The organism is Arthrobacter yangruifuii (assembly GCF_009192775.1).
Classification (GTDB): domain Bacteria; phylum Actinomycetota; class Actinomycetes; order Actinomycetales; family Micrococcaceae; genus Arthrobacter_B; species Arthrobacter_B yangruifuii.
The window spans coordinates 169603-227273 of the sequence record NZ_VTFX01000006.1 but is presented as its reverse complement, the minus strand read 5'-3'; the positions used below and the strand labels follow the sequence as shown (position 1 = coordinate 227273).

General features: G+C 66.2%; 40 protein-coding genes and 3 tRNA genes (1 of these 43 running past the window's edge). 27 read left to right on the top strand and 16 right to left on the bottom strand.

What is annotated here, in order from left to right:
• Positions 1-2460: the 3' portion of an ExeM/NucH family extracellular endonuclease gene (locus GD627_RS15505; RefSeq protein WP_152273277.1), read on the top strand. It extends 2037 nt beyond the left edge of the window; the window shows 2460 of its 4497 coding nt (coding positions 2038-4497); its start codon lies beyond the left edge, outside the window; its stop codon occupies positions 2458-2460.
• A gap of 162 nt (positions 2461-2622) precedes the next feature.
• On the top strand, positions 2623-3579 hold the full coding sequence (locus GD627_RS15500) for an alpha/beta fold hydrolase (protein WP_246165559.1): 957 nt from the start codon (positions 2623-2625) through the stop codon (positions 3577-3579).
• 118 nt (positions 3580-3697) lie between these two features.
• Here GD627_RS15500 and GD627_RS15495 read toward each other — a convergent pair whose 3' ends face one another.
• Together GD627_RS15495 and GD627_RS15490 are read right to left on the bottom strand one after the other, a co-directional pair.
• Positions 3698-4645 (bottom strand): DUF2382 domain-containing protein, encoded by a 948-nt coding sequence (locus GD627_RS15495; protein ID WP_152273276.1) that lies wholly within the window; start codon positions 4643-4645, stop codon positions 3698-3700.
• A gap of 87 nt (positions 4646-4732) precedes the next feature.
• Positions 4733-5392, bottom strand: a complete 660-nt coding sequence (locus GD627_RS15490; protein WP_152273275.1) for a hypothetical protein — start codon at positions 5390-5392, stop codon at positions 4733-4735.
• Between the two features lie 185 nt (positions 5393-5577).
• Between GD627_RS15490 and GD627_RS15485 the strand changes: the two genes are divergently transcribed.
• A complete protein-coding gene (locus GD627_RS15485; protein ID WP_152273274.1) occupies positions 5578-7071 on the top strand; it encodes an aldehyde dehydrogenase family protein in 1494 nt (497 codons plus the stop codon).
• 91 nt (positions 7072-7162) lie between these two features.
• Here the strand turns inward: GD627_RS15485 and GD627_RS15480 are convergent, their stop codons facing one another.
• Together GD627_RS15480 and GD627_RS15475 are read right to left on the bottom strand one after the other, a co-directional pair.
• Positions 7163-8113: a zinc-binding dehydrogenase gene (locus tag GD627_RS15480; protein ID WP_152273273.1), complete on the bottom strand. Its 951-nt coding sequence runs from the start codon at positions 8111-8113 to the stop codon at positions 7163-7165.
• 142 nt (positions 8114-8255) lie between these two features.
• Entirely contained in the window at positions 8256-10283 is a 2028-nt protein-coding gene (locus GD627_RS15475) for an FAD/NAD(P)-binding protein (RefSeq protein WP_152273272.1), read from the bottom strand.
• A gap of 94 nt (positions 10284-10377) precedes the next feature.
• Here GD627_RS15475 and GD627_RS15470 point away from each other — a divergent pair, with 94 nt between their 5' ends.
• The 4 genes from GD627_RS15470 (at position 10378) to GD627_RS15455 (ending at position 14483) form a co-directional block, all read left to right on the top strand.
• Complete coding sequence (locus GD627_RS15470) at positions 10378-12507, top strand: prolyl oligopeptidase family serine peptidase (RefSeq protein ID WP_152273271.1); 2130 nt, start codon at positions 10378-10380, stop codon at positions 12505-12507.
• Between the two features lie 95 nt (positions 12508-12602).
• Positions 12603-12693: transfer RNA gene (locus GD627_RS15465), tRNA-Ser, on the top strand.
• A 111-nt stretch (positions 12694-12804) separates the two neighbouring features.
• Complete coding sequence (locus tag GD627_RS15460; RefSeq protein WP_246165558.1) at positions 12805-13431, top strand: GNAT family N-acetyltransferase; 627 nt, start codon at positions 12805-12807, stop codon at positions 13429-13431.
• An 11-nt stretch (positions 13432-13442) separates the two neighbouring features.
• The gene (locus GD627_RS15455) at positions 13443-14483 is read left to right on the top strand and encodes an aldo/keto reductase (protein WP_152273270.1); all 1041 of its coding nucleotides are present in this window, start codon (positions 13443-13445) and stop codon (positions 14481-14483) included.
• A gap of 66 nt (positions 14484-14549) precedes the next feature.
• Here GD627_RS15455 and GD627_RS15450 read toward each other — a convergent pair whose 3' ends face one another.
• Entirely contained in the window at positions 14550-15089 is a 540-nt protein-coding gene (locus GD627_RS15450) for a hypothetical protein (protein ID WP_152273269.1), read from the bottom strand.
• A gap of 88 nt (positions 15090-15177) precedes the next feature.
• Here GD627_RS15450 and GD627_RS15445 point away from each other — a divergent pair, with 88 nt between their 5' ends.
• Entirely contained in the window at positions 15178-16014 is an 837-nt protein-coding gene (locus GD627_RS15445) for a crotonase/enoyl-CoA hydratase family protein (protein ID WP_152273268.1), read from the top strand.
• Between the two features lie 194 nt (positions 16015-16208).
• Positions 16209-18044: an HNH endonuclease signature motif containing protein gene (locus GD627_RS15440; protein ID WP_152273267.1), complete on the top strand. Its 1836-nt coding sequence runs from the start codon at positions 16209-16211 to the stop codon at positions 18042-18044.
• A gap of 208 nt (positions 18045-18252) precedes the next feature.
• Here GD627_RS15440 and GD627_RS15435 read toward each other — a convergent pair whose 3' ends face one another.
• Positions 18253-18813, bottom strand: a complete 561-nt coding sequence (locus GD627_RS15435; protein ID WP_152273266.1) for a hypothetical protein — start codon at positions 18811-18813, stop codon at positions 18253-18255.
• Between the two features lie 383 nt (positions 18814-19196).
• Between GD627_RS15435 and GD627_RS15430 the strand changes: the two genes are divergently transcribed.
• On the top strand, positions 19197-20039 hold the full coding sequence (locus tag GD627_RS15430) for an alpha/beta fold hydrolase (protein ID WP_152273265.1): 843 nt from the start codon (positions 19197-19199) through the stop codon (positions 20037-20039).
• 277 nt (positions 20040-20316) lie between these two features.
• Here GD627_RS15430 and GD627_RS15420 read toward each other — a convergent pair whose 3' ends face one another.
• Positions 20317-22458, bottom strand: a complete 2142-nt coding sequence (locus tag GD627_RS15420; RefSeq protein ID WP_246165570.1) for a RecQ family ATP-dependent DNA helicase — start codon at positions 22456-22458, stop codon at positions 20317-20319.
• 115 nt (positions 22459-22573) lie between these two features.
• Between GD627_RS15420 and GD627_RS15415 the strand changes: the two genes are divergently transcribed.
• Positions 22574-23980 (top strand): phosphomannomutase/phosphoglucomutase, encoded by a 1407-nt coding sequence (locus GD627_RS15415; protein ID WP_425481937.1) that lies wholly within the window; start codon positions 22574-22576, stop codon positions 23978-23980.
• 2 nt (positions 23981-23982) lie between these two features.
• Positions 23983-24435 (top strand): hypothetical protein, encoded by a 453-nt coding sequence (locus tag GD627_RS15410; protein WP_146364118.1) that lies wholly within the window; start codon positions 23983-23985, stop codon positions 24433-24435.
• Between the two features lie 93 nt (positions 24436-24528).
• On the opposite strand, the gene GD627_RS15405 is transcribed toward GD627_RS15410, so the two are convergent.
• Complete coding sequence (locus tag GD627_RS15405) at positions 24529-26415, bottom strand: phosphoenolpyruvate carboxykinase (GTP) (RefSeq protein WP_152273263.1); 1887 nt, start codon at positions 26413-26415, stop codon at positions 24529-24531.
• A gap of 320 nt (positions 26416-26735) precedes the next feature.
• Between GD627_RS15405 and GD627_RS15400 the strand changes: the two genes are divergently transcribed.
• The 5 genes from GD627_RS15400 to GD627_RS15380 all read left to right on the top strand — a co-directional run bounded on the left by GD627_RS15400 (position 26736) and on the right by GD627_RS15380 (position 32216).
• A tRNA-Arg gene (locus GD627_RS15400) sits at positions 26736-26811 on the top strand.
• A gap of 156 nt (positions 26812-26967) precedes the next feature.
• Positions 26968-27699 (top strand): GAF and ANTAR domain-containing protein, encoded by a 732-nt coding sequence (locus GD627_RS15395; protein ID WP_152273262.1) that lies wholly within the window; start codon positions 26968-26970, stop codon positions 27697-27699.
• A 50-nt stretch (positions 27700-27749) separates the two neighbouring features.
• A complete protein-coding gene (locus GD627_RS15390) occupies positions 27750-29189 on the top strand; it encodes a dihydrolipoyl dehydrogenase family protein (RefSeq protein ID WP_246165557.1) in 1440 nt (479 codons plus the stop codon).
• A gap of 139 nt (positions 29190-29328) precedes the next feature.
• Entirely contained in the window at positions 29329-30144 is an 816-nt protein-coding gene (locus GD627_RS15385; protein ID WP_152273261.1) for an ABC transporter ATP-binding protein, read from the top strand.
• Positions 30141-32216 (top strand): YhgE/Pip domain-containing protein, encoded by a 2076-nt coding sequence (locus tag GD627_RS15380; protein ID WP_152273260.1) that lies wholly within the window; start codon positions 30141-30143, stop codon positions 32214-32216. The genes GD627_RS15385 and GD627_RS15380 overlap by 4 nt, the downstream gene beginning before the upstream one ends.
• Positions 32217-32223: 7 nt before the next feature.
• Here the strand turns inward: GD627_RS15380 and GD627_RS15375 are convergent, their stop codons facing one another.
• The 3 genes from GD627_RS15375 to upp all read right to left on the bottom strand — a co-directional run bounded on the left by GD627_RS15375 (position 32224) and on the right by upp (position 34916).
• A complete protein-coding gene (locus GD627_RS15375; RefSeq protein WP_146364107.1) occupies positions 32224-32748 on the bottom strand; it encodes a SixA phosphatase family protein in 525 nt (174 codons plus the stop codon).
• Between the two features lie 98 nt (positions 32749-32846).
• Positions 32847-33728, bottom strand: a complete 882-nt coding sequence (locus GD627_RS15370) for a winged helix-turn-helix domain-containing protein (protein WP_152273259.1) — start codon at positions 33726-33728, stop codon at positions 32847-32849.
• 555 nt (positions 33729-34283) lie between these two features.
• Positions 34284-34916: a uracil phosphoribosyltransferase gene (gene upp / locus GD627_RS15365; RefSeq protein ID WP_146364103.1), complete on the bottom strand. Its 633-nt coding sequence runs from the start codon at positions 34914-34916 to the stop codon at positions 34284-34286.
• A gap of 75 nt (positions 34917-34991) precedes the next feature.
• Between upp and tadA the strand changes: the two genes are divergently transcribed.
• The 3 genes from tadA (at position 34992) to GD627_RS15350 (ending at position 36172) form a co-directional block, all read left to right on the top strand.
• Complete coding sequence (gene tadA, locus GD627_RS15360) at positions 34992-35462, top strand: tRNA adenosine(34) deaminase TadA (RefSeq protein ID WP_146364101.1); 471 nt, start codon at positions 34992-34994, stop codon at positions 35460-35462.
• A gap of 70 nt (positions 35463-35532) precedes the next feature.
• Positions 35533-36018, top strand: a complete 486-nt coding sequence (locus tag GD627_RS15355; RefSeq protein WP_152273258.1) for a pyridoxamine 5'-phosphate oxidase family protein — start codon at positions 35533-35535, stop codon at positions 36016-36018.
• Positions 36019-36082: 64 nt separating this feature from the next.
• A tRNA-Ser gene (locus tag GD627_RS15350) sits at positions 36083-36172 on the top strand.
• Positions 36173-36303: 131 nt separating this feature from the next.
• Here GD627_RS15350 and GD627_RS15345 read toward each other — a convergent pair.
• From GD627_RS15345 to GD627_RS15335, 3 genes are all read right to left on the bottom strand, one after another.
• A complete protein-coding gene (locus GD627_RS15345) occupies positions 36304-36783 on the bottom strand; it encodes a hypothetical protein (protein WP_146364097.1) in 480 nt (159 codons plus the stop codon).
• Positions 36784-36852: 69 nt separating this feature from the next.
• Positions 36853-42333, bottom strand: coding sequence for a DUF6531 domain-containing protein (locus GD627_RS15340; RefSeq protein ID WP_194266079.1), 5481 nt, complete (start codon positions 42331-42333; stop codon positions 36853-36855).
• 250 nt (positions 42334-42583) lie between these two features.
• Entirely contained in the window at positions 42584-42865 is a 282-nt protein-coding gene (locus GD627_RS15335) for a pyrophosphorylase (protein WP_152273256.1), read from the bottom strand.
• 243 nt (positions 42866-43108) lie between these two features.
• On the opposite strand from GD627_RS15335, the gene GD627_RS15330 reads away from it, so the two are divergent.
• The 5 genes from GD627_RS15330 to GD627_RS15310 all read left to right on the top strand — a co-directional run bounded on the left by GD627_RS15330 (position 43109) and on the right by GD627_RS15310 (position 54759).
• Positions 43109-46015 carry a hypothetical protein gene (locus GD627_RS15330; protein ID WP_152273255.1) on the top strand — a complete coding sequence of 969 codons (2907 nt, stop codon included), beginning with the start codon at positions 43109-43111 and terminating at the stop codon, positions 46013-46015.
• Entirely contained in the window at positions 46012-47355 is a 1344-nt protein-coding gene (locus GD627_RS15325; RefSeq protein WP_152273254.1) for a hypothetical protein, read from the top strand. Before GD627_RS15330 ends, GD627_RS15325 begins: the two co-directional genes overlap by 4 nt.
• Positions 47356-47414: 59 nt before the next feature.
• Positions 47415-51797 carry a type VII secretion EssC family protein gene (locus tag GD627_RS15320; RefSeq protein ID WP_152273253.1) on the top strand — a complete coding sequence of 1461 codons (4383 nt, stop codon included), beginning with the start codon at positions 47415-47417 and terminating at the stop codon, positions 51795-51797.
• Positions 51798-51858: 61 nt separating this feature from the next.
• On the top strand, positions 51859-53847 hold the full coding sequence (locus GD627_RS15315; RefSeq protein ID WP_152273252.1) for a serine/threonine-protein kinase: 1989 nt from the start codon (positions 51859-51861) through the stop codon (positions 53845-53847).
• 96 nt (positions 53848-53943) lie between these two features.
• A complete protein-coding gene (locus GD627_RS15310) occupies positions 53944-54759 on the top strand; it encodes a GAF and ANTAR domain-containing protein (protein WP_152273251.1) in 816 nt (271 codons plus the stop codon).
• A gap of 66 nt (positions 54760-54825) precedes the next feature.
• On the opposite strand, the gene GD627_RS15305 is transcribed toward GD627_RS15310, so the two are convergent.
• The gene (locus tag GD627_RS15305) at positions 54826-55707 is read right to left on the bottom strand and encodes a manganese catalase (protein WP_152273250.1); all 882 of its coding nucleotides are present in this window, start codon (positions 55705-55707) and stop codon (positions 54826-54828) included.
• Positions 55708-55925: 218 nt separating this feature from the next.
• Here GD627_RS15305 and GD627_RS15300 point away from each other — a divergent pair, with 218 nt between their 5' ends.
• Both GD627_RS15300 and GD627_RS15295 read left to right on the top strand, forming a co-directional pair.
• Positions 55926-56276 (top strand): hypothetical protein, encoded by a 351-nt coding sequence (locus GD627_RS15300; RefSeq protein ID WP_194266078.1) that lies wholly within the window; start codon positions 55926-55928, stop codon positions 56274-56276.
• 63 nt (positions 56277-56339) lie between these two features.
• The gene (locus GD627_RS15295; RefSeq protein WP_152273249.1) at positions 56340-56696 is read left to right on the top strand and encodes a hypothetical protein; all 357 of its coding nucleotides are present in this window, start codon (positions 56340-56342) and stop codon (positions 56694-56696) included.
• Between the two features lie 3 nt (positions 56697-56699).
• Here GD627_RS15295 and GD627_RS15290 read toward each other — a convergent pair whose 3' ends face one another.
• The gene (locus tag GD627_RS15290) at positions 56700-57566 is read right to left on the bottom strand and encodes a patatin-like phospholipase family protein (RefSeq protein ID WP_152273248.1); all 867 of its coding nucleotides are present in this window, start codon (positions 57564-57566) and stop codon (positions 56700-56702) included.
• Positions 57567-57671: the final 105 nt, after the last annotated feature.

Genomic DNA, 57671 nt, shown 5'->3' with positions numbered 1-57671 from the left:
GAAATCCTCGCCGTCACCAACCACTTCAAGTCCAAGGGATCAGCGCCGGCCTCCGGCGAGAATGCCGACACCGGCCAGGGCGGCTGGAACGCTGACCGCGTCCGCCAGGCGCAGGCACTGGTGGACTTCACCAAAACCGTGTCGGAGAAGGCCGGAACGGACAAGGTGTTCCTGCTCGGCGATTTCAATGCCTACCACGCAGAGGACCCCATCAAGGTGCTGGTCGATGCCGGCTACGTTGACCTGGGCGCCGCCACCGGCAAGCACTCCTACGCCTACAGCGGCACCGTCGGCAGCCTGGACCACATCCTGGCATCCCCGGCAGCCAATGAGGCCGTCACCGGCACGGACATCTGGAACATCAACTCCGTAGAGTCCGCGGCCTTCGAATACAGCCGCTACAACTACAACGCAACCGATTTCTACGCCCCCAATCCCTACCGGGCCTCGGACCATGACCCGATCCTCGTCGGCATGGACCTGACCGCCGAGGGTACGGACACCGCCACGGTGAACCTGCTGAACATCAATGACTTCCACGGACGGATCGACGCCAACACGGTGCCGTTCGCCGGAACCGTTGAGGAACTGAAGGCCGGCGCACCGGAGGGCAGCTCGCTGTTCCTCTCGGCCGGCGACAACATCGGAGCGTCCCTGTTCGCCTCCTCGGTGCAGCAGGACCAGCCCACCATTGATGTCCTGAATGCCCTTGGGCTGCGGGCCTCGGCGGTCGGCAACCACGAGTTCGACGGCGGCTTCGCCGACCTCACCGACCGCGTGGCGCCGGCAGCGGAGTTCCCTTACCTGGGCGCAAACGTCTACACCAAGGGCACCACCACTCCTGCGCTGCAGGAATACGAGATCCTCGACGTCAACGGCGTGAAGGTTGCCGTCATCGGCGCCATCACGCAGGAGACGGCCAGCCTGGTCAGCCCGGGCGGCATCGCCAACCTGGACTTCGGTGATCCCGTGGAAGCGGTCAACCGGGTAGCCGAGCAGCTGGTGGAGCAGGATCTCGCCGACGTCATCGTTGCCGAATACCACGAGGGTGCCGGCAGCGGCACTCCCGACGGCGCCAACCTGGATCAGGAGCTCGCTGACGGCGGTGCCTTCGCGGAAATCGTGAATGACACCACCGAACTGGTGGATGCCATCTACACCGGCCACACCCACAAGCAGTACGCCTGGGATGCAGCCGTTCCCGGCACCGACGGCAAGACCCGCCCGGTGGTGCAGACCGGTTCCTACGGCGAATTCGTCGGCCAGATCCGCCTCGAGTACAACAAGGAAACCGACGAGGTACTGTCCTACACCGCAGCCAACGTGGCCCGCACCACGACGCCCGCTCCGGCACTCGTAGCTGCGTACCCGGCGGTTGCCGAAGTGCAGCGGATTGTGGATGCCGCCGTGGCGTACTCGGCCGAGGTGGGCAACCAGCCCATCGGTTCCGTCACCGCTGACATCACCTCGGCCTTCGTGGGTACCGCCCGCGATGACCGCAGCTCCGAATCCACTCTCGGTGCCCTGGTGGCCGGCTCACTGTTGTCCACCCTTTCCGCTCCCGAGCGCGGCGGCGCCGAAATCGGTGTCACCAATCCGGGCGGCCTGCGTGCCGAGCTGTACTACGGCGAGGACGGTGTGATCACCTACGCGGAGGCCAACGCAGTCCTGCCCTTCGTCAACAACCTCTGGACCACCACCCTGACCGGTGCCCAGCTGAAGACGATGCTGGAACAGCAGTGGCAGCCGGAAGGCAGCTCACGTGCCTTCCTGGCCCTCGGCCTTTCCGACAACATCACCTACACCTTTGATGCCGACCAGCCCCGGGGCTCACGGATCCAGAGCATCACCGTCAACGGTGCCGCCGTGGACCCGGCCCGCGATTACCGGGTGGGTACGTTCAGCTTCCTCGCCCAGGGCGGAGACAACTTCACCGTCTTCAACGAGGGCAAGGACACCCGGGACAGCGGGCTGGTGGACCGTGACGCCTGGATCAGCTACCTGTCAGCCAACAGTCCGCTCTCCCCCGATTTCGCCCGCCAGGGTGTAGCCGTCAAGGGCGCGCCTAAGGCCATCAAGGCCGGAACGGCGGCGACCTTCACCGTCGCCCAGCTGAATCTGACCTCGCTGGGCAGCCCGGCCAACACCTCGCTGGCCGTCAGCTACGTGAATGCCGCCGGCACTGCCACGTCCCTGGGAACGGCACCGGTCAGCGCCGGTTCCGCCACCGTGACGGTGACCGTTCCGGCGTCGGCGTCCGGGGCCGGAGCCCTCGTGCTCAAGGCCGCCGAATCCGGCACAACGGTGACCCTCCCGGTCACCGTCGAAAAGGCAGCCGCAACGCCGGCGCCGGTCTGCAAGGCGCCGGTGCCGCCCAAGCAGTGGTGGGATGTGCGCGGCTGGGTCCGGTACGCCTACGAACTGACGCAGTACGTGCTGTGCCTGGCGGGCCGGAAGTAACGGTCCACGGATAACAGCAGGAACAGAAAGCGCCGCTCCGGATTTTCCGGGGCGGCGTTTTCTGTTCCCGCGCAGCTTTGCCCGGCCGGCCACCCGGTCCGGTTATGGTGGTGGTCCGCGCAGTCAACAGCGCGGGCCGGCAGTGGAACAGGAGCCTTCCGCATGGACCATGATCCGCAGACCCCGGAGCATCCGCTGAAACAGGGTGCAGCGGGCAGCCAGGCTCCCGGTCCGGACGGCCGGCGCGGCATGGTCCGGCGCAGCACGGTCCGGAGCCACGGTGCAGAATTGGCGGTGTACGAATACGGGGTCCTTGATGCCGAGCTGCCCGGCATCCTGCTGGTCCATGGCTACCCCGATGACCACCGGGTGTTCGACGGCGCGGTGGAACGCCTCGCCGCGGACCGGCACGTAATCACGTATGACACCCGGAACGCCGGGGCCTCCCGGCTATCCGGTGATACTGCGGACGGGCATCCGCTCAGCGCCTACCGCCTGGAACTCCTGGTGGAGGATCTGTATGCCGTTCTCGACGCCACCGGCACCGGATCCGTGCACCTGGTGGGCCACGACTGGGGATCCATCCAGGGCTGGGCCGCGATCCAGGATCCCCGCGCCTCCGGCAGGATCCTCAGCTACAGCAGCATTTCGGGGCCCGACCTCGGACACTTCCGCCGGTGGTTCAGGACGCGGCTTCGCTCCCCCCGGCTCTGGCCGCAGGCACTGATGCAGGCGGCGCGCAGCTGGTACGTGGCGGCCTTCCAGCTACCGGTACTGCCCGAGGCTGCATGGAAGTACCTCCTGACCGCCGGGTATGAGAAGCGCGCCGGCCGGAAAATCGGAGACAACGGTGTGCGGGGGCTGCAGCTCTACCGGGCCAACATGCTCCGGCCCGTCGGGTCCCTGCCGGACGGCGGCTGGGCCGGTCCGGTGCAGGTGATCGTTCCGCTAAAGGATCCGTTCCTTTCACCGAAGCTGGTTTCCGGGCTGCAGGAACACTTTCCCGGGGTGACGGTTACCCGGGTACACGCAGGTCACTGGTGGCCGGAGCGCCGCAGCGAGGACTTTGCCGCACTACTGCTCCGGTGGTTTGCTGCCCATCCCGACGGCTCTGTGTAGCCGTTCCCGACCCCGGACCCTGGGTCGGCTGTCGACGGCACGGTGCGAAACAAAGCAGCACAGGCCGCCGGAAAATCCCGGCGGCCTGTGCTCTTGAGAGCGATCGGTTCAGAACATATCAGCGGCTGCTGTGTTTGCCGCCACTGCCGTCGTCGCCCTCCATGTCGATATGTTCCTTCCTGACGTCCTCGGTCACCGTAGCCTCTTCGGTTACGGTTTCCGTGTCCAGCCGGACGCGCTCCACGGGCACGGTTTCCTTTTCCACCACCGTCTCCTCGGCGTGGAGGGTCACTTCGTGCTCTTCCTCGCTGATGGCCGGCCCGTCCATTGCCGAGCCGCGGTTGGCGTCCGTAATGGGTTCCCGCGTAAGCCGGGCTTCTTCATGGCTGACCGGCACCGTCTTGGTCACGTTCTCCGTGGTGACGTATTTGCGCAGACGTGCCCGGCCGGACTCCCGGCTCTGCTTGCCCACATGGAGCTGCTCTTCGGACCGGGTCATGGCGTCGTCCGTGGTGGGGCCGGACGTGTCATGGCCCACCTGACCGCTCGAAGACCGGGAGGTTCCGGAGCTGCTGCTGTCCGTCAGCCCGGAGGTTCCCGAGCCACTCGACCTTCCGCTGCCGGAGCCGGAGCCTGAACCGCCCGAGCTGCCGGAGCCGCTGCCGGAGCCGGATACTCCACTGCCCGATCCGGAGGTGCCGGATCCGGAAACACCGGTTCCGGAGCCGGCGGAGGTTCCCGATCTGCTCGAGGTGCCAATGGAGTAGTAGCTGTACAGCTCATCCTGCTCTTCGTCGCTGAGATGCCCGTCCTTCTCCACCCGGGGGGCGTCTTTCACCATCTCCTTGGAGTACGGCACCCGCACAACGGATCCGTCCACTGTGGCTTCTGCCAGCGGAACAAACGTCTCCTTGGACCCGAAGAGCCCGGTCTTGGTGGTTACCCATGCCGGCTGACCCGTCTCGTCATCAAGATAGATGTCTCCTGCCGAGCCGATCTTCTCTCCGTGGGTTCCTTCCACAGTGCCGTGGTTCATAATGCTGTCGATCTGCTCACTGGTGATCACGTTTTGCTCCTGTTTCTGCGCCGATCGGGCGCATGGTGCTGCGTTGGATATTTCGTCCCCCACTTACCCCCAGGTACTTCCGCTTTCTCAGTTCCCGAGCCCGGCCTTGTCCACGCGGCGGTGGAAGCGCATGCCGCCCAGTCCGCCCAGGATGGCACCGACCAGTGCAACGGCTGCAGCCACAACGGCCGCAATAATCGTCGATGCCGTTGCGTTGTCACCGAACATCGGGAGTCCGTTGACTTGTACCAGGATGTCGAACTGGTCGCCTGCAATCGCCGCGAGGATGGCGGCCACAATGGCAATCACCACCGCCCAGACCCAGACCGCAATTCCCTGCTTCATCCCGTTGAACCGGGCCATCCGTCCCGCCACGTATCCGCCGCAGTAATAGGCCACGAACAGGATCACCAGCAGGATGATCGTCCCGGTGACCGTAATGGCTGTGGCATCCGGACTGTCGTCATTCAGCAGCACCGCCGCGCCGAAGGCGGTTGCCAGGGCGCTCAGCAGCACGGTGGTGCCGATGGCTGTCAGCCAGCCGAAAAACGCGGAGCCGATTTTGACTCCGCCAAAGGAGGCTTTCTCCCGCTCGACTACGCGCCGGCGGCTGGTGTCATCTTCCACGGGGTCTCCGCGCCGGTTATCCGGTGCCGGATCCAGGTCCCCCTGATGCCGGCCCTGGTCGGCCGCCTTTCGTCCCTGATCCCCTGCGTGGTCCCCTGCTGCGCTTGCGCTAGTACTCATGACCGCGTCCTTTGCCGTAGGAGCAGCCGGGAGTGTCCCGGCTTAGCTTCACGTTAGACGGAACAGGGGTAAATAAACAGGTCACTTACTATGTACTCCCCTTGACAGTCCGGCCTCGGGAATTGTTCTGCCCCCACATCGGTTGTAACCACCAATACATCGTCAAGATTCATCTAGGAGAAATCATGACAACCCAGCTCGAATCGACTTCCCCGGCCCTCACGGACTGGATCCCGGCCAAGCAGTTCATCGGCGGCCAGTGGCGCGACGGCCGTTCGGACAAGACCCTCACGGATACCAACCCCTTTGACGGTTCGCAGCTGATGACCATGCAGCAGGCTTCCCGCGAGGACCTCAACGACGCGTACGCCGCCGCCGAGGAAGCCCAGAAGGATTGGGCAGCCAGGACCCCGAATGAGCGCCGGACCGTTATCGCCCGTGCTGCAGAGATCTTCGAGGAACGCCGCGACGAGATCATTGCCTGGCTCAACGCCGAATCCGGCAGCACCATGCTGAAGGCCAACATTGAGGTGGCTTCCGCAGCGTCCATCACCCGTGAGGCAGCCACCTTCCCGCACCGGGTGCACGGCAAGATCATGGACTCGGACACGCCGAACAAGGAACTGCGCGTCTACCGCGCACCGCTGGGCGTCGTCGGCGTCATCAGCCCCTGGAACTTCCCGCTGCACCTCTCCCAGCGCTCCGTTGCTCCGGCACTGGCGCTCGGTAACGCCGTCGTGCTGAAGCCCGCCAGCGACACCCCGGTCACGGGTGCCCTCATCATCGCCAAGATCTTCGAAGAGGCCGGCCTGCCCGCGGGCGTGCTGAACGCCGTCGTCGGCGCCGGTTCCGAAATCGGGGATGCCTTCGTGGAGCACCCGACCCCGCGGATGATCTCCTTCACCGGCTCCACCCCCGTGGGCAAGAACATCGGCGCCCTGGCTGCCACCGGCGCCACGCTGAAGTACACGGCGCTTGAGCTCGGCGGCAACAGCCCGTTTGTGGTCCTTGCCGACGCCGACGTCGACCAGGCAGTCCGCGCCGCCGCCATGGGCAAGTTCCTGCACCAGGGACAGATCTGCATGGCTGTAAACCGGATCATCGTCGAAGACGCCGTCTATGACGAGTTCGTGGAGAAGTTCACCGCCCACGTCAAGACGCTGAACGCCGGCGATCCGACCGACCCGAAGAACGTGGTGGGCCCGATCATCAACGCCAAGCAGCTCGAAGGCCTGAAGACCAAGATCGAGACCGCGAAGTCCGAAGGCGCCCGCCTGCTGCTCGAAGGAACCATCAACGGTCAGGTCCTGACCCCCACCGTCTTCGCCGACGTCACCAAGGACATGGAACTGGCCCGCGAGGAGATCTTCGGCCCGATCGCCGGGATCATGCGCGCCACGGATGCCGAGGATGCGCTGGCCCTGGCCAATGACACCGATCTGGGCCTCTCCAGCGCCGTGTTCACCTCCAACCTGGAGGAGGGCGTGAAGTTCGCCCGCCGCATCAAGGCCGGCATGACGCACGTCAACGACTTCCCGGTCCAGGACGAGGCGCACATTGCCTTCGGCGGCGAGAAGAACTCCGGCCTCGGCCGGTTCAACGGCGAGTGGGCCATCGATGAATTCACCACGGACCACACCATCAGCGTCCAGCACGCCCCGCGTGAATACCCGTTCTAATCCGGTAACGGACACCAGCGGCTAAACGACGACGGCGGCCCCGCACCATTGTGTGCGGGGCCGCCGTCGTTAACGCCCGGGGCCGGAGAAGCTACTCGCCGAAGCGGGCCACCAAGCGCCCCAGGACCTGGTTGTTCTTCAGCCGCTCCAAGCCCTCGCCAATCTGGTCGAAGGTGATTTCCTCGTAGCCGGGGGTGATCTCGCCGCGGAGCATCAGGTCAAAGACCTCTTCAATATCGGCCACGGTACCGCCCAGCGACCCTTCAATGGTCTTGCCCAGAATGGAGGTAGTCACGATGGTGAACGTCTGCTTGCCCAGCCCAACCTGGACTACCTTGCCGCCGCGCTTGATCGCGTTTACGGCTTTCTGCGTGGTATCGAAACCGGCGTAGTCGACAACCAGGTCGAAGTCGCCGCCCCTCCGCGGATCGGTCACCCATTCCGCAGCGTCCTTGACGCAGGAAACCGCACCAACTTCCCGTGCCGCCGGCCAGGCCTCTTCCTTCATCTCGGCCACGTGCACCTCGGCACCGGCCAGGACCGCAGCGCGGGCGCCGATCTGCCCCAGGCCGCCGAAGCCGATGACGCCGACCTTCATACCCTTCTTCGCTCCGCCGGCCTTAATCATGGCGTGGTAGGAAGTCATGCCCGCATCCGTGGCCAGGGCGGCCAGGGAGATGTCCAGGCCGTCCGGAACGCGTGCCAGGTCGCGGTAATCCGCAGCCAGCTTGTCCGCGAAACCGCCCGGGGTGAACATGCCGAGGGGAGGCTGGACACCGGCGGAATTCACGCCCACCACGTCACCCACCTTGAAGCCGGTGACGTCCGGGCCCAGGGCCGTGATGACGCCGGCGTTCTCATGTCCCTGCGTCATCGGCAGGAACGGCATGGCTGAGTCCCCCACCTCCATGTACATCACGTCTGAGTGGCACAGGCCCGCAGCCTTCACATCGATAAGAACCTGGGTGGGACCGGGAACCGGCTCCTCAACCTCGTTCAGCTGGATCGGCTGCTGCTTGCCCATATACTGCCAGGCTTTCATCGGATGCCTTCCTGTTCTGTGCGGACTCTGCACGGGTGCTGTACCGACCGCAAAGCACTGAACCCTGCGGATGCCCTTCCGGGAGCACGCTCGAATCGAACGTACCCGCTTTCAGCTTATTGCCGGCCGGTTTCTTCTCCGGCTAGGGGCTCACCATCGGCACAGCCGAACGGCCGGCGTCGTCCGTGCCTGCTGCCCGGCCCCGGCGGGGACCGGACTCAGCAGCGGATGCAGCCGCTGCCAGCAGTGCGGCAGCAATATCGTCCGCGTCCTGCAGGGTTCGTGAGCCCTCACTGGCGGGAGCGCCGGCCTCGGCGGCAATGGCCGTTCCCCACTGGACGGAGGACAGCTGCAGCCCCAGGACAAACAGGTTCTTCACCGGTTCGCCGCTGACGCCCACGGCCCGGTAGGGCGGCAGCGTGACGTCCAGGCCGGGCGTCAGGACCGGGGTTCCGTCTGCGGACATCATGACCTTCGGGCGGGCCAGCCCGTCCCGGATGAGCCCGGCCAGCAGCGGGGAGACCGTACGGTCCACCCGGTTGGGCGGCATCATGGCCTCCATCAGGGTGGATGCCGCATACTCAGTTCCGACCCACGGGGAGGACGCGGTGAACACGCCGCGGGCCTCATCCACGTCAAACCGGGGATCCGGGCCGACAAAATGCACCAGCCCGGCACGGACCAACGCGGCGAGCTGCTCAATGCGCTCCGGCGGCGGACCGCTGGCCAGTCCTTCCACCAACGGCTCAAACCAGCCCCGCAGCTCGGTGAGCCAGGATGCCTCGACCAGGCCGCCGTCGGCCACCACTGCTTTCAGCACGCTGCGCCCGGCGTTCAGGGCGCCGATGAGCATCTTCAGGGGATCGTCCTCCCCGGCTGCGGATCCGGCGGCGTCCCCTTCCAGATAGGCCAGCACGGCGTTGTCCGCCTCGTTCGCTCCCTTGAACGGACGGCGGCCCAGCGGCTGGGCAAGGGCTTCAAGGTTGGTGCGGCGGTGGGACGGAACACAGCTGTCCAGCACCGCCTCCTTCGCCGCATCCCATTCCGGACCGGGAAGATTCAGCGCAGCGTCCAGCCGGTCAAGGAACTCCGCGGCGGAGCCGTTCAGCTCCTCCGGGGCAACCCGTGCCAGCGTGCTGTAGTACGCCCAGACGGCGTCCCGGTGCATCAGCGGCCACAGGTCGTGGTCGAAGCCGGGCTGCGTGCCGTCCGCACGGAAGGCGAGCGCCGCCTCGCGGGTCAACCAGCGCAGATGGATGCCGCGGGGAACGTAGGAGTCCAGCTTGGCCTTGGCCCGGTAGGGGGTACCGCGGCGGGAAGCGGCAATCAGCTGCGGTTCACGGCCGGACGGTTCATAGCGCAGGGCACGGCCGGCGGCCTGTCCGGTGGACACGTATCGTCCGCCGCGGCCGACGGTGGCCGCAGCCATCACGTCGAAAAAGTTCAGGCCCAGCCCCCGCACCAGCACGGGCTCTCCGGCCGGCAGCCGGGAAAAGTCGACGTCGGCCGGCACGGCGGGCGGAAGGTAGGTCAGGCCGTGGCGTTCGGCAGCGTCCTGCAGCCGCGCCTGTTCCGGGGAAAGCAGGGCCGGCAGGTGTCCCAGGGCCAGCACCGCCGCCTCCGCCGCCAGAACCTGCTGACCCTCGAGTTCAATGACCAGTCGGCCGTCCGCTTCGCGGGAGATTCCCAGTGCTTCGGTGCGGCGGTGCACCAGCTCCACGCCGTCGTCGGCAGCGGTTTTCCGCAGCTGCTCGTAGGTCCATTCCAGATACCGCCCGTACAGCGGACGGCTGGGGAAATCCGCCGGACCCAGGGATGCCAGCTCCCGGCGGTCGCCGTCGGAAAGGCCCTCCGCGGCACGGGTACCGGCGACCATCAGTTCCCGCCACTGGTTGAAGGAGAGCCCTGCGGGCGAGGGCAGCAAATCCCGGACGGTGTCCCCGGCCGGAACCACTGTGGGAAACAGGGCCGGAGTGTTCATCAGGAACAGCCGGGACTGATTGGTCCGCCAGACGTGTCCCGGTCCCGGGGTGAACGGATCAATCAGTTCAATGCGCAGCGGCAGGAGCTGCGCGGAAGCACGCCGATTGGTAAGCAACCGGTCCACTACGGAGAGGCCGCGGGGTCCTGCGCCTATGACGGCTACCCGGAAACTCTGCGTGTGATCCATGCGTCTAGGATATCCGGGCGCCGGGCCCCACACGTTCTGCGCTGTCCGGCCGCGCAGAAACGGGGGCGGCACGGCCGGTCGCTAGGATGGGCGGATGACATCCTCGAACCTCGGCGCTGCCGATTCCGTCCCTACCGACGAGTTCCTCTGGCTGGAGGACATTTACGGAGACAAGCAGCTGGATTGGGTGCGCTCCGAGAACGCGGTGACCGAGGACCTGCTCTCGCGCACCGGCTTTGAGCAGACCGAGGAGCGGCTGCTGGAGGTGCTGGATTCCACGGACCGGATCCCCATGGTCGGCAAGCGCGGGGAGCATTACTACAATTTCTGGCGCGACGCCGAACACCCCAAGGGCCTGTGGCGCCGCACCAGCTGGGAAAGCTACACGGCGGAGGACACCGAGTGGGAGATCCTGCTCGATCTGGATGAATTCGGCGCCGCGGAGGGCACCGAGTGGGTCTGGGGCGGGTCCATGTTCCTGCGTCCCGCGGACGGCGCCTCCTACCGACGGGCCCTGGTGGCCCTCTCCCCCGACGGCGGCGACGCGGCCCGCTTCCGGGAGTTCGACGTCGTCGACGGCGCTTTTGTTCCCGGCGGGTTCGACATTCCCGCAGCCAAGAGCCGGATCAGCTGGGCCGGTGAGGACAGCCTGTATGTCGGCACGGATTTCGGTCCGGGGTCCATGACCACTTCGTCCTACCCGCGCACCAGCCGCATCCTGCGCCGCGGCCAGCAGCTGGCGGACGCCGCACCGTATTTTGAGGTGCCCGAAGACCACATGATGGCCGTGGTGCAGCGGGACCAGACGCCGGGCTTCGAACGGGACCTGGCCGTGGACATCATCGATTTCTACAACACCCGCACCTTCCTGCGCGAAGGCGGCGACTGGGTGCAGCTGGACGTTCCGCTGGATGTGAACGTGGATCTGCACCGGGAATGGCTGCTGCTGCGTCCGCGCACGGACTGGGAGCTCGACGGCGCCGTCCACCCGGCTGGTTCGCTGCTGGCCGCGCCGCTGGCTGACTTCCTGTCCGGGAACCGTACCGTCCGCCGCCTCTTCACCCCGGATGCGGCAACGTCGCTGCAGTCCTGGAGCTGGACGCGGGACCGGCTGCTGCTGAACCTGCTTCGCGATGTCAGCTCCGAGATCCGGGTGCTTACTCCGGAGGACGGCTGGCGTTCCGAGGTCCTGGATGCCTGCCCGCCGCTGCACTCGGTGGACGCGTATGCCGTGGATGACGAGGATGAAAAAGCGGGCAACGACTACTGGCTGATCAGCACCGGCTTCCTCACTCCCTCCACGCTGTCCCGCGGCACCCTGGCCGGCCCCGGGGGCGGCGAAGGCACCCCCGGGGTGGCAGTAAAAACCTCCCCGGCGTTCTTCGACACCAGCGGACTCACCGTGGAACAGCACTTCGCCGTGTCTGCGGACGGCACCAGGGTCCCGTACTTCCAGGTGGCGCCGCAGGATCTGGTGCTCGACGGCGGCAACCCCACCCTGCTCAACGGCTACGGCGGGTTCGAGGCGTCCCTGACCCCTGCCTACAGCGGCGTGGTGGGCCGCGGCTGGCTGGAGCGGCGCACCACGGACGCCGACGGCGTCGAGCGGCGTGGCGTGTACGTTCTGGCCAACATCCGCGGCGGCGGCGAGTACGGACCGGAATGGCACCGCGCCGCCCTGCAGGAAAACCGGCACCGGGCATATGAGGACTTCGCTGCCGTGGCCGAGGATTTGGTGTCCCGCGGCGTCACGTCCCGGGAACATCTTGGCTGCACCGGCCGCAGCAACGGCGGCCTGCTGGTGGGCAACATGCTCACCACGTATCCGCACCTGTTCGGCGCCGTGTCCTGCGGGGTGCCGCTGCTGGACATGCGCCGCTACACCAAGCTGTCCGCCGGGTATTCCTGGATTGCCGAATACGGCGATCCGGATGATCCGCAGCAGTGGGAGTTCGTGCAGACGTTCTCGCCGTATCACCTGATTAAGGAAGATGTTTCCTATCCGCCCACGCTGATCTGGACCGCCACCAGTGATGACCGGGTGGGCCCGGTGCAGGCCCGCAAGATGGCTGCACGGATGAAGGCCATGGGTGCGGACAAGGTCTGGTTCCATGAGGCCCTGGAGGGCGGCCACGCCGGTGCGGCGGACAACCGGCAATCGGCCCGGATGCACGCCATGTCCTACGAATTCCTGTGGGAAGCGCTCACCGGAGGGCTCGGCTGAGGCGTTTTGCTGAAACCGGCAGGTTGCCGGTAGTCTTGTCAGGCTGGCAGCGGAAGCTGCAAGCCATGCTGACAGTGCGAGCTGAAAAGTATGTTGGAGACGTGCCAGAGCGGCCGAATGGGCTTCACTGCTAATGAAGTGTGGGCCTAAAGCCCACCGGGAGTTCAAATCTCCCCGTCTCCGCCACTAGTCCCCCGGTTTTCCGGGGGACTTTTTGCGTCTATACCCCAAACTGCCCGTTTCTGTCCCCCGGGTGCCTGCACGGACGGGATTCCGCGGTCCGGTAGATTCGCCTTCGTGACTTCCAACCGCATCCTGCTCACCGGTCCCCGCCTGCAGCTGCGGGATTTCACGCCCGACGACGTCGGGGCCGTGCATGCGTTTGCCTCCGATCCGCTGGTTACCCAGTGGTCCACGTGGGGCCCCAACACCCTGGCCCAGACACAGGACTTCATCGACGACGCCGCGGCCGAACCCGGCAGGCCCGGCCGGACGCGGTTCACGCTGGCCGTGGTGGTCCGGGACCGGGTGGTGGGTTCCGCGGCGGTGTGGACCACCAGTGCGGCCGACCGCAACGGAGAACTGGGTTACACCCTGGACCGCGGCGTCTGGGGCCAGGGAATGGCGACCGAATCCGCAGCGCTCCTGCTGGACCTGGCCTTCGGGCCGATGGGCCTGGCCCGCGTGGAAGCCACCTGCCATCCGGAGAATGCCGGTTCGGTCCGGGTGCTGGAAAAGAACGGCTTTGTCTTCGAGGGCCGGCTGCGGGAACACCGGGTGGTGGACGGCCACCGGCGCGATTCCCTGTTGTTCTCCGCCCTACGTTCGGACCGCAGTTCTTCCGGCCGGTTGCCGGCACACCGGGAGCTTTTGGACCGGGTGCCGGATAGGCTGGCAGCCGACTCACCAGCTTCCCTACCGTGAAGGAAAAATCCATGGAAATGCGATTGCTCGGCAACAGCGGAACCTCGGTCAGCAACTATGCGCTGGGCACCATGACGTTCGGCAACGAATCCGATGAGCACGTCTCCCATGCGCTCCTGGACGACTACGTCCGTGCCGGGGGAAATTTCGTGGACACGGCGGACGTCTACACCTCCGGTGCGTCGGAGGAAATCATCGGACGCTGGCTGCACGCACATCCCACGGAGGCCGCCGACGTCGTTCTTGCCACCAAGGGACGCTTCCCGATGGGCTCCGGAGCGAATGATCTCGGCACCTCCCGGCGGCATTTGCGCCGTGCCCTGGACGATTCCCTGACCCGGCTGGGCGTGGACCACGTGGACCTGTACCAGCTGCATGCCTGGGACCCGTGCACTCCCCTGGAGGAGAGCCTGGGGTTCCTCAATGACGCGGTCACGGCGGGGAAGATCAGCTACTACGGGCTGTCCAACTTCACCGGCTGGCAGCTGACCAAGGCCGTGTATGTGGCGCGCGGGCATGGCTGGGCGCTGCCGGTCACCCTGCAGCCGCAGTACAACCTGCTGGAGCGGGAAATTGAATCCGAGATTGTTCCGGCAGCGCTCGACGCCGGACTGAGGCTCCTGCCCTGGTCACCGCTCGCGGGCGGCTGGCTGACGGGTAAATATGACCGTGAGACCGTGCCTGCGGGCAATACCCGGGTGGGCGACAACCCCACACGGCAGTTCCAGGGCTGGGACCTGCGCAGCCACAACGAGCGGACCTGGCACATCCTGGACGAGCTGCGGACTGTGGCTTCTGCCCACTCGGCCACCCCTGCGCAGGTGGCGCTGGCGTGGCTCGCGGACCGTCCGGGGGTGACCTCGGTGATCCTCGGGGCGCGGACCACGGACCAGCTGGCGGACAACCTGGGTGCCGCGTCCCTGGTGCTCACCGACGAGGAAAAGCAGCGTCTGGCCGAGCTGAGTGCCCCGCAGGTCGGCAACTATCCGTACGGGCCGGACGGGCGGAACCAGCGGGCGCGCCTGCTCGAGGGCGGCCGGACGGGGCGGTAGCTCCGGGCGCGAAAAGGCCGGACCGATACCGGTCCGGCCTTTTTGATCCGACGAGGTTTAGGTCGATTAGGGCTTGTAAAAGTCCTCGGGCCGCAGCTCCTGCGCCCACTTACTGATTTCTTCCTCCCGGACCGCGTCCGATTCGGTCTTTTCGGGTGCCGGTTTGGTGGTCTCCGCCGGAGAATCGTTATCCGGAACGGGGCGCACGTAGGGCTGCGGGTGCGCCGCCAGGTTGGTGATTGCTGCACCCGAGGCGCGGATTCCGGCGCCGGTGAACATGGCGTAGAGCTTCAGCGCTTTCACGGGCTGCCCCTGGCCGAGGGCCGCGTAGATCTGCCGGTGCTGGTCGGCGCTGAGCAGGGACGCGGCGTCCCTGGCGGCCTGGGGCGAAGTACCGGTTTCAACGGACGCGGGACGGGTCCGTGCCGGGCGGCTCGGGCGGCTGGCGGCGGGCTTGGTGCCGGCACTGGAACCAGCGGAACCCGCGGCGGCCTTGCTGCCGGCGTCGGGCTTCGGACTGGCGGCGCGGCGCTTCTCGATCCTGCCCCAAAGCGCGCTCACAACAGCGATGGATAAGACGAAGAGGATAATAACCGCGAGCTCCATACCTCGATCCTAGCTTCGCTTTCGGCACGGCCTAAAACGGCCGGTATATTGACGTTCAGCCCAACGACGCCCAATCAACGGAGATGCCATGACGTCCAGCGCCACCACCCTGCCCTCGCTGCGTTCCCTGTGTGTCGAAATCCATGCCGGCGTGGCGGAGGTCCAGCTTCTGGGACCGTCCAAGGGCAACGCAATGGGACCGGATTTCTGGACCGAGCTTCCCAGCGTGTTCGAGGCGCTTAGCGACGACGACGCCGTCCGGTCCGTCCTGATTTACGGCTCGGGCGGAAACTTCAGCTACGGCCTGGACCTACCCGCCATGGCTCCGGTTTTCGCACCGCTTCTCGGTGCAGGCGGTATGGATGCAAAGCTGCGCGAGGGTTTCCGCCGGCAGATCAAGGCACTCCAGGATTCGGTCAGCTCGCTGGCAAGGTGTGCCAAGCCGGTGATTGCTGCAGTCGACGGATGGTGCATCGGCGGTGCCATTGATGTGATTGCAGCGGCCGATATCCGCATTTCCTCCCCGAAGGCACGGTTCAGCGTCCGCGAGGTCAAAGTGGCCATCGTGGCGGATCTGGGGTCCCTGCAGCGCCTTCCGTCCATCATCGGCGAGGGCGCCACCCGGCAACTGGCTCTCACGGGCGAGGACTTCGACGCCGCCCGGGCCCTCTCCCTGGGGCTCGTCACGGAGGTGGCCGACGACGTCGTCGCACGCGGCCGCGAACTCGCTGCCTCCGTGGCTGCCAATCCCCCGCTGGTAGTCCAGGGGGTCAAGCAGGTGATGAACCGCCGGACGCAGAACTCGGTCCAGGACGGCCTGGATTACGTGCAGGTCTGGAACTCGGCGTTCCTTGCCAGCCGCGACTTCGGGGAGGCGACGGCGGCGTTTGCCGAGCGGCGCCCTCCGGTCTACCGCGGGGAATAGCCCGGTTCTTCGTGTCTGGCAGCGTTTGAGACGCAGGACTGCCGACGCTGTCTGCGGCAAGATATGTCTTCCCGGCACCAGCTGACCGGACCAAGTAGCGGTGCCAGAAAGACGGGTATTTTTGCTTTTCGGGAGGGCTGTTTTTGGTCTGTTTTCGGGCCGGAAATGTCAGTGCCGGGTGAAATCCTGAGGGTATGGATCAGCTCGGGAACACCGAACCGACAACCGAAGAACAGGATCGTGACGACCAGCAACCCACGGGCTCCGCTGGCGAAACGGATGCTCCGCGCACGCCCTGCACGCTGGCGGTGTATCGGGCGGTTCCGGATGTCAGTGGCGACGCTGGCGACGGTGGCGAGGGTACGGACTCCGCCGACGACAGCAAGGCCGGTACTGCCACGTCCACGGACACCGACACCCGCACCGGAGATGCCTCCACCGATCCCGCCGCAACGCCGCCAGCCACCCTCTTTGATGTACCCATTCCGAGTCCCGATCCCGCCTCAGATCCCATCCCGGGGCCGGAAGCAGGAACCCCATCTGCCGGCCCTAGCCCAACGGCTTCAGCCGCCGAACCCGGACGCGTTCCAGAGGACACCACGGGCTCGCCGGTCGCTGAACCTGCCGAACCCGCTGAGCCTGCGGAACCCTCCACAAGTGCCACCGGTGCTGATGGTGATGGTTTTCCGGACGGTTTCACCGGGGTGCTGGCAATGGCGAACCTGGAGTCCTTCGACGAACACGCCACCGGCGAGGTGTTGGCCCGCCTGTCGCATTTGGTGCGGTGGACGCAGGCCCAGCAGGCCCGGGCGATCAACCATATGGAGGAACTCTTCCGGAACAATCTGTCGTCTACCTGGGGGAAGGAAGGTCCGGGGCTCGCGTTCAGCCTGGCCGCCTCCGAATGCGCCGCGATCCTGAACGTTCCGCAGACCACCGCCCAAGGCATGATGGTCGAAGCCGGCAGGCTCTGCAGCACCCACACCGCCACGCTCACCGGACTGGAAGAAGGACGCTTCTCCTATGCGCACGCGCAGGTGGTCCTGGACCAGTGCGAGAACATACCCTCCGCGGAACTTCCCGGGTTCGAGGCCGAACTGCTCGCCAAAGCCGAAGGCATAACCCGGGCACAGTTCTGCGCCAAAGCCCGCCGGCTGCGGGAGAAAACCTATCCCGAGACCATTCCCGAACGGCACCGGACAGCGTTCGAGAAACGCAAGGTGGTCCTGGAACGCGACGAGGACGGCATGTCTTGGCTCTCCGCCCATCTGCGGGCCGAGCATGCCCAGCAGATCTACACGGCACTGTGCACCTCAGCCCGTGGTGAGCAGGCTGACGGGGACCCGCGGACAGCCGACCAACTGCGGGCAGACATCCTGACCCAACTGCTCATGGGCGGCCTCGGTTCACCCCGTGCCGGCGGTTCCAACGGCGGGACCGCTTCCGCCGGCAGGCCCACCGATGCCAGTGACACGGAACCGGATGAGCCGTCCGGGTCCATGGGTGTTCTGCCGCGGGCGGAGATCATGGTGCTGATCAACGCCGAAACGTTGTTCGGTGCCGACGAACAGCCTGCCGAACTGCACGGTTACGGGCCGATCAGCGCCGACGCCGCCCGCAGACTCGCACGCAACGCCGCCCACTGGACCGGACTCGCCCAAGACCCAACCACCGGAGAGATCCTCGGGGTCGGACGCCGCCGGAAAGTCCCCGCCGGACTCGCCCGATGGCTCAGAGCCCGGGACGGAACCTGCCGGTTCCCCGGCTGCAGGGTCAACACCGCCGTCACGGAAATCGACCACACCACCGACTGGGCGAAAGGCGGGGACACCGAACACGGCAACCTGGAACACCTCTGCCGCCGGCACCACCGGTTCAAGACCCTGGGATTCTGGAAAGCCACCCAACCCAGACCCGGAGTGATGGAGTGGACGTCCCCGACGGGACGGGTCTACCGTACCGAACCGTTCCTGGAACTGGGCAACACCCCAAAGAACGGGACCCCGGAGGAAGAAGCACCCCCGTTCTAGCCGGTCTCGCAGGCGGCCCGTGCAGGCCCAACCGGCGGCGAGGTATGCCAGGCCGGTCGGGCCGGGTATGCCGGTCGGGCCGGGTATGCCGGGCCGTTCCCGCAGGCCCATTACCGCCCTCTGCGCACAGGCCATCGTCCTCTGCCTTCTGCCTTCTGCTCATCGCCCACCGCCCACTGCCCACTGCTCACTGCTCACTGCTCACTGCTCACATCGGATGATGCCTCTTGGCCGGGCCGCTGCCGAGCTGCACTGCCACAGCCAGTGCACCCACAGCGACTAGAACAGGGATCAGCATTGCTCCCGGAAAGACCGGAACAAATGCCAAAGCCAGCGCACATGCCAGAGCGGTGATACCCATGGCAGCCGTCCGAACGTCTCTGGTCCGAACAGCCAACAGGATCAGAGCCGCACCGAAGACCGGGCTGAAGACCAGACCCGGAAGAAAAGGAATGCAGAAAACAGCCAGTCCGGCGAGGGCGGCCATAGCCCCGCGTTGCTGTCGAATACCGACCTGCTTTTCCGTCCGAGCTGTGAAAAACCATGCAGCGAGAAGCAGCAGGGCCGCGACTATTCCTGCACCGAAGCTCACCAACTGGGAGCCAACCCAGTTCTCCGGAAGGAAGGTCAGCCTCCCGGGATCCGCAAGAAACCAGGCCACCAAGCCGCCAACGCCTGTCGCAACTAGAAGCCACCGTGTCGCTACCCCATCCAGGAAATGCCCGCCATCAGCGCGCATCGTTTCGGCATGCCTGCTTTCCTGCCACATGTCTGCTCCCCGATCGCTGGGTGTCTCACCGTGCGCGGCAATCCCAGTACCCGGCTGGTGGCCTAGCCCTGAACGGCGGTTCCGGGAAATGTAGCATGGCCACCCCCGCAAGCCCTCCTCGTGTTTACGCCGGCGGACTGTGGAAATAGGGTCATCCTGCGACGAACCTCGAACACAACCGCCGCACCGGGCAGACGGACGCTCGGGCCGGACGGAGACCTGTTCGTCCATCCAAACGCCCGCATATCTGTCGGCGGTCCAGGCCTCCGGCTGAAGGGACGTGCTACGAAGTTTCGTCCTGTGCAGGAGAACGGCGCTCTCTAATATCTGACCCGCCCGGAAGGACGACAGCCCTCACCGGGTACCGAGAAGAGGCAGGCATCATGGGTTACATCCCCGTCGGCACTGAAAACAGCACCACCATCCACCTCTACTACGAAGACCAGGGCACCGGCCAGCCGGTAGTACTGGTTCACGGCTACCCATTGGACGGGCACAGCTGGGAGCGTCAGACCCGTGAGCTGCTCGCGGCCGGCTACCGCGTCATTACCTATGACCGCCGAGGGTTCGGCCAGTCAAGCAAGGCCGGATCGGGGTATGACTACAACACCTTTGCCGCAGACCTGAAAATTGTGCTGGAAACCCTGGACCTGCATGACGCCATCCTCGTCGGCTTCTCCATGGGCACGGGAGAGCTGGCACGCTACGTCGGACGGCACGGTCATGAACGGATCGCCAAGCTGGCGTTCCTCGCTTCGCTGGAACCTTTTCTGGTGAACCGGAACGACAACCCCGATGGCGTTCCCCAGGAGGTCTTCGATGGCATCGAAGCGGCCGCAAGGGAAGACCGCTTCGCCTGGTACACGAACTTCTATTCCGACTTCTACAACCTTAAAGACAACCTCGGCACCAGGGTCAGCCAAGAAGTAGTGACGGCCAACTGGAACACGGCCACCGCGAGCGCACCCGTGGCCGCTTACGCCGTGGTCCCGGCATGGCTCGAAGACTTCCGTGCCGACGTCGACGCCGTCCGTGAAAGCGGAAAGCCTGTGCTGATCATGCACGGCACTGCAGACAACATCCTGCCGATCGACGCCACCGCCCGCCGCTTCCGCAAGCTGGTCCCGGACGCGGACTACGTTGAGGTCGACGGCGCACCCCACGGCATGCTGTGGACCCACGCCGCGGAGATCAACGAAGCACTGCTGGGCTTCGCCGCCAAATAGCGCTTCACACGGCCGGTAGCCGCAACAGGTCAAGCCGGGTCCGGGAACGCGCAGCCGGGAGGCACAGAAACGGGACGGGCACAGAAGCGGGACGGGCACAGAAGCGGGACGGGCACAGGCCCGTCCCGCTTTCCTTGCACAACCTGCGGCACCGGAGGCTCCTGCGGTACCTGCGGCACCGGAGGCACCGTAAGCACCTGGGGCACCTCGGGCATCAGTAGTCAGACGCCCTTAACCAGACGCCCGCAGCCCGGACTCTAAATTTCCAGCTCCCCCGTCAGGCCTTCAACGCCAGGACGAACGGCAGCACTGCTTCCGCCCCGGCCTCGCGCAGCACCCGGCCTGCTTCCGTGAGGGTCCACCGGCTGTCCGCAAAGTCATCCACCAGCAGCACCGGCCCGGGGTTGGCAGCAAACCAGGCAGCACCTTCGGGCGGAACGGCAAACTGGTCCCAGACGGACGCCAGCCGGAAGGCACTGTTGCCGCCGGGACCGCCAACGGGTCCGCCGTGCGGCAGCTGCAGCGCCCCCAGATAGGGAATCCGGCCCAGGTCGGACAACCCGCGGGCAAGGGAATCCACCAGCTGCGGCCGGGACCGGGACGGGACGGACACAATGGCCACCGGACGTTCGGCCCAGCCCCACTGCGCCAGAACCTGCACACAGCCTTGTAGCAGTGCCGGATTCACGGGCATGTCTCCGGCGCCGGACGCGAAAATTTCCCGCAGCCTGCCGCCCCAGCCCAGGTCCGTCAACCGGGCCAGAGCACGCCCGCCGGAGACGGCACGGTCCGGCTTGATCTTGCCCTTGACCGGAACCCCCAGCCGGTCCATGCCCGAGGGATACATGCCGCGCGGATCCACTTCCACGCCCACCTTGTCCAGCGCCCGGGCCGCGTTGTCGGAAGCCTCGGACGCGACGTCGTCGCCAAACCAGCGGCCGGCACAGTTATCGCAGCGTCCGCAGGGGGCGGCCGCAGGATCATCGAGCTGCTGGGACAGGAACTGCATGCGGCAGCCGGAGGTGCTCTCGTAATCGAGCATGGCCTGCTGTTCCTTCACCCGGGCAGCGGCAATCCGTTCATAGCGTTCCCTGTCGTAATGCCACGGCTGTCCGGTGCCCCGCCAGCCGCCGGACACCTTCTCCACGGCACCGTCCACGGAAAGGACCTTCAGGAGCAGTTCCAGCGGCGAGCGCTTGAGGTTGACCCGGGTCTCCAGCACACCGACCGACAGGACCTCGCCGGAGGCAAGCTCGGAGAGCACCGCGGTGGCCGGACCTTCCTCCGGCATGGAGGACGTGGCGAAGTACTGCCAGATGTCGCGGTCCTCCGCCCCCGGAAGCAGCAGCACATCGGCATTGGGCGTGCCGCGGCCGGCACGGCCCACCTGCTGGTAATAGGCCACAGGTGAGGAAGGAGCCCCCAAATGGATCACGAACCCCAGATCGGGTTTGTCGAAGCCCATGCCCAGTGCGCTGGTGGCCACCAGTGCCTTGACGCGGTTCTCCTTCAGCGCAGCTTCGGCCTCTTCGCGGTCCGCAGGGTCCGTACGCCCGGTGTAGGCGAGGACCGGGTGCCCTGCCTTCTGCAGCAGCCGGGCCGTATCTTCGGCGCCGGACACCGTCAGAGCGTAGATGATCCCGCTGCCAGGCAGCTCATCCAGGTGCGTCAGCAGCCACGCCAGGCGTGCCTTGGGGGTGGGCAGGCGGAGAACACCGAGCCGCAGGGACTTGCGGGCCAGCGGACCGCGGATGGTGAAAACGTCCTCTCCTCCGGCGGCGAGCTGTTCCTCAATGTCCTTGACCACACGGCTGTTGGCCGTGGCGGTGGTCGCCAGCACCGGCACCGTGGAAGGCAGCTGCTCAATCAGGTTTCGGATCCGGCGGTAATCCGGCCGGAAGTCGTGGCCCCAGTCGGAGATGCAGTGTGCCTCGTCAATCACCAGCAGCCCGGAGCGGCGGATCAGTTCCGGCAGGTGCTGTTCCCGGAACCCGGGGTTGTTCAGCCGTTCCGGGGACACCAGCAGCACATCCACCTGGTCGGCCTCCAGCTTGGCGGAAATGTCCTGCCATTCCAGCTGGTTGGCGGAGTTGATGGCTTCGGCACGGACCCCTGCCCGGCCGGCGGCTGCGACCTGGTCCCGCATCAGTGCCAGCAGCGGGGAGACAATCAGAGTGGGACCGGCTCCTCGGGCACGCAGCAGCAGGCTGGCAACGAAGTACACCGCTGACTTGCCCCAGCCGGTGCGCTGGACCACCAGCGCCCGCCGGCCGCCGGACACCAGCGCCTCAATGGCTTCGAACTGGTCCTGGTGGAACTCGGCAGAGTCATTGCCCACCAGCGCCCTCAGCAGCTCCACGGCCTCGCCGTGCAGCGCGGCGGTGGTGTCAGATGCGGTAGTCGAAGCTGTGCCTGGCATTTCAGTGCTTTCCATACCTTCCACTATCCCAGCCCTCCGGAAGTCTTCCCCGCACCGGATCCCGGCTGTGGACGCAGAACACCTTGGCAGGGGCGCCCCCTATAGACTGACCCTCGTGAACAATGCATTCGACCTCTCCGCGTCCTTTAAGGCCTACGACGTCCGCGGCGTCGTAGGCGAGACCATCACCCCGCAGATCGTCGAGGCCGTAGGGGCCGCGTTTGTAGACGCTCAGGGCCTGGCCGGCCAGACGGTCCTGGTGGGCGGTGACATGCGCCCGTCCTCCCCCGAGTTCATCCGGGATTTCGCCCGCGGCGCCACCGCCCGCGGCGCCGATGTGCTCCTGCTGGACCTTATCTCCACAGATGAGCTCTACTACGCCTGCGGTGTGCTCAACGCCGCCGGCGTCACGTTCACCGCCAGCCATAACCCTGCCCAGTACAACGGGATCAAGATGGCCAAGGCCGGAGCCGTTCCCATCTCCTCGGAGACAGGCCTGAAGGAAATCCAGGCGCTCGCCGAACAGTACCTGAACGACGGCGGCATCCCCACGGGAGCGAAGGCCGGGCAGATCTCGGTCCGCGACGTCCTGGCCGACTACGCCGGGTACCTCCGCAACCTCGTGGACCTGTCCGCAATCCGCCCGCTGAAGGTAGTGGTGGATGCGGGCAACGGCATGGCGGGCATGACCACTCCGGCGGTCCTGGGCGACACCATCCTGCCCGGCCTGCCGCTGGACATCATTCCGCTCTACTTTGAACTGGACGGGTCCTTCCCCAACCACCCGGCAAACCCGCTGGAGCCGGAAAACCTGCGGGACCTGCAGGCCGCCGTCGTCGAGCACGGCGCGGACATCGGCCTGGCGTTCGACGGCGACGCCGACCGCTGCTTCGTCATCGACGAAAAGGGCAATCCGGTCAGCCCCTCGGCCGTCACCGCCCTGGTGGCCCGCCGCGAAATCGCCCGCGCCAGGGCTGCCGGCGAGGAAACCCCGGTGATCATCCACAACCTGATCACCTCCCGCGCCGTACCGGAACTGGTCGCGCACGACGGCGGCCGCGCCGTCCGCACCCGCGTGGGCCACTCCTTCATCAAGGCCGTGATGGCCTCCGAGGGGGCCGTTTTCGGCGGCGAGCACTCCGCCCATTACTACTTCCGCGACTTCTACAACGCCGACACCGGCATGCTTGCCGCCATGCACGTGCTCGCCGCCCTGGGTGAGCAGACCCGCAGCCTCTCGGACCTGGCCCGCGAATACGAACCGTACTTCTCCTCGGGCGAGGTGAACTCCCGGGTCGAGGACGTCCCGGCCGCCGTCGCCCGCGTCCGCGCCGAGTTCGAGCGCGACGGCGTCACGGTGGACACTCTCGACGGCGTGACTTTCACGTCCGACGACGGCGCCTGGTGGTTCAACCTCCGCGCCTCCAACACCGAACCCTTCCTGCGGCTGAACGCTGAAGCAGAGGACCTGCCCGCCATGGAGCGGGTCCGCGACCATGTACTGACACTAGTAAGGAAATAGCAATGGCTGATGTAGAACTGAACGGATCGGAACCCTCCGCCGAGGTGCAGGATGATCTGAACTCACTGCTCGGCACCGCGCTGGGCGTCACCCAGGAGCAGCTTGAAGCGCAGGGTGCCTTCCTGCCCGCCGCCCTCGTCGTGCAGAACGACGGCGAGCTGCGGATGATCGCCGTCGCTCCCGAAGACAGCGATGAGGACCTGGATGCGGATTCGATGATCGAGGACCTGTACACGGTTCTGACCGAGCAGAAGGGCGAGAACCGCGCGGTGGCCGTGTTCTCCGATATCCACCTGCCGGAGGAAAACACCGACGCCATCCACATCGTCACCGAGCACTCCACCGGTGTTTGCATCTCCGCCATCCAGACCTACTCGGAGCAGGACGGCGAGTGGACGTTCAACGAACCCATCTGGGAGGGCGGCGAGCCCATCGTCTGGGCCGACGCTGAGTAACAGCTTCCGGAACGACCCAAAGGGAGCCCTGCCGGTTTTTTTGGCGGGGCTCCCTTTTTGCGTGCTCGGAGTGTTTTGGTGTGCGCGGCGCGGCTAGGCGGCGGAGAACCGGTCCTTCAGTTCTGCCAGCCGATCCTGGAGCTCCTGCGGCAGGGTGGGGCCGAAGCGGCTGTACCACTCATCAATGGCGTCCAGCTCGGTGGCCCATTCCTGCGGATCCACACGGACAGCCTGCTCCACGTCCTCCGGAGTCATGTCCAGGCCGGTCAGGTCGAGGGAGTCACCGGTCGGGACGAAGCCGATAGGGGTTTCCACGGCATCGGCCGTGCCCTCAAGGCGTTCGATAACCCACTTCAGCACCCGGGAGTTGTCTCCGAACCCGGGCCAGGCGAAACCGCCGTCGGCGGTGCGGCGGAACCAGTTCACCAGGAAGATGCTGGGCAGCTTCTCCTGGTTGGCCTTGCCGCTGAGCTCGATCCAGTGCCGCAGGTAGTCACCGGCGTCGTAACCCATGAACGGCAGCATGGCCATGGGATCCCGGCGGACCACACCCACCTGGCCCGCTGCGGCGGCGGTGGTTTCCGAGGACAGGGTGGAACCCATGAAGATGCCGCTGGCCCAGTCACGGGACTGCGTCACCAGGGGAACGGTGGTTTTGCGGCGGCCGCCGAAGAGGATCGCCGAGACCGGTACGCCGTTCGGGGAGTGGTATTCCTCGGCCAGCATGTCGATCTGGTCGATCGGCGTGCAGAAGCGCGAGTTCGGATGCGCTGCGGGATGGCCTGCTTCCGGCGTCCAGTCATTGCCCAGCCAGTCGGTCAGGTGTGCCGGGGCGTCGTCCGTCATGCCTTCCCACCACACACCGCCGTCGTCGGTGAGTGCCACGTTGGTGAAGATGGAGTTGCCCTTGGCGATGGCGCGCATCGCATTGGGGTTGGTGCTCCAGCCGGTGCCGGGGGCGACGCCGAAGAGGCCGGCCTCCGGGTTGACCGCGCGCAGCTCGCCTTCGTGGCCGAACCGCATCCAGGTGATGTCGTCGCCGAGGGTCTCGACGTTCCAGCCCTCGATGGTCGGATCCAGCAGGGCGAGGTTGGTCTTGCCGCAGGCGGAGGGGAAGGCCGCCGCCACGAAGTAATCCTTTTTCTCCGGGCTGGTGAGCTTCAGGATGAGCATGTGCTCGGCCAGCCAGCCCTCGTCCCGGGCCATGATGGAGGCGATGCGCAGGGCGTAGCACTTCTTGCCCAGCAGGGCGTTGCCGCCGTAGCCGGACCCGTAGGACCAGATGGAGCGGTCTTCGGGAAAGTGCACAATCCACTTATCGTCGCTGCAGGGCCAGGGGACGTCCTGCTGGCCCTCGGCCAGCGGTGCGCCGACGGAGTGCAGCGCCGGAACGAAGAAGGCGTCCAGTTCCTCCATTTTGCGCAGCACGTCGGTGCCGATGTTGGCCATGATCCGCATGGAGGCCACCACATAGGCGCTGTCCGTGATTTCGACGCCGAACTTCGGGTCCTCAGCATCGAGGTGGCCCATGACGAACGGCACGATGTACATGGTGCGGCCGCGCATGGAGCCGGAGAAGAGTCCGTTGAGCTTAGTGCGCATCTCAGCCGGGGCCATCCAGTTATTGGTGAACCCCGCGTCTTCCCGCTTTTCCGAGCAAATGAATGTCTGCTCTTCGACCCGGGCCACGTCCTTGGGGTCCGAGAAGGCGGCAAACGAGTTCGGGAAGGTCTCGGGGTTCAGCCGCACCAGGGTGCCGGCTTCCACCAGTTCATCCGTGAGGAACCGGTTTTCCTCTTCGGAACCGTTGACCCAGTACACGCGGTCAGGCTGCGTCAGCTCGGCGACTTCCGCCACCCACTCAAGGAGGGCCCGGTGGGTGGTGGGGGCAGCAGCTCCCCCGGTAGTGCTGTCCAGCGGCTGGTTCGCAGCATTTTCGCCGTTCTCATCAAGAACAAGCTGACGCGCGTCATCGCCCATGACTCTTCCCTTCGTTGGGTCAGTGGTGTGTTTTGATGCTAGTTGTGCCTTTCGTGCCGCTTTGCCGGAAAAGATCGCACCTTATTCCGCCGGAAGGTGATCGGCCCCACAAATCCAAGAGATATCGGGCCTCATTCCCGCACTGATGTGATGAAGGTCACATAGACCGGTCTAGTTTTTGGAGGCCAGCATCCCCGATTGGCGCTGCCCGCAAAAGCCCGCTATAGTTATCTACGGCCAAACAGCCACGGAACAACTTGAAACGCTCCGGCTGAACGGGTGAAAATCGGTTCGCTGAAGTTTGATAGAATAGTTCTTATGCGTGCGTAGCTCAACGGATAGAGCATCTGACTACGGATCAGAAGGTTGGGGGTTCGAATCCCTTCGCGCGCACCACTCGGACCCGGTCCGATCAGGTAACTGATCGGACCGGGTTTTTTGTTGTCTCTGGATACCCACTCCAGCTCTGCGTAGTGTGGTCGGTAAGCAACCGGGCCGGCACTCTGCGCCGGAAGTCCTTTCCCTCAGCGGCCGGACCATAAGGGACGCGGCATGACCAGTCCGAATTCCACGGAGTTACCGTCGGTACTCATAGATCTCGTGTTGGAGAGCCCGGACGTCCAGGATTTCCTCAACAGGTCAGCGGTCCTGGCCGCCCGGGAACTCTCCGGGCCCGACAGTCCCGTCTCCTGCGCCGTAACGCTCCTGTATAAATCCCGGCCCCGTGTCGTAGCCAGCAGCAGCGATGAGGCCACGCTCATGGATGAAATCCAGTACTCCTATGGCGACGGCCCCTGCCTTACCGCAGCACACAGCGGTAAGACGGTCCTTGTGGAGGACCTGGCCGCGGAACAGCGCTGGCCCGACTACACTAGCGAGGTTTCCCGTCACGGCCTCCGCTCCCTCCTTGCCGTACCCATTGCCCTGTCCGGCGACTACCTCAGCGCCTTGAACCTGTACGCAGACCGCGAAGACGCCTTCCCCGAAGCAACGGTGCAGGCGGCTGAGAGTTTTGCCCGGCATTCCGCGGCGGCTGTGCGGCTGGCCATCCGCATTACAGACACAGCCTCGAGGGCAGAGGACCTGATCGCAGCCATGCGCTCCCGCACCACCATAGACATTGCCATCGGCATCATCATGGGCGAGAGCCGGTGCTCCCAGCAGCAGGCTTTCGAGGTGCTGCGGGCGGCGTCCAGCCACCGGAACGTGAAACTGCGCGAGGTTGCCGAATCGGTTGTGGCGTCGGTGAACGGGCGTCCCGCGGAAACGCATTTCGACGGGTAAGCCGGGCGGAGCGGTTGCCCCGCAGCGGGGGTAGTGCAAGGCTCGGGCCCATGACCGAGACTATGCCCGAGACCGTGCAGACTGACGTTGTTGTTATTGGAGCCGGCGCCGTGGGTGAAAATGCCGCGGACCGCATTGTGCGCGGCGGACTGTCCGCCGTCCTGGTGGAAGCGGACCTGGTTGGCGGGGAATGCTCCTACTGGGCGTGCATGCCGTCCAAGGCGCTGCTGCGGCCCGGCACCGCCCTCCGGGAAGCCCGCTCGCTGGCCGGATCCCGCGAGGCCGTGACCGGGACACTGGATGCCGCCGCCGTCCTGGAACGCCGGAACTCCTTCACCTCCAACTGGGATGATGCGGGGCAGGCCGAGTGGGTGGCCGGCGCCGGCATCGACCTGATCCGGGGCCGGGCACGGCTCGCCGGAGAACGCGAGGTGGAAGTTGCAGCCACTGACGGCCGGACACTGCGCATTTCCGCACGGCACGCCGTCGTCCTCGCCACCGGGTCCGCCCCGGCCGTTCCTCCTATTGAGGGTCTGGACACCGTCGATTTCTGGGGCACCCGCGAGGCAACTTCGGCGGCGGAGATCCCCGCCCGCCTGGTGGTTATCGGCGGCGGGGTGGCCGGCGTCGAACTGGCACAGGCCTACGCCCGGCTGGGCGCAAAGGTGGTGCTGCTGGCCCGGCACGGTATTCTGGGGAGCTTCCCGGAACCGGCCCGCATGCTGGTAGCGGAAGGACTCGGGGCAGACGGCGTTGAGGTGCGCGCCTCGGCGTCCCCCGCCTCCGTTCGCAGGACCGACGACGGCGGCGTGGAAGTCACCCTCGAAGACGGCGGAACCGTGACCGGGGATCGGCTGCTGGTGGCCACGGGGCGCCGCCCCGCACTGGCCGGGCTGGGACTGGAAACCGTGGGCCTGGGAACGGAGATGCTGGACACCGACGGGTCCGGCCGGGTCGCAGGCATTGACGGAGGATGGCTGTACGCCGTGGGCGACGCCGCGGGAAAGGTCCTGCTCACCCACCAGGGCAAATACGAGGCACGCGCCGCCGGTGATGCCATTGCGGCACGCGCCAAGCAGGAACCCGGCAGCGCGGAACCGGATGCCTGGAGCCGGTTCACGGCAACCGCGGACCGTTTCGCTGTGCCGCAGGTCGTGTTTACCGATCCGGAAGCCGCAATGGTCGGCCGGACCGTCGAGCAGGCCCGCGAAGACGGGATCAACGCCTCCGAGACATCCCTGGACATCGCCGTCGCGGGTTCTGCGCTGTACGCCGATGAGTACCGCGGCTGGGCGCAGATGGTCGTGGACGAGGATCGGCGGGTGCTGGTTGGCGTCACGTTCGCCGGCCCCGGCGTCTCCGAACTGCTCCATTCGGCCACCATCGCCATAGCCGGGGAGGTTCCGCTGGACCGCCTCTGGCACGCCGTGCCCGCCTATCCCACCATCAGCGAGGTGTGGCTCCGACTCCTGGAGAAATACGGGCTGTAGGTTCCGCGGCACTCGGGAAGCATGTGGTTAAGGTCTCCGAGGACATATTTGTACTGACTAGTCAGTTTCCCGTAGGTTTGCAGATGCGCCTCTGACGCGTGCAGGCGCACAGCAATCCCTAGGACCCGAGGCGAAGACCATGCTCAGTGCGGAAACCCTTTATGTGAAGGGGCGCCACAGCGCGCTCCTTTCCTCGACCTCGCTTATGGTCGATACCGGCCAGCTGCTCCTGGTCTCCGGTGAGGACCAGTCCACCCGGACAGCCCTGGCACTGGTGCTCTCGGGCCGGATGCGCCCCACCTCCGGCGCCGTCCAGTGGCGACGCACTGCCCGGCTCAAGCATCTGCGCCGGCACTCCGCTCTCATCGATTCACCGCAGGTCAACGAACCGGAGCGGCATTTCCGTGTCCGGGACCTCGTGGCGGAGGACCTTTCGCTGATCCCGCGCCGGAACCGTCCGGGCAGAAATGCCGCCGGCTGGCTATCCGACGCCGGTCTGGCAGAGCTGGCACCGCAGTGGATGGAGGAACTCTCCTCCGCTGTACGGCTGGACCTGCTGGCCCGTCTGGCGCTGGCAGATTCTGCGGTGGAGCTGCTGGTTTTCGATTCCCCTGACCGCCACGATGCCGACGCCGGCTCCTGGCTGCCCGTGCTGGCCGACAGCGTGTCTGCGTCTTCCCGGCCGGTGACCGCCGTGGCGGTGGTGGCGCAGATCCCGCCCGATTGGACCGGGCCCGCCGCGTACGTGGGCGCTGACATGGCCGAAGCCGTACTCGCGGCAGGCGGCAACCCCGCCGGGGAACCCGGCACCAACGAAGAACCCGAACTCCCCGCGGACGCTGAAACCACCCCTGCCACCGCAGATACCGCTGCCCCCGCAGATACCCCCGCCACCGCCCACGAGCCCGCCGACGCTGCCGTCAGCGCCGCCGCCGGAAACGGGGTTTCCGCATGACCGCCCTCCGCTTGGCCCTTGGCGAGCTGCGGCGCATGACCGCCGGGACCCTGCCGAAACTGGCCATCCTCGCCCTGTCCCTGGTACCCCTGCTGTACGGTGCCGTCTATCTCTATGCCAACTGGGATCCCTACGGAAACCTCGACGGCGTCAAGGCCGCACTGGTCATCGAGGACGAAGGCGCGGACACGGCTGACGGCCGGCTCGACGTCGGCGAGACGGTCCGGGACAGCCTGCGGGAGGACGCCACCTTCGACTGGGAAACGGTGGACAGTACGGCTGCCGCGGAGCGGGGCGTGAAGGACGGCACCTATCAATTTGCCCTCACCGTCCCGGAAGACTTTTCCGCCAGCCTGGCTTCGACGTCGGACTTCGGTGCCGCCCGCCAGGCGAACCTGCACGTCACCACCAATGACGCGAACAACTATCTGCTCAGCAGCATTGTGGACAAGCTCAGTGCCTCCGTTCACGACAGCGTGGCCACCGACGTCGGCGAGGAAACGGCCAACCGGCTGCTGACCGGTTTCAGCACCGTGCACAGCCAGCTGGAACAGGCTGCGGACGGTGCGGGCCAGCTGGCTGACGGTGCGGCTTCGGCCGATTCCGGGGCGGCCGAGCTCTCCACCGGCCTGGGTTCCCTGTCCACCGGAGCAAGCGCGCTGGTAACCGGCCAGGACCAACTGGTGGCGGGAGCCAACCAGCTGTCCACCGGAGCCGGTGGTCTTTCCGCGGGTGCCAACCAGCTGTCCTCCGGAGCTTCGGAGTTGTCCTCCGGCCTGGGTCAGCTGTCATCTGCCACGGCCCTGCTTCCCCAGCAGACCCAGCAGCTGGCCGACGGCGCCCGGCAGGTGGCGGCCGGAACCGCCACCTTGGAATCCACCGTGACTGCCTCCGCCGACGCCGCACGCCAGGGCGTCACCGACGCGGTGGCACGGCTGGTCCAGCAGGGTGTCCTGACTCCCGAGCAGGCCGGCGCACTCCAGCAGGAACTCTCCGCAGCTCCGTCGGGCGCCGCGGGCACCTCGGGACTGGAGCAGCTGCAGGCACTGGCGGACGGGGCTGCAGCCGTTTCATCCGGCGCGGACCAGCTTGCCGCCAGCTCCCCGCAGCTCACCTCGGGAATCGCTGCCGCGAATGACGGGGCTGGCCGGCTCTCCGGCGGCGCCGCCGACCTGGCAGCGGGGGCTGCGGAGCTCTCCTCCGGAGCCGCTGATCTGGCGGTCGGGGAACAGCAGGCACTGGACGGCTCCCGGGAACTGGCAGCCGGCGCTGAAACCGCCGCCGCAGGCGCCGGTACCCTCCAGGACGGGCTGGGCCAGCTTCGGGACGGGGCCTCCGAGCTGTCCCAAAAGCTGACAGACGGTGCGGGCGGCGTCCCGCACCCGAATGACAAGGAGCGAACCACGGCCTCCACGGTCATTGCCGATCCCCTGACCGTCAGCACGGTGAACCAGGCGGAAGCAGGCAGTTACGGCGCGGGCCTTGCCCCTTATTTCCTGACCCTGGCCATGTGGGTGGGTATCTTTATGCTCGCTCAGGCAATGCGGCCCATCAGCCTGCGGGCGCTGGCCTCCAACGCTCCGGCCTGGAAGATTGCTCTGGGCGGCTGGCTGCCGTTCCTCACCGTCTCGCTGGTCCAGGCCACCCTGCTCTATGCCGTAGTGAACCTCTGGCTGGGGTTGGATCCTGCCCATCCGGTCTTGGCGTGGGGGCTGCTGCTGATGGCATCCATGGCCTTCTCGGCCCTGATCCAGGGCATCGTCGCGCTACTGGGTTCCGTGGGCAAGTTCGTGGTTCTGGTGCTGCTGGTGCTTCAGCTGGTCTCCTCCGGAGGCACCTTCCCGTGGCAGACCATCCCTGCACCGCTGCACCTGGCCCATGATGTCCTGCCGATGGGGTACATGGTGACCGGACTGCGGCAGCTGCTGCACGGCGGCCAGCTTTCGCAGGTTGCCGGCGTCGCCGTCGGACTACTGGCCTACACCGCTGCCGGGCTCCTGCTCTCCCTGCTGGCGGCACGCCGGCACCGGCTGTGGACCCTGAAGACACTGCAGCCGGAGATCGATATCTAGGCCGGTATCAGGCCCGGCGCACCACGAAGTCGGTCACCCGGGCGTCGCGGCCGTCAAGTTCGGCCCACGGCAGCGCGTGCTCCATGACGGTGAGGCCCGACGTCGGATACCGCGTGGCCATGTCCATGACGGCGTCCTCGTCCGAGTCCGCGGACGCCAGGCGCATGGCCAGGTCCTGGACCCCGGGAAGATGTGCAATGACGAGCAGGCTGGTGACCGTGTCCGGTACGTGGTTGATCAGGCTGAGGATCCGCTCGGGTGTCGCAGCATAGAGACCGTCCTCGAGCTTTGCGGTGGGCGCCTTGTCCCCGAGTTCCTTGCAGACCCAGGTGCAGGTCTGCCGGGCCCGCAGCGCCGAGGAGCACAGGATGAAGTCCGGGATGCTCCCATGCTCACGCATCCATTCACCCGCCAGCGGGGCGTCCCTGTGTCCCCGCCCGGAGAGGGGGCGCTCATGATCCGGCACGTCGCGCGGCCAGTCCGCCTTGGCGTGGCGCAGGAGCTGGAGTTTTCTGAGGTGGTGGCCGGTCATTCGCCAAGTCTAGCCGCGGACGGAGCCCCCACTCCGTCCGCGGACCGGCCGCGGTGCGTCAATGCTGACGATGCTGACGATGCTGACGATGCTAGAGGCTAGATGCTGTACTCGGGCGCGGCCCAGACAACCACTTCGGGGTGCTCGTAGAACCGGTACCCCTGTCCGCGGACCGTGCGGACAGTGTTGGCCAGACGGCCCAGTTTGGAGCGCAGGCGCCGGATGTGGACGTCAATGGTGCGTTCGTTCGGCACCTCCTCGGCGTTGCGCCACAAGCCGGCGAGCAGCTCTTCGCGTCCGACCGTGCGGCTTCCGTTTTCGACGAGGTAGTTCAGCAGTTCGAACTCCTTGAACGTCAGGTTCAGCGTGTCCCCGTCAAGGTGCACCTCGCGGCGCGACAGGTCAATCAGGACGCCTGTGGGGCGGAGGGCGGCCGGAGGCTGGGGTGCGGGTGCATGCTGCGGAGCGGGCTGCCGCCGGGCGGCCGTGGGATCTCCGAGAGCCTGACGGACGACGTCGATATCCCTGCCGGTGGCATTGGCAGGGGCAAGCGCTACGGCGGCATGGGTCTGGGCAGTGGGAACCAGGCTCTGGACGTGCGCCCGGATTTCGGAGGCGAGCTTGCTCAGGGACGTCCCGTTGGCTGCAGCACTGTCCTCGTCAAGGCCAACGTAAATAACAAATCCGCGTGCAGCAGTGTCATTGCTGACGGACTGCGGTCCCGGAATGCCGTTAGGTGTGACCACCTGCATGGGGGCGGTCATGGGGGCGGAGACGGGGTTCGCATCCTGGCCGGATACGGCCCGAAGCCGGCGCGCGCCGGTGCCGCTGGTGGGGGGAACGTTGTAGGACTGGTTCCCGAACTGCGCTCCGCCATAGCCGCCGGAAAACGCTCCGGCGGATTGGCGCGGGGAACCTGCTCCGGCGCGGTTCTGCGCATTGCGCAGGGAGATGTGGACGTAACCGGATGCTACTGACATGTGGGACCTCATCGTGAATTGACGTCATCACGGCTCGATTGCTGGGGGTGTGCCCGGTCGAGACGGCGCCTATTATGCCCGTGGCGGGCCTGAGTCTTACCTATGGATGGGGGTGGTTCCAGAGGTATGCATTCGACAACAGCTAGTCTCCTCCGCGGCTGGAAGGCCACCGGCGAAGACTGCGACTGATGCTGCCGTGTTGGTGTTCACACTCCGGATTATTGCATGTAACAAAGGATGTCGCGCAAGTAATAATGGTTCGTTTGTCTCACATAGTGGACCATATGTGTCGTTTTGTGACGCACTTCACAGTAAGTAGCCATGAATAGGTATGCGTGGATATGTATAAGTCCTAAATCAATTTCGCTCAAACATGGGCCCGCCTCGGGGCAATATTGAGTGGCAGCAACAAAAAAGCATCCGCTCCGTAAGTGCATTTACGGAGCGGATGCTCGTCAAGCATCAACTGGCTGTCCACATAGTGGACGTACTGGTATGTGCCGCTGCAAGCGCCATGCCGCCGCCCACAGGTGCGGCGGCGGGCCGGCGTCGGAGTTAGACGATGCCGTACAGACGGTCTCCGGCGTCGCCCAGACCCGGAACGATGTAGGCGTTCTCGTCAAGGCGTTCGTCGATGGAGGCCAGGACCACGGTGACGTTAGCGTCCTGCAGCTCCTCCTGGAGCACGGAGAGGCCTTCCGGAGCGGCAAGCAGGCAGATGCAGATGACCTCGGCTGCGCCGCGCTTGAACATGAACTTGATGGCTTCGCGCAGGGTACCGCCGGTGGCCAGCATTGGATCCAGGACGAAGACCTGGCGGCCGGTGAGGTCATCCGGAAGCCGCTCGGCGTAGGTGATGGCTTCCAGTGTTTCTTCATTCCGGGCCATGCCCAGGAACCCGACCTCGGCCGTGGGGACCAGGCGGGTCATGCCTTCGAGCATGCCAAGGCCGGCGCGCAGGATGGGAACCACCAGCGGGGTCGGCTTGACCAGGCCCGTGCCGACGGCGGAGGTGACGGGAGTCTCGATCGGAACCGGCTCCACGCGGACGGTCCGGGTGGCTTCATAGGCCAGCAGGGTGACCAATTCTTCCGTCAACTGCCGGAAGATCGGTGACGGGGTGTCCTTGTCGCGGAGAACGGTGAGTTTGTGGGCAACGAGGGGGTGATCCACTACAAGTACGCGCATACTTCAAAACTACCATTGCAGCCCTCCCCTTTCTGCGTTCGCCCGGGTGTGCGGACATGGGGGACGATGGCAGGCATGGAGTCTCTTTCCCGAACACACGAGGCCTGGATGGACCTTGCCCTGGCCGAGGCCCGCCGGGCGCTGGAAACCGGCGACGTACCCATCGGCGCCGTCGTCCTGGGACCGGACGGAGAGGTGCTGGGCACCGGGCGCAATGAGCGGGAGGCCACCGGAGACCCGACCGCCCATGCGGAGGTGCTCGCCATCCGCGACGCCGCCGCCAAGGTGGGTGAATGGCGCCTGGCCGGCTGCACGCTGGTGGTCACTTTGGAACCGTGCGCCATGTGCGCCGGAGCCATTGTGCTTGCCCGGGTGCCCCGGGTGGTGTTCGGGGCGTGGGACGAGAAGGCAGGAGCCTCCGGTTCCGTGTTCGACATCCTGCGTGAGCGGCGCCTGAACCACTGGGTGGAGGTGTTCCCCGGCGTACGCGAAGAGGAAGCCGCACGCCTGCTGCGGGACTTCTTCGGCTCAAAGCGCAACTCCTAACGTTCCCCGCGGCGGTATTTATACGTAGGCTTACGAATTCCGGACCGCTACAACCCAAGGAGTTTCCGCAATGGCATCAGAGCAGGATGGACGCGACACTGTCGTCAAGATTCTCGAGAAGGCCAAGATCGCCACGCTCACCACCGTGGACCTGCAGGGAAACCTGGTCAGCCGGCCGCTGCAGCTGCAGGAGGCGGATGCGGACGGCAACCTCTGGTTCTTCACGCCGGACCCCTCCCCCAAAGCCGACGAGGTCCGTGCCAATCCGCACGTGAATGTCGCCATCAATGACTCGGAGGGCTTCCTGTCCATCAGCGGCACGGCCACGCTGACCAAGGACCAGGGGAAGATCTCCTCCTTGTGGAAGACCTCGGTGGAGGGTTGGTTCGAGAAGGGCCGCGAAGACCCCTCGGTGGCTCTGCTCAAGGTGGACTCGGACACCGCCGAATACTGGGCATCCGATGAACCCAAGATCGCCAGCCTGTTCAAGATCGGCAAGGCCGCCGTCACCGGAGGCACCCCCGACATCGGCAAGAACGACGTCGTCGACCTCTAGTTCGAGGGTGCTGGCTGCGCTGCTTTTGGGAGTTGGGGCTTCGACCCGGTAAGGTTGACGCGTTGGTGACGTGTCCGAGCGGCCGAAGGTGCAACACTCGAAATGTTGTTTGGTGTAAAAGCCAACGTGGGTTCAAATCCCACCGTCACCGCCAGATGAGAAAGACCCCGGTTCCCTTGTTTTGCAAGGGAACCGGGGTCTTTTGCTTCGTCCGGAGGAACCAGGGGTGCCGTCCGCTCCGCCGCCGCCGTACCAGCCGGTAGTGGTTTCCCGGACGGAGCGCGGTCAGCCTATTTTCTCGAAAGAGAAGACTTCAGTCGTCATGCCGAGGCGAACCGTGAGCCAGCGCATGCTGTTGGCGCCCTCTCCGATTTCGAAGCTGAACCGTGATCCCGGTGCCAGCTCTGATTCCACGGCTTCGTTGTTGGATTCATCAATGCCTCTGATCAACAGCAGCTGGCTACAGTCTGAAGTTTTGATGTTCACCCCCCAATACGACGGGGTCTTTGAACTTCCATGTTCATATCTTCCATTCGCCTCGGTGACCGTGCATGCAATCGATGCCCGATGACTGTCATTGCTGTCCCAGGCGGTGATCGTGAGGGGACCTGCAACGAGCAGCAGGCCCAGAAAAACGACACCGAGGATCACCGTCCGGAGAAACCAGACCTTCCCCCGTCCCAGCACCGGTGGCTTGCCCGTTGGACGATGCCGACCCGCGTGCCCGGCTGACGGTGAATCGTTCATTTCATTTTCTGGCTGCACGTCTTCCTTCGTTTCCTTCAGGGGGTGGAGTCCTGTGATTTATGGCCCGCTCGGGGCGCAAACAGGTCCCTAGGTGCCGCTAGCCAATCCCTGAAGACCTGTCATCCCTACATTCGTCAAATCGAATTTGTCGTCTTCGTTTCTGAACTGCCCCTCGGGCCGAAGCGCCTCGTTCGCGAGGCTTCCGCCGACGCCCACGGTGCGGTCGACTAATTCCTCCGCCACTCTAACCCTGATCGGGACGGTGGGGGCAGCGTGCTGTCCCGCATAAGGCATTGGCATGAGCGAGGGAATGTGCTCGGTCAGCTTGCTGCTGACCGCGCTGAACCCGACGTTGGTTGCAAAACCTGTGGTAGCGGCGTGGAAAGCGCCTGTCACCGATTTATCTTTGTTGTCCTGGTCAGTCGTATAGTCGAAGAAGTTGCTCGTTGCCCCGGACACTCCGGATTTAATTGCTTCCTGTCCCACCGGGGTAACGGCGGCTTTAATGACGGACTCCGTCGCCTTGTAACCTGCCTGCCCCGCGCTCGAAGCGAGTTGAGTCGCCCGAGGTATAGCTTGAGTCAGCGCTTTTCCGGCGCCCCAGCCCGCCAGACCTGAGACCGCCCCGATAGTGGAGTCCACGGCGAATTTGCCCCAGTCGATTGGTTTGTTCGGGTCTGCGGACTTCTGCCCCACCAGGGACCATCCCCCGCCCGACAGGGCACCGGCCAGCAGTATCATTCCCAAACCGCTGCCCACGCCGGAACACGCAAGAATCGTTCCGGCGACGATCATGCCCACTCCGAGAATGGTCTCCCAGTCCCCTTGATGAGCGTTGGTGAATTCCTGCAGCTGCGCGTCCGTGAGCGGCTGCAGACCCGTCGGGTCTGTGGCATTCAGCGGGTTGTTGCCGGCGTAGGCGTAGGGGTTGCCGTCCCAGCCCGCCCCCAGTACGGGTGCCAACGGGTCGGTGGACAGGAAGCCACGGGTCGCAGGGTCAAAGGCACGCCTGCCCAGCCATTCCAGACCCGCAATGTCCAGCCCGCCGTTTCCGGTCAGGCTGATGCCCGCAGGCAGCACGCCGGTCAGCCCCGTTGCCCTATCTCCACCGGACATCGCAGCTGCTGCGCTGCCCTCGATGGAGAAGCCTGCTTCGGGGATAGCCGATGCACCCAGCACCGCCCAGGGATCGGTTTGACCTGTGGGCCGGGCGGCACGCCAGTTCGGGCTGATCCAGGCATCTCCGAAACCAGTCACACCGCCGGGCAGTGAAAGGACCTGCTCCGTACCGAGGCCCGCCAGGGTGGGCACCGGCTTGGCGGTATCCCACCACACCGGGCACCCGTCAACGGAAGCCAGTTCACCCAACACGTCCGTCCACATCCGGTGTTGCGAGCGCACGGTCCCGTCCGGCGCGTGTTCGGCGGTGGCCTGCAGGTATCCTGTGGCACCCCAGGCATATTCAACCCAGGATCCGTCAGGGCCGATGCTCCGGACCCGGCGGCCGAGTCCGTCATGGACGTATTCCGTCCGGGCCCCGTCCGCTTCGACAACCGCCGTCAACTGGCCGGCGTCGTCATATTCGTAGACCCGCAGCCCTGCTGAGGTGCTTTCGCGGACCAGCCGGCCACCGGCGTCGTACTCCCACTGCGAGTCCGAGGACGTCCCGGACCTGTCTGTCGTGGCGGCAGCAATCAACTGTCCCGCCCCGTCGTAGCTGTACCGGGTGACAGCGCCCGCCCGGGTCAGGCCGGTGATCCGGCCGTCGTCATCCCGGCCGATCAGCGTGGTGTCGGCCGTTCCCGGCGCGGTGCGGTCGGCACGGGTGTGTTCAAACAGGTGGCCGTTGCGGTAGACCCACTCCTGCACCAGCTCGCCGGCCGTCGCTGCCGTCAGTCGGCCGGACCGGTCATGGGTGAATGACGCGTCACCCAGCCGGGAATTGCTGACGCCCGTGACCCGGCCTGCGGCGTCACGGGTGTAACGGGTGGTGGTCCCGGTGGTGTCGGTGAAGCCGGTACGGTTTCCGTCGGCGTCATACGACCAGGACATCCCCTGCCCGCCACGGGTGCGGGAGATGAGCTGGCCGCGCCGGTTCCATTCAAACTCATGCTCTACCGCCAGCCCGTCCGTCCCCGTCCCGTCACTGATCACCACACGGCGGTTCAAGGCATCGCGGCTGATGGAGCCCAGCAGCGTTCCGTTGTGGGAGGTGGTGGTTTCCCGGCCGGCGGCGTCGTAGGTCCAGGTGGTGGTGTTCCCGTCGGGGTCCGTCTGGGACACCTGACGTCCCGCAGGATCGTAGGTAGCGGTGGTGACCCGGCCAAGCGGGTCGGTCACGGAACTGACCTTATCGATCTCCGTATACGTGCGGGTAATGACCCCGCCCAGCGGATCGGTGATGCGGGTCAGGCGTCCGCGGACGTCGTACTCGAACCGGGTCCGTCCGCCCACGCCGTTGGTCGTCTCGATCAGTTCCCCTGCAGTGTTGTACTTGAACCGCCGGGTCCCGTACCAGGGATCCTGCGAGAAGATGAGCCGGCCCACCCTGTCATACCCGTACCGGGCCGTCCCGTTTCCGGGAGTGACACTGAGGATCAGGCGGCCGCAGGCGTCGTAATCGAATCTCTCCACCTCACCGGTGGGAAGGGTGCGCGCAACCACCCGCTGGTCGGCGTCGTACGCCAGCTCAGTGACCGCGCCGAGGGGATCGACGGTCTTCCAAGGCCGTCCACAGGCGTCGTACTCGTAGCGGGTAACGGCACCCGACGGCGACGTAACTGAGGTGATTTTCCCCGCCACGTCACGTCCCAGGACAGTCAGCCCGCCCTCGCCGTCAATCAATTCCACCGGATTCCCGGCGGCGTCGTAAGTGGTCAGCTCCGCGGACCCGTCCACGGCTTCGGCACGCACCGGGCGCCCGTATTCGTCGAAACTGTAGGTGGCGGAGGAGAACGCGTCGGCGAGGGTGGCCGTTCCGGACTTCCGGTCGATGGCAGCTTCCGCGCGCACCCCGGTCGGGTCGACGACGGCAGTCAGGTTGCCGATCTTGTCATACTCCCGCGCCCAGTCGTTCCCGGCAGGATCCGTGATCCGGGTGAGGCGGGAGAGGGTGTCGTGGGTGTAGCCCCAGCGGGCACCGTCCGGCAGGATCGCTTCGGCGACGTTGCCGAGCTCGTCGAACACCCGCTCGGTGCTGCGGCCCAGCGGATCCGTGGAGCGGACCATTTCGCCGTTGGAGGCGTACTGCAATTCGGTCCGGCCGCCGTCCGGAGCGATGACGGCGGCAACCCGGCCGGCTGGGTCATAGGCAAAGGACCACACTGCGCCGTCAGGATCCACGCGGCGTTCCAGCAGCCCGGCCGCGTTGTAGGTGAAGCGCGTCCGTGCGCCGGACGGGGTGACGGCCGCGGTGGGGCGGCCCGCGGAATCCCGGAGGATGCGGGTGGTGCCCCCTAGGGCATTGCGGGTGGCAATGAGGTCCCCGTACTCGTTGTACTCGACGCTGACACTTACCCCGGCCGGATCCGTGATCCGTACCAGGAGCCCGTCCTGCCAGAGAAGTTCCGTGCGGCCTCCGAGGGGATCATTAATCGCCGCCGGATCGCGGGAAAGATCATCCGCGTAGTCATAGGTGACGACAGATCCGGTTTCGGTGACCAGGGTGGTAATCCGGTCCTGCTCGTCCCACCCGTAGGTCAGGTCCGCACCCTCGGGCGTCACGGTACGGATGCGGCGGCCGCGCTGGTCATAGGCGTGGACGGTGACGGATCCGTCGCGTTCGGTCAGGGAGACCAGATTGCCGTGCCGGTCATAGGCCATGGACTGGCGCTGATCATGGGAGTCCAGCACCCCGACCAGCCGGCCTTTGGGATCCGCGATCCAGGAGTTGGAACGGGTGCCGTCCTCATCCGAGACCGCGGTGACCCGTCCGGGCAGGTACGCGAAGCGGGTGCGTCGGCCGTGCTGGGTCAGCTGCAGGATGACGCGGCCCTGCTCGTCGTACGTGTTTTCCGCCTCGAGCACTCCGGCGGCGGAGTACACGGCGTCAATCAGCCCGGCGTCGTTCCACCGGTACGTGCGGGTTCCGGTCTCTGTCGTCACGCTGACGAGCCGGCCGGCGTCGTCGTACCCGTACTCGGCCCGGCGCCCGTCCGAGGCCCGGACGACGGCGGCGCGGCCGAACACGTAGTCAATCTCCAGGAACCGGCCGAGCGCGTGTGAGAGCCGGGTTACCTGACCGGCGATGTTCCGGTCCTCCGGGTTCTCCCGGTGCACCGAGATGGCGCGGCCGGGTCCGGCACCGGCGCCCAGCCAGACGCCGGCGGGAGTGTAGGCCCACCACGCACCCTGGTTATCCCGGACCACCAGCACGTCGGTGCCGTCCGTCGGCAGTGTGGCCAGCTCCGAGAAGCAGTCCGAAGCGGCAGGTTCACGAGTCAACCAGTAGTTCTCTCCCACGGCCCGGTCCCAGCCTTCACCGGCACGGGGGAAATCCACGGCCCGCCCGTCGGCCAGCACCCACCGGCAGCCCTCGTCAGAGAGCACCAGGTGCTGGTCCAGCACCGATGCCCAGCCGGGACCAAAGGCACCCGGAACCTCGAGGCCGGACGGCAGCGAGTTGTACATCCGGGTCAGCGTCAGGCCCGAAGCCATCCCGGCGAACCCGAGGTCCGTTTCCGGTTCGATGAAGTTACCGGTTGCTGTGTTGACCGGATCATTGGCGTATCCGGTGGTCGGTAGCGCACCCGAAGCCCTGGGCGGATCGATGGACAGCCCCTGACGGTCCGCATTAACCCCCGCAGCAGCCAGGGCGGCGGCCAGAGCCGCATCCGAAACGGTGGAGACGCCCCCGTTGGCCCCGGCAGCCGCGAAGGCATCTGCGACAACGACCGCCCAGTGGGCGTCGTTTTCGTTGGCCTCCAGGTACTGGTTGTACGCGTTTATGACCCCGTCGGCCTCGAGAATTGCCCACGAGCACAGCCCCTTGAACGAGGCCAGATTCCCCTTGAGGCGGGATACATCGGCCACCAGGCCGGCATCGAGTGCACGGGAACCGGAGGCAAAGGACCGAAGGTTATCCGGCCGGGCCGATGACGTTCCTCCGGCTGCGGAGCTGCCCTGAAGCGCCTCCCTATATCCGATGAGCGGCGTGAAGGCGGCGAACTGCGGCGCTTTGCCCGGTTCCATATCGGGCATGTCATCCACCCCGAAGCGGTCATCCCAGAACTTCTCCCAGCCGTTGCGGGATTTGTATTCCCGGACCCACTCATTGGCCGTCTCGCGGCGGGCGTCCTCTTCATGGGCGGAGCGGATAAATGTTCCCAGGTACTCTGCCACCTTCCGCAGAGCCCGTTCCAGCTCATGAGCATCTGTGTAGGCCGTGGTGGTGTTTCTTTGGAACTTCTCGGCGAAGAGTCCCTTGAAGTCCGCTTTCGCCTCGCTCGCGTGGGTGACCCGGTCGTATTTTGTCTGCTCAAGGGCATCTGCGGCAGCCCTGAATGCCTGCTGCATCGTCTCGGCATGGACATAACTGAACCGTCCGCGGTCTGCCGATTCCGCCGGCAACAACGGCATTATAACTAGATCGCGGTCATCAACATCAGACATAATCAGCGCCCCCCACTGAACAAAACTGGAAAAGAAACAACCATCACCGGCAGCCCGGACGGGGCTACTGGTGGAAAACCGGCCACGGCAAGGGCCGTGGGACCGAATGTCAGTGCCGGGTTTCCCTGGCACCAGAGCCCGCAACGGCTGGACAGTGCACCGCCGCAGCGGTAGCTACTGTCCAGCCGTTGCTGGCGCTATGGGCAGCTTAGGCGCCGCCGCCGGCGGAGAAGATATCCTGCGAGATCTTATCCAGCTGGGTCCGCAGCTCTTCCAGTTCCTGCCTGGCCTTATCCAGGGCAGCCTTGGTTTCCGGCCACGTGGATCCGCGGAACTGGGAGGCCAGCGGGCCGTCCCAGATGTTCGGATCCGAGAGGATCTTGCCCTGCGCATCGAGCGCCGAGATCTGATCGGTGAAACCGCCGTTGACAATGGACTGCACCTGGGCGATGGCAGACTTGGCCTGCTCGGTTGACAACACACGTGACATAAAAATTCCCCCATTAAGAGACATCATGTTTTCCGCCGGGCGTGAAATCCGCCGGCAGCCGGACGGTGCAGATGCTACCAATACAAACGATTTAAAGCCAACAACCAAGCGGCCTTATTTTTGGCGATCAGATCCGCGGAAATCCGACGCCAAATTGACCGGCAAGAATAAATGAACCAAATCCCCCAATCAATCCCTTATGATGCTCAAGGCACAGCGAACGGAATGAGGGGACGATTCACGATGCCCAGGCACACTAATATCCACCAGCAGAATTCGAGGCGCAGTGCGCCGGGACGAAGCCTGGGCGCCGCACTTATCGCCTTGGGACTGATCGCCACTACTTCCTGCACCCAGGATCCCGAGCCGGAGCCCGTCTCCAACCCGGTGAAACTCCTGCAGAACGTACGGGTGGATCTGTCCAACGCCGCCGGCGTGGAAGCGATCGAAGGCACCACCATCTCGGTGGCCGCCGACGGCAACTCTTCCGCCGCCAATACGCAGTACACCACCGACGAGGTGGTGGGCGAACTGCCGGTGCGGATCAGCCTGCAGTACCGGGCCGGAGACAAGTCCGGTTCGGACCTGACCGATTTGCAGGGCCATTCCGGGCCGGTGGAAATCAACATGACCGTGGAGAACCTGACGGTCAAGCCGCAGGTCATCGAGTACGACGCCGCCGGACAGATGCGCACTGAAACCGCCCTCGTAGGTGCTCCGCTGACCATTGCGGCGTCCACCACGCTCCCCGGAGTCCGTGCCGACGACGTGACCCCCGGTTCCGCGGACGGGACAACAGGTACCAACGGGGTGCTGAGCAGCACCGAGGACGGTTCCTCCGTGGTGCAGTGGGCCACCGTGCTGGCTCCGCCCCGCTCCGGTGCCAGCACCACCCTGCGCCTGGTTGCGGACGTCGATGACTTCCAGGTGCCTGCGATTGAAGTGGCAGTCCAGCCGGGCCTTAATACGGACATGACTGCGGACGGCGTGGTCTCCGGCGCTTTCTCCTCCGGTGCCGGATCCGAAATGGAACTCCAGCGCCGGACCATCGCCCTGGTGGCCGACGTCAATATCGTCCTGACCAAAGCCGGCTCCACTATCACCGAGGTCCGCCGCAACCTTCAGGAGACCTCACAGACCCTGGGCGTCAAGACCGCGGAAGAGCTGAGCAGCAACTCCGAATCGCTGGCCGCCACTATGGTGCGGTTGAAGGATGACATGGAGGTTCTGGGCTCCGATCTGGACGCCGCCACCAAGGGCACGGAATCCGTCACCTTGTCCCAGCTGCAGCAGACCGTCTCCGCCGTGGATTCCATGCTGGGTGATACGTCCGCCGTGCCGCCCACGGTCACGGTGAAGGGCGAGGGCTGTGTTGCCGATGTAGCCAAGCCGCAAAAGTCCGGCACGGTCTACGGCAGCATCCTGACCATGGCTTCGCAGCTGGATGCCTATGCCACCGTCAGTGCGGACTGCCGCAACTTCGTGGCCGGCCAGCTCCAGACGGCCATCGGTCCGGAAAAGCCGACGGCTGAAGAGTGCGCCGCAGAGGCGGACAAATCCAAAGAAGCAGAAGACGGTTCGGCCTTCCTTTCAATGACCTGTTCCCTTCTCAACTCCCGGGTCACCATTGAGAGCGCCCTGGCAGGACTGGTAAATCAGGGTGCCGAGCTCGTGGCCACGCTTGAACCGAAGCTGGTTGAGGCAGCGATCGCGAACCAGAAGGTTTCCGACGACACCCTGGTTGATGCGCAGACCCAGTTGGCGGCCATCCTCGAGGGCCCGGAGACCCCGGACGACTACTCGACGGCACTCGCTGAGTTGGGAGCGACCATTCAGGCCGCCGAGGATTCCACCAGGGCCTCCGTTGAGGCCACCCGTGAGGCAGCTGACGCGGCCCGGAGCAGCATCGACGGACTGCGGGTCAAACTGAACACCATCGCCACGACGGCGGACAACGCCCAGGCCGAATTGACGGAAGGGCTGCCGTTTGACCGTTCCATGACGGCCCAGAACGAGGCGCTTGCCGATGATCTGTGCAGGATCGCCGACGGCGATGACCCCCGCGACGGCCGCCTGTCAATGAAGGACGCCGAGCGTCTGCGCTCCTACTTGACCTCCGTTCCGTGCGAGGCGCTCGATGAAGAGGGCAATCCGGCACCGGAGCTGACCCCTCCGTTCGGCTTCCAGGAATCCCAGGATGTGCGCCTCGCTGGTCAGTCCGAAGCATGGGCCGAGGTTATCCGGCAGACGGACACCAACGCAGAGGATCAGGCAATCGGCCAGGCGTTCACCGTTCTGGACGAATCCATCAAGGGCATCGACATCAAGCTGGACGCCGTCCGGGACGCCGTGACAGTCCTCGACAATGCCGCCACCGGCAACGTCACCGGCACCCGCAGCGGGCTGGTGAAGCTGCAGAAGACGCTTGACGAAGCCGTCACCGCGTCCGGTGAGGTCCACGACAACCTTGTCAACGTGAAGGACCAGCAGGCAACGCTTGGTGGGGAGATCGAAAAGGCCCTGGCCGAGGTTTCCGAGGACACCGCCGAAAAGGTCGAGGAGGCAATTGCTTCGCAGACCCGCAAGGTATCCGAGATCGGCGACGAAAGCACCGAGTCCGTCACCACCGCCTTCAACAGCTCCATCGCCGGCCTGAAGTCCACCTCCGGCGACGTCGTCAAGGATGCCAAGGGAACCGTGGACAACCAGCGCGGCGAGCTGAACGAGGAGGGCGACGCCCTCTCCGCCGCTCTGTCCAAGAGCACCGAGTCCGCGCTGGCGCGCATCGCGTCCAGCACATCCGGTTCAACCCGTGACGTGGACGGCGCCCGCGCCCTCCTGTCCGCCAGCCTCAACAAGGTGATGATGGACCTGGGCGACCGCACCGTCAACGGATCCGGCCTGCTCGGCTCCATGGCCACCAACGCCGCCAAGGCAGATACCGCTGATTTCCAGCTGGCTTTGGCCGCACAGAACGCCGAGGGCTACGCCAACATCCGGTCCCAGGACGTGGCCGGGCTGCTGCTGCGCCAGGCACAGTTCAAGGCCTCCCTCACCGCTATAGACGAACTGCCGGCCTTCCACCTCGAGGTGCCGGCCGGCGCAACGTCGCAGACCCTGTACACGCTGACGATCGGCGGCGGCGAATGACCTCCCGGACCAAGCTTCTGACCCTCATCATTGCCGGGCTGGTGGTGGTTGCCGCCGTCGCGGTCCTGCTGGTCACCACCCTGAACCGCCCCAAGGAAGTTGCCAAGCCGGATCCCGTGGCCGCCACGGTTCCGGTGGCCCTGGCGGCCGACGGCCTGCCCAAGAACTTCTCCCTCGGCGTCGTGATGACTTTCGGCTCCTCCGGCGAACCCGGCACGGAGTACAACCGCGCGGTCCAGGGTGCCGTCGTTGCCGCGGACCGCTTCGCCCAGGACGGTGCCTCCATGGACCTCCCGACACAAAATGACAGTGGAACCGAGGACGGGGCACGTGCCGCCGTCCGTACCCTCGGCGAGCAGGGAGTGTCCGGCATCATCGTTGCGAGCACGGGCCCGCAGGCAGTGGCCGCAGCCAAGGCCGCGGAGGAGCTGGGCCTGCCGGTGATCCTGCCCTACGCCGACCCCCTCGACCCCGGCGCCTCCACATGGACGCTGAAGCCGTCCACCGCTGCCCTGGAGGGTGCCCTCGGCACCGCACTGGAAGGGAAGAGCCGGGTGCTGCTGGTGTCCGACGGCGGCCCCGTCCCCGCAGCCGTGCCGCTTGCCGGAACGCTTAACCTCGGGGAATTCGCGGACGTTCCTGCCCTGGCCCAGGAAGCCGCCGTCCGGACCGGCGACCAGCCGCTCCCGCTTCCCGAGGACGCTCCGGAGGGCACCCAGGCGATGACCACCGCCGAGCCGGCCGACGCCGTCGTGGTTTCGGCTGCCACTCCCCAGCGGCTGGCCCGCCTCGTGCAGGCCCTGCAGTCCCGCAGCGTTTCCGTTCCGCTGATCCTTCCGGACGGAGCCACCGCTCCGGCTTTCGCCACCGCACTTGCCGAGCTTGACGGAACCGTCTCCGGACAGCTGGTCACGGTGGCCCCGGCCGGAGGTGACGGCTCCGCCCTGCAGAAGGACGCCCAGGGCCGGGGAATGTCCGCCTTCCTGTCCGCCGTCCGGTTGGCCGCAGGTGAGACCACCACCAGCAACCTGACCAACGATGCCCCGTTCTCCGGTGATGCGTGGGCAGCGGACACCGCCAGCCACGACGCCGTCGTCGCCCTGGTGCGCGCAGCCGCCACGGCTGAAAGCGCGAACCCGGCGGAAGTCGGTGAGGCGTTGCGCGCCATGTCCTTCGGTCCCGGAGAGGGCATCGCCGGGCCGGCACTGGATTTTTCGAAGTCCGCCGCGCTGACGGTGGAGGCAGCGCCTGCCTATGCCTCTCCCCAGGATCTGGGCCTTCGTCCGGCCAATGACGAGGCTCCCCGCCTCGTCTGGATCCAGTCTGCGGCAACTCCCTAACCCTCCCGGCCCGCCGCACGGCGGTCGGGCCGCTGTTCCACCATGGAAGGACCGCCCCGGTGCGTGTGCTGATCGATCTGGACGAGACCCGCTTCGAGTGCGAGGTGGCGCACGCTGCACCTGCCACCACGCTGACGGACCTGGTGGAAACCGCCGGCGGGCCCCGGCTTGCCCCCGACGAGGCAGTGTTCGTGGACGAGTCGGAAGTGCGCGCATCCACGCCTGTCTCCGAGCTGGTCCTCCTGGAGGGCAGCCGGATCTCGCGGGCGCCCTGGCCCGCCCCGAAACGGCTGCGCGGATGGAGCGTCACGCTCGCCGGCGGACAGCGCGCGGGCAGCGTCATCGAAGTTCCGCAGGGACGCGAAATGCTCATAGGACGGTCCCCGCACGCGGACCTGACGCTTCCCGCCGAAAGTGCGTCCTGGGAGCACTGCCGCCTGCGCCGGGAGGAAGAAGGGCTGCGGGTAGTGGACTGCGGCTCCACCAACGGCACCCTGGTCAACGGTGAAAAGGTCGGCGAAGAAGGGATCCTGGTTAAGGACACCGCCACCATCACGGCGGGCGGCACGGTGCTTCTCCTGCGCAATTCCCTCGAGGAAACCCCGTCCCCGGCTCCCGGCAGCCTGCATAACCTCACTCCGGCAGGAACGGCACCCTTCAACCGGCCGCCCCGTCCCGGAAAGGCCCCCGAGGGTGAGTCCCTGGTCCCGCCAAGCCGCAAGGAGGTGCCGCCGGCGAACAAATTCAGCTACATCACGGTGCTGGCGCCGCTGGTGATGGCCGGCGCCATGGTGCTGGTCCTGGGAAGCATGCGCTTCGCCATGTTCGCCATGTTGAGTCCGGTGATGGCCATCGGCATGTGGTTTGAACAAAAGCGCCGCCATGACCGCGGCCTCAAGGAAGAGGAAGAGCGGTTCAACGGAGCCGTTGAGGAGTTCGAAGAGCAGATCCGCGCAGCCGCCGAGGCCGAAACCGCCCGGCGCCACAAGATGATCCCGGACCCGGCAACCGTGCTGCGGCGCCCGGCCCTTCCCGCTACCTCCCTGTGGCAGCGCCGTGCGGAATCGGATGATTTCCTGGCCCTGCACGCCGGCACGGGCGATGTGCCGTGGAAACCGGAAGTGGACCGCAATGCAGCGCCGCGGCTGGACCCGAAGGTGAAAGACTCCCTCGCCGCCGCCCGCCTGCTTTCGGCTCCCGTTCTGGTGGACCTCAGCAACGCCGGAGTGGTGGGCATGGTGGGACCGCGTGAGGGTGCCCTGGCGCTTGCCCGGTCCCTGCTGGCGCAGGCGGCTGTCCATGTGGGTCCTGCGGACCTGACCATCGGCGTCTTTTGCGATGCAGGCCGGGCCGAGGAATGGGAATGGGCCTCCTGGCTGCCGCACACCCGCCAGGCGGGAAGCAGCACCGGACAGCGCTGGATGTCCGCCCACCGCGAGTCCAGCGTTTCCATGCTGCGCGCCCTCAAAGACACGGTGGAGGATCTGCCCACCCCGGCGCTGCTGGTGGTCCTGGATTCCGAGGTGCTGACCGAAGGCAGGGACGCTCCTGCCCGCGCACTGCTCGGCATGGGCCGGCTGGAGCCCGGGACCTACATCAACCCGCAGCAGCGTGAAGCGAGGGTGGCGGGCATCGTCATTGCCACGTCGGAAGAGCAGTTGCCGGCGTCCTGCACCACGATCATCCGGGTGGGTGAGGATTCCGCGGCCACCCTGGAGCAGCCGGAAGACCTGACGCGGGTGGAGGACATCATCCTGGGCGGACTCGACCAGGAGGAGGCCCTGCGCTGCGCCATGCGCGTAGCGCACTTCGATGATCCGGAGCTCAGCGTGCCGGGGGCCTCGCTGCCCTCCCTCGTCCGGCTTCCGGGGCTTTTGGGCTACGAGCGTCCGGAACCGGCCACCATCCGCCAGCTCTGGCAGACCTCCACCGGCATCTCCACACCCATCGGCACCGGCGAGGACGGCGATCTGTCCCTGGACCTGGTCAAGGACGGTCCGCACGGACTGGTGGGCGGAACCACCGGCTCCGGAAAATCCGAGTTCCTCCGTTCCCTGGTGGCCGGCCTCGCGGCACGCAATGACCCGACCCGGCTGAACTTTATCCTCATCGACTTCAAGGGCGGGGCCGCCTTCAAGGCATGCGAACGCCTGCCGCACACCATCGGCACCATCTCCAACCTGGACGAACAGCTGGCCGACCGTGCCCTGCTGGCCCTGGAAGCCGAGATGGAGCGCCGCCAGCGGGTCTTCGCCGAGGCCGGCGAGGGCATCGACAACCTCAATGCCTATATGGCCACGAAACCGGCCGAACCCATGCCCCGGCTGCTCCTGGTGATTGACGAGTTTGCCATGCTGGCCAAGGATTTCCCGGACGTCCTCAAGGCGCTCGTCAGCGTCGGTGCGGTGGGCCGAACCCTGGGCGTGCACATGATCCTGGCAACGCAGCGTCCGGCCGGCGTCGTTAATGACGACATCCTCGCCAATACGAACCTCCGGGTGGCGCTGCGCGTGCAGAGCCGCGAGGACTCCAACAACGTCATTGGTGTGCCCGCCGCTTCAGCGATCGGGCGCGCCCAGATGGGCCGGGCCTTCGTAAAGCTGGGCCAGGATGACATCACTCCGGTGCAGACGGCCCTCGTGACCGGCAGGGCGCTGCTCGGCGGCGGAGCTTCCGTGGATGTGCGCGAGATCCGCCAGTTCGGCGTCCCGGCTCCTGCGGCCGCACCGCCCCGCTCCGAGGTTTCCGATGACAATGATCTGGACCTGTTGATCGAGGCCGTCGTCGAGGCCAACCGCGAGGCGGGATACCCTCCGCCCCGGCAGGTCTGGCCGGAAGCACTCGGCGCGACGGTGGAGCTGGAAGGCTTCCGCGCTGACCCGGAGGAAGCCGGAGACCCGAAGGACGCCGGGGACACGGACGCCGAGGGCGCCGAACCCGCCGAACCGGCCACCGCCGAACCGGCCACCGCCGCCCGGATCCTGCCGCGGGTGGGCGGCGTCCGCGGTTCCACAGTCATGGTGACGCTGATGGATGAACCGGAACTGCAGCGCCAGTCTGCCGCCGGCTGGGACATGTCCATCGGCAACCTGATGCTGATGGGCGTGGCCGGGTCCGGCACCACCACTACGCTCGCGTCCCTCGCCCTGGCACTGGCCAAGGACACGGATCCTGCGGACCTGGACCTGATGGTCCTGGACATGGGCTCCCGCGGGCTTGAGCCGCTGTCCCGCCTGCCGCACACCGTGGCCTATGTGGGCACCGGGGGCGGCGCCAAGGAACAGCAGGCCCGTTTCCTGCGCCACCTGCACACCGAACTGGAACGCCGCCGCGCCGCGCCGGAGGGGCACCGCCGCGCCGTCGTGCTGCTGGACGGGCTCGCCTCGCTGCGGGACGAATTCCAGGACTATGAGGGACAGCAGCTGCTGGACCTGCTGTACCGCGCGTACGCGGACGGACCCGCCCTCGGGCTTTCCTTCGCGGTCTCCACCACCCGTGCCAAGGCGATCCCTACCGCCATGAACGAAGTCACGCTTCAGCGGTGGCTTTTCCGGCTGGCGGACACTTACGACTACTCCTCCCTGGGAGTCCGGGGGAAGCAGATCCCTGCGGAACTTCCGGGACGCTGCGTGGACCCGCGCACCAAGCTGCAGATGCATGTGGCGACGCCCGGCATCGGCCTTGAGGCCGCCGTGGACCGCGTCCGGCAAAGCTGGGCCGAAGCACCCGCCAAGACGCCGGCAATCCGCCGGCTGCCCGGAAATGTGACCATGCCGGAGCTGGGCGTGAAGCCCAAGCTGGATGCCGAGCCCTGGCTCATTCCGGTGGGCATGCGTGAGGCGGACTTCGCCCCCGCGTACCTGGAGGTCTATGAGGGTGAACATGCCCTCATTGCCGGCTCCGCCAGGTCGGGAAAGTCAACGCTGCTGCTCGCCCTGGCCGAGGCCCTGCAGGGAGCGTCCACGTCCCAGGGGCCGGCGCAGGTATGGGGCATCTGTGACCGCCGCTCGCCGCTGGCCTCCGCCGAGCTGGACCGCGTGGCCGTCGGTGCCGACGAAATTCCGGCCCTCCTTGCCTCGCTGCGGCTCGAACGCGCCCCGGTGTTCCTGCTGATTGACGACGCCGAGCGGATCGAGGACGCCGACCAGTCCATCACGGGTCTCCTGACCTCCGGTCAGCCGGGACTGTGCGTCATCGCTGCCGGACGGTCTGCGGACCTCCGCAGCCTGTACAGCCACTGGACCAAGGCGCTCCGCAAATCCCGTCTGGGGGTGTTGCTGCAGCCGGATGTGGATTACGACGGCGATCTGCTGGGCGGGACACTTCCGCGGAAGGCACCCGTGGCCCTCACCACCGGCCGCGGCTACCTCGGCGTGGGCGGGCAGTTCGCGCTGATCCAGTCGATGAGCCCCGAGGAGGAATCCACGGCGGCAAGCACCTAGGATGCAAACGGGGCCGCACGGTTTCGGCAACAGTCAGATCTAGAACGTTGGGGAGTACGGTATGCAATTCGCACAGACGGGGCAGGCGCTGGGTGCGTCCTACCGCTTCGGCGAGCTGGTGGGCTCCGGCGCCGTGGGCGAGGTCTGGACCGTTACCTCCATCGAGGGCGAAACCTACGCTGCCAAGGTCCTTCGGCCGGAGCATGCCGATGATCCCTCGCTCGTAGAGCGGTTTGTCCGCGAACGCTCGGTCCTGCTGGAGCTGCAGGACTCCTCCATCGTCACCGTCCGGGACATGGTGGTGGAGGGAACGCGGCTGGCCATCGTGATGGACTACGTCGCCGGCGGATCCCTGCGCGACGCCGTCGCGCAGACCGGTCCGCTGCCTCCCGCCGACGCGCTCCACCTCGCTGCGGAAGTGTTTGACGCATTGGCCTTCGCCCATGCCCGCGGCGTCACCCACCGCGACATCAAGCCGGACAACGTGCTCCTGGCCCGGCCCTGGGCGCAGCGGCAGCCGGGCGATGTGCGGGTCTCGGACTTCGGCATTTCCGACGTCGTCGGTGACCGGATCCGCCAGACCACCGGTCTCATGGGCACTCCCCTGTACATGCCCCCTGAGCTCATCACTTCCGGCCGGTCCGGTCCGTCCGGCGATGTGTACTCCGCCGGCGTGCTGCTCTATGAGCTCCTTGCCGGGCGGACGCCCTTTGCCGGTCCGGGAACGGACTTCAGCATTGCCTACCGCCATGTATCGTCCCGTCCGCCGAGGATTCCGGTGGATGATGCGCTCTGGCAGGCCCTGGACACTCTGCTGTCCAAGGATCCGGACCGGCGCCCCGCCGCAGCCGAGGCCGCGGCAAGCCTGCGGCGCCTTGCATCCCGCCTCGCGGGCGCCGCGGCGCTCGAGCGCGGCGATGCCCCGGCGGAGTTCGACGACGTCGAACGCCCCGCGACGATGGTCCGCGGCGCCTTTACGGATGCGGAGCTCACCGCCCTGGCTGCAGCTCCGCCGTCGGAGGAAGATCTGGCCGTCCCGGAACTGGGGGAAGCGGGCAGCGCCACGATTGCCCGTCCCCTGGCGCGCCGCACCGTACTGTCCCCTAGCCAGGCGCCGTCGGAGGAGGTTGAGGAAGCCACCCCGTTCTGGCGTACCCGCAAAGCCCTGTTACTGGCCGGCGGTGCGGTGGTGCTGGTCGCTGCCATGATTGTGGGGTTTGTGGTGCTGGCCCCCGATGGCGGGGACAAGGATAAGGCGACTGCCGCCGGCGAGAAACTGTCCGCACGGCTGCAGGACATGACCCTGCCCACGGGCCTCACCATCTCCCGTGATGCCTCCTACGAACCGTCCTCCGGACAGACCCGGCTGAGGATCGCCTACTCCGCGCAGAAGGCACCGTTGTCCGGCGATTTCCTGGAAGTCATCCCCGGGCTGGCCGAGGACGACGCGTGCCCGGCGGTCACTTGGGAAGGGGCCTCCGTCAGCCGGAACCAGGCCTCCGTTACCGGACTTGATGTCGAATGCGGCTGGAAGGTCTCGGAAATGGAGATCCCCGCCGGAGGATCCATCGAAGTGACGGCAACGGTGCCGGCCAAGCCCGGAGACCAGGAGGCCCTGGATAAGTGGCTGCACAGCGGATCCGAGGCCACGACGGCCGCAACGCAGGATCCTGCGGTCAAGAGCACGGCGTACCCGGTGCAGCGGCTGATGAACGTGGAGGTGCGCACACCGACCCGTGTGGTGACGCCCAGCCCGCTGATGATCACCCTGGTTCCGGTATGGGCCAGCGGTGCCGACGAGCTGAACCCGCTCTACGTCAGCCCCGCATCAGGCCAGCCGTCGCAGATGTTCACGGCGGTCACGGGCGGTGAGGAGGGGCTGCGCTTCTCCGACGGCTGCGGCGGCGCCCTGGCGGTGGACAGTTCGGGTCTGACCGTGACGGCACTGCAGATCTCGCCCCAGTGCACGGTCCGTGCCAGCGTGGGAAACTTCACCGAACTCCAGTCCTCCGGTTTCGGCATCACGTCGCGGGAGAACGCGGGCCGTTGAGGAACCGGTGAGGGTCCGGCATCCGTCTCTTCCGGCGCTCTCCGGCCCCTGGAGAGGAAGCCCACTTACTAATGCCGGATAGTGTACAAAGTAGGAATGAGTGGAACCCGGGCACGTGCACATGACGCAGGAGCTCATGGGGAAACCTCCACGGGCCGGTCGGCAGCGGACCGGCAGAGCACGGCGGATGATCCGGATCTTATCCTCGTGGAGCAGCTGCAGGATCTGACCCTTACCAGCGTCACGGTTCACGAGTTCCTCCATGGACTGGCCGCACTGACTGCCCAGGCGTTCTCCACCCCAACGGATCCCGTCGAATGCGCCATGACCATCACCCGGGACCGCAAACCGGTCCGCGCAGCGTTCAGCCGCTCGGATTCCGTCTCCCTGCATGACATTGCGTATGACTTCAGCGAGGGCCCCTGCCACACCGCAGTCGAAGATCGGGCCCCGGTGTATATTCCGGACCTGCACAGGGAAAAACGCTGGGAGCAGTACGTCGGGATGACAGTCCAGGCGGGAATGCGTTCGGTGCTGGTGCTTCCGCTGGATCTCGAGACCGACGGTACGGCAACCCTCAGCCTCTACAGCACCGGCCCGGATCACTTCGACAGCGCGACGATGAAGCAGGTCCGGGACTATGCCCGGCGTATCACCAAGCCCGTCCGGCTGGCCGCCCGCCTGGCGGCCGGAGGCGAGCACTCCGCGGACCTGCGTGCCGCCATGGACTCCCGGACGGTCATTGATCTGGCGGTAGGGATTGTGATGGCACAGAACCGGTGCAGCCAGGACGAAGCCTTCAACATCCTCGTGTCCGCGTCCGGCAGCCGGAACATCAAACTACGGGAGATCGCCTCAGCCATAGTGGGCTCGGTCAGCGTCACTGAGGCGCAGACGCATTTCCGGCGGTAGGCCAGTCTGCCCTGAGTGATGCGAAAAATGCCCGGACGAAACCGTCCGGGCATTTTTCGTCGGCAGTTACTCGCGGTTCAACTTGTCCTGAACCGTACCGGCAACCTTTTCCACCACGTTGGGGATGTCGGTGGTGCCGTAATACCGCGCGTCCGGACGGGTGACATCCGGCATGGGCGCCGTGGTCGTGGGGCCCTCGTGGTAACTGAATTCGCCCTTGCCGTCCGGCGTGGGTCCGGAGGCCCAGGAACCCTCGGATGCGTGCTTGCCGTCGGAGAAGTTCAGATACTGGTAGGACACCTCGCGGTGTTCTTTCTTGATCGGGAAGTTGCTCGGGACCGGAAGCAGCTCGTGCCCCTCTTCCTGCAGTTCCTTCGCAGCGGCCGTCCACATGTTCTGGTGCATCGTGTCACGGGCCAGCAGGAACGCGAGCAGATCCCGGACCCCGTGGTCATCGGTCATATGGTAGAGCCGGGCGACGGCGAGGCGTCCCTGCATTTCAATGTTGGCGTTGGACGTGAAGTCGGCCAGCAGGTTGCCGCTGGCAGTCACGTACCCGCCGGTCCAGGGGTTTCCGTTGCTGTCCACCGGACGGGCACCGGCACCGGCCACGATGGCGTGCTGCACATCCATGCCGCCCACCACTGCTGCGACCGTGGGATCGGACTGGACGGCGTCGTCGGTAATGCCCAGGGGCGCCTTTTCCAGCAGCTGGGCAATCATGATGGCCAGCATCTCCACATGGCCCATTTCCTCGGCGGCAATGCCGTAGAGAAGGTCACGGTATTTGCCGGGCAGGTGGGAATTCCATGACTGGAATCCGTACTGCATGGCTACGGTGATTTCGCCGTACTGGCCACCGAGCACTTCCTGGAGCTTGCGGGCGAAAACTGCATCCGGCTTGTCCGGCGTCGCCTTGAACTGGAGTTCCTGCTTATGAAAGAACATAGTCACCTCCGCATATCAGGCCCGGCATCAAGTGGGCCGCCTCTCATGGCGACTTTGGGGGCCAGTACGTGAAAGGTAGCCCAGCGGGTAACTCATAAGCAAACTTAGTAATACGATGGAGGTAAACCGCGCGGCCCGGCGCGGCGCTATCTGCAGGCGTTTCCCTGCGGAACATCGACAGTGACGCACTCGACAGCGGAGCAGCTAGGGGGCAGAGGATGGGTTTCGAGCCGGTTGAGCCGGAGCAACGGCAGCTCCTCCGGAAAGCGCTGGAGGACGCACGCCTGAGCGTGCCTGAGGTGTGGATGAAGTACTTCAGCATCGGCGGCGGAGCCGGCGAATATGAAGTGGATGCCTATGTCAACGGATCCCTGTCGCTCCCTTCCCTGCAGCGGGACATCCTCGCCCATGCGGCGAACGAGCTTATCGACCAGCTGCCCGCACGCCCGCGTGCACCTTCCAGCACCGATGTGCACCGGCACCGGGCAGCAGGCAGCGGGGCCGAAGGCAGCCGGACCGGCAGGACCGGCTCCCCGCCCCGGCATCGGCGAGACCCCGGCGAGGACTAGCGTCCATCCGGACCGGGCGGCCGCCCGCGGTGCTGGGGCTGACGGGTATTTGTAGGATGAAGCATGGACACCAACGAATCACGGCCCACCATCGCCCAGCTGCGTGCACGCCAAACCGACCTCGTGCTTGCCCTGGCCACCGAGTCACGCACCGACCGCCTGCAGCAGTACAGCGACGAACTCGAGTTCCTCGTCAAACACATTACTGAGCGCGAAGAAGCCGAAGCCGCGGGCGCATCGACAACAACCGCGGCACGCGCACCAGAGCCTTCCCCCGCCGGCACCGCCGTCAACGCCGGCACCGCCGTCAACGAAAACGGCACTACCGCCCAGGCCGACGGCGTCGGGCAGCGCGAAGACGGCGTGGTGATCGAACCGGGCTCGGCCCTGGAGGCCGACGTCGACCGCGACGACCGCTAGGGCTCACTCCTCCCAGAACCTGCGCACCGCGTCCGCCATTTCCTTGGCCTGCCGCCGGCCGGCCTCCAGCGAAGGCCCGCGGGTGGAATCAAGGAGCATGTTGGTCCCGAAGGCCTGCAGGGCGTTGGCATCCGCTTCGATGAGCAAAACCCGGCCGTTCTTTTTCAGTGTCTTGACGGCCTGCGGAAGCGTAGGTCCGAAGGGGCTCTGCGGAGCCTCGATCCCGCAGGAAATGACCACCACCTTGTCATGCCCCTGCGCGACGTCGGCGTTGGTTCCGGACCGCATTCCGCCGTCGATATATGCCCGTCCGTTAATGTGCACCGGCGGCCACACCGTGGGAACGGTGCAGCTGGCCGTCACCGCGAGCGCCAGGTCCACGCCGGCGGCGGCGTCGAATACCCGGAAGCTGCCGTCTTCGGCGTCCACTGTCGTGACGGAGAACGCCCGTTCCGGCCACACCGGATAGGGCACAAGTGAGCGGATGCTGCCCACCCATGCGTCCTCGCTGAGCGACGGGTCCGCGGCGAGCGCCAGCCGCCCCAGCCGGGCACGTGCTGCCTTCTCACCGCCGCCGCCGGCGCCCGCCGCACCAATCAGGTTCATAAACCGTTCCCCGTCGAACGTGTCCGGTTCCCGGTAATCGGGGGACGCAGCCCGGTCCGCCGCTCCCATCTGGGCTGCCATGGCCGCCGGCACCTGGCCAAAACGCAGCGCCGCCCCCACCACCGATCCCGCGGAGGTGCCCACCACCAGGTCCGCCTCGTTCAGGTCGATACCCTGGTCCAGCAACTCCCCGAGCAGACCGATTTCCCAGGCGATTCCGGCAACGCCGCCGCCGCCCAACACCACTGCACGCGATTCTGACACTTTGTAACCCCCTGGCTGACGCCGTCGAAGTGCTGTTCCCTGTCCCCCGCAGTGTAGGCCCGCACCCACTCCGGTTACCGCACCGCGGCCGTTCCGGGCTTGAAT

Coding starts and splice junctions, on each gene's coding strand:
- GD627_RS15300 (WP_194266078.1), top strand. CDS start 55,926: ATGGGTTTCGAGCCGGTTGAGCCGGAGCAACGGCAGCTCCTCCGGAAA.
- GD627_RS15480 (WP_152273273.1), bottom strand. CDS start 8,113: ATGAAAGCCTGGCAGTATATGGGCAAGCAGCAGCCGATCCAGCTGAAC.
- GD627_RS15420 (WP_246165570.1), bottom strand. CDS start 22,458: ATGCCAGGCACAGCTTCGACTACCGCATCTGACACCACCGCCGCGCTG.
- GD627_RS15470 (WP_152273271.1), top strand. CDS start 10,378: ATGACATCCTCGAACCTCGGCGCTGCCGATTCCGTCCCTACCGACGAG.
- GD627_RS15450 (WP_152273269.1), bottom strand. CDS start 15,089: ATGGAGCTCGCGGTTATTATCCTCTTCGTCTTATCCATCGCTGTTGTG.
- GD627_RS15455 (WP_152273270.1), top strand. CDS start 13,443: ATGGAAATGCGATTGCTCGGCAACAGCGGAACCTCGGTCAGCAACTAT.
- GD627_RS15325 (WP_152273254.1), top strand. CDS start 46,012: ATGACCTCCCGGACCAAGCTTCTGACCCTCATCATTGCCGGGCTGGTG.
- GD627_RS15435 (WP_152273266.1), bottom strand. CDS start 18,813: ATGTGGCAGGAAAGCAGGCATGCCGAAACGATGCGCGCTGATGGCGGG.
- GD627_RS15330 (WP_152273255.1), top strand. CDS start 43,109: ATGCCCAGGCACACTAATATCCACCAGCAGAATTCGAGGCGCAGTGCG.
- GD627_RS15310 (WP_152273251.1), top strand. CDS start 53,944: ATGAGTGGAACCCGGGCACGTGCACATGACGCAGGAGCTCATGGGGAA.
- GD627_RS15475 (WP_152273272.1), bottom strand. CDS start 10,283: ATGGATCACACGCAGAGTTTCCGGGTAGCCGTCATAGGCGCAGGACCC.
- GD627_RS15385 (WP_152273261.1), top strand. CDS start 29,329: ATGCTCAGTGCGGAAACCCTTTATGTGAAGGGGCGCCACAGCGCGCTC.
- GD627_RS15445 (WP_152273268.1), top strand. CDS start 15,178: ATGACGTCCAGCGCCACCACCCTGCCCTCGCTGCGTTCCCTGTGTGTC.
- GD627_RS15375 (WP_146364107.1), bottom strand. CDS start 32,748: ATGACCGGCCACCACCTCAGAAAACTCCAGCTCCTGCGCCACGCCAAG.
- tadA (WP_146364101.1), top strand. CDS start 34,992: ATGGAGTCTCTTTCCCGAACACACGAGGCCTGGATGGACCTTGCCCTG.
- GD627_RS15395 (WP_152273262.1), top strand. CDS start 26,968: ATGACCAGTCCGAATTCCACGGAGTTACCGTCGGTACTCATAGATCTC.
- GD627_RS15405 (WP_152273263.1), bottom strand. CDS start 26,415: ATGGGCGATGACGCGCGTCAGCTTGTTCTTGATGAGAACGGCGAAAAT.
- GD627_RS15305 (WP_152273250.1), bottom strand. CDS start 55,707: ATGTTCTTTCATAAGCAGGAACTCCAGTTCAAGGCGACGCCGGACAAG.
- GD627_RS15430 (WP_152273265.1), top strand. CDS start 19,197: ATGGGTTACATCCCCGTCGGCACTGAAAACAGCACCACCATCCACCTC.
- GD627_RS15485 (WP_152273274.1), top strand. CDS start 5,578: ATGACAACCCAGCTCGAATCGACTTCCCCGGCCCTCACGGACTGGATC.
- GD627_RS15490 (WP_152273275.1), bottom strand. CDS start 5,392: ATGAGTACTAGCGCAAGCGCAGCAGGGGACCACGCAGGGGATCAGGGA.
- GD627_RS15380 (WP_152273260.1), top strand. CDS start 30,141: ATGACCGCCCTCCGCTTGGCCCTTGGCGAGCTGCGGCGCATGACCGCC.
- GD627_RS15440 (WP_152273267.1), top strand. CDS start 16,209: ATGGATCAGCTCGGGAACACCGAACCGACAACCGAAGAACAGGATCGT.
- GD627_RS15335 (WP_152273256.1), bottom strand. CDS start 42,865: ATGTCACGTGTGTTGTCAACCGAGCAGGCCAAGTCTGCCATCGCCCAG.
- GD627_RS15370 (WP_152273259.1), bottom strand. CDS start 33,728: ATGTCAGTAGCATCCGGTTACGTCCACATCTCCCTGCGCAATGCGCAG.
- upp (WP_146364103.1), bottom strand. CDS start 34,916: ATGCGCGTACTTGTAGTGGATCACCCCCTCGTTGCCCACAAACTCACC.
- GD627_RS15355 (WP_152273258.1), top strand. CDS start 35,533: ATGGCATCAGAGCAGGATGGACGCGACACTGTCGTCAAGATTCTCGAG.
- GD627_RS15390 (WP_246165557.1), top strand. CDS start 27,750: ATGACCGAGACTATGCCCGAGACCGTGCAGACTGACGTTGTTGTTATT.
- GD627_RS15500 (WP_246165559.1), top strand. CDS start 2,623: ATGGACCATGATCCGCAGACCCCGGAGCATCCGCTGAAACAGGGTGCA.
- GD627_RS15410 (WP_146364118.1), top strand. CDS start 23,983: ATGGCTGATGTAGAACTGAACGGATCGGAACCCTCCGCCGAGGTGCAG.
- GD627_RS15315 (WP_152273252.1), top strand. CDS start 51,859: ATGCAATTCGCACAGACGGGGCAGGCGCTGGGTGCGTCCTACCGCTTC.
- GD627_RS15295 (WP_152273249.1), top strand. CDS start 56,340: ATGGACACCAACGAATCACGGCCCACCATCGCCCAGCTGCGTGCACGC.